Below are 57671 nucleotides of genomic sequence, written 5' to 3'. Positions count from 1 at the left end.
TAGAATTCCAAGATTGTCCTTTTTTGCTTAGCGACAATAGCATTGTAGAACCACCTGATCCCATTCCGAACTCAGAAGTGAAATGCAATAGCGCCGATGGTAGTGTGGGAGTTCCCATGTGAGAGTAGGACATTGCTAAGCACCTATTTAGAAAAGCCCGTAACACAAGTTACGGGCTTTTTAATCAGAGTTTATCTATTAACTTGTTTTCATAATCAAATTAATAAATAGATTTTGGCTAAACACTGAAATAAAGTGTTGACATCAAAACTAGGAAGCGTACAATGCGCATCCGCTTCGGGGCAAAGCTCACGAGGCATCAGATATAAACGAATGCGATTTATATCTTCTCGCAAGAGATTCTTTAACAATTAGTTATCATGCAATTTGTGTGGGCACTCACTCAGATGTTGATTTTACATAAGTCGTTACTTTTTTAAGTAAAGACGTAAAACAGCACTTTGATGAATGTCACACAGATACTTTATTTATACGAAAGTATACTTATATATGTAATGCGATATCAACTTTCGAGTTGGTATCACGACAGAATTCATTGAGCAGGAACGTTTCTTTATAAGGAACGCTCCACAAACGATTTTTTAATTGAAGAGTTTGATCATGGCTCAGATTGAACGCTGGCGGCAGGCTTAACACATGCAAGTCGAGCGGAAACGAGAAGTACTTGTACTTCGGCGTCGAGCGGCGGACGGGTGAGTAATGCTTGGGAATATGCCTTTAGGTGGGGGACAACAGTTGGAAACGACTGCTAATACCGCATAATGTCTACGGACCAAAGGGGGGGCTCTTCGGACCTCTTGCCTAAAGATTAGCCCAAGTGAGATTAGCTAGTTGGTGAGGTAATGGCTCACCAAGGCGACGATCTCTAGCTGGTTTGAGAGGATGATCAGCCACACTGGGACTGAGACACGGCCCAGACTCCTACGGGAGGCAGCAGTGGGGAATATTGCACAATGGGGGAAACCCTGATGCAGCCATGCCGCGTGTGTGAAGAAGGCCCTAGGGTTGTAAAGCACTTTCAGTAGGGAGGAAAGGGTGTTGATTAATACTCAACATCTGTGACGTTACCTACAGAAGAAGCACCGGCTAACTTCGTGCCAGCAGCCGCGGTAATACGAGGGGTGCAAGCGTTAATCGGAATTACTGGGCGTAAAGCGTGCGTAGGCGGTTTGTTAAGCAAGATGTGAAAGCCCAGGGCTCAACCTTGGAACTGCATTTTGAACTGGCAAACTAGAGTACTGTAGAGGGTGGTGGAATTTCCAGTGTAGCGGTGAAATGCGTAGAGATTGGAAGGAACATCAGTGGCGAAGGCGGCCACCTGGACAGATACTGACGCTGAGGCACGAAAGCGTGGGGAGCAAACAGGATTAGATACCCTGGTAGTCCACGCCGTAAACGATGTCAACTAGCCGTCTGTTGCCTTGAGCAGTGGGTGGCGTAGCTAACGCGCTAAGTTGACCGCCTGGGGAGTACGGCCGCAAGGTTAAAACTCAAATGAATTGACGGGGGCCCGCACAAGCGGTGGAGCATGTGGTTTAATTCGATGCAACGCGAAGAACCTTACCATCCCTTGACATCCTGCGAATTTTCTAGAGATAGAATTGTGCCTTCGGGAACGCAGTGACAGGTGCTGCATGGCTGTCGTCAGCTCGTGTTGTGAAATGTTGGGTTAAGTCCCGCAACGAGCGCAACCCCTATCCTTATTTGCCAGCGCGTAGTGGCGGGAACTCTAAGGAGACTGCCGGTGATAAACCGGAGGAAGGTGGGGACGACGTCAAGTCATCATGGCCCTTACGGGATGGGCTACACACGTGCTACAATGGCGTATACAGAGGGCAGCAATACCGCGAGGTGGAGCGAATCCCACAAAGTACGTCGTAGTCCGGATTGGAGTCTGCAACTCGACTCCATGAAGTCGGAATCGCTAGTAATCGTGGATCAGAATGCCACGGTGAATACGTTCCCGGGCCTTGTACACACCGCCCGTCACACCATGGGAGTGGGATGCAAAAGAAGTGGCTAGTTTAACCTTCGGGAGGACGGTCACCACTTTGTGTTTCATGACTGGGGTGAAGTCGTAACAAGGTAACCCTAGGGGAACCTGGGGTTGGATCACCTCCTTATCTTGAAGTAAAACAATGCTTTGTTGAGTGTTCACACAAATTGTATGATGACAAAAATGAGAAGAAACTTGTTTTGTTTAGCTTAGCTAGTTAGAACGTACCCATTCCTGATTAAAGGCAGGGTGAGACTGACGCCGAAAAGTTAGATAGAGCATAACCATGATAGGTCTGTAGCTCAGCTGGTTAGAGCGCACCCCTGATAAGGGTGAGGTCGGCAGTTCAAGTCTGCCCAGACCTACCAATTTCTTCAGCGTAAAGAAAAGCCAAATTTAAACTAAGCTTCATAAGTTATTTTAAATTTGGTTTTTTTAACCACGAATTAGCCGAATGTGCGCTAGTTTGACGCTCTTTAACAATCTGGAAAGCTGATATAAATACCCGGTATTTATATGGTGTGCGAAGTGTCGCGCTTCAATCACATAAGTATAAATACCAACAATAGCTAAATGATGTATTCCTTAATCATTTAGACCAATAGTTGAAAGACTATTAACTCTTATTCAAGTAACTCATCACTTTAACGAAAGTTAAGTGAAAGTGCGTGAAAATGTCAGACTTTACAATTGCCTTGGTTTAGTCACCAAGGTCTACTAAGACTACTTAGGGTTGTATGGTTAAGTGACTAAGCGTATGTGGTGGATGCCTTGGCAGTTAGAGGCGATGAAAGACGTGTTAATCTGCGATAAGCCTAGGTAAGGTGATAAAAACCGTTATAACCTAGGATTTCTGAATGGGGAAACCCACTGTCATAAGACAGTATCTTTATGTGAATACATAGCATAAAGAGGCAAACCGGGAGAACTGAAACATCTAAGTACCCCGAGGAAAAGAAATCAACCGAGATTTCCTTAGTAGCGGCGAGCGAACGGGAATTAGCCCTTAAGCGGTTTGTAAGTTAGTAGAATGTTCTGGAAAGGACAACGATACAGGGTGATAGTCCCGTATACGACAACGAACTTACCGTGAAATCGAGTAGGACGGAGCACGTGAAACTTTGTCTGAACATGGGGGGACCATCCTCCAAGGCTAAATACTCCTAACTGACCGATAGTGAACCAGTACCGTGAGGGAAAGGCGAAAAGAACCCCTGTGAGGGGAGTGAAATAGAACCTGAAACCGCATACGTACAAGCAGTGGGAGCCCCTCGAGGGTGACTGCGTACCTTTTGTATAATGGGTCAGCGACTTATATTCTGTAGCAAGGTTAACCGATTAGGGGAGCCGTAGCGAAAGCGAGTGTTAACTGCGCGTTTAGTTGCAGGGTATAGACCCGAAACCCGGCGATCTACCCATGGGCAGGTTGAAGGTTGAGTAACATCAACTGGAGGACCGAACACACGTATGTTGAAAAATGCGGTGATGACTTGTGGGTCGGAGTGAAAGGCTAATCAAGCCGGGAGATAGCTGGTTCTCCCCGAAATCTATTTAGGTAGAGCCTCGGACGAACACCACTGGGGGTAGAGCACTGTTAAGGCTAGGGGGTCATCCCGACTTACCAACCCTTTGCAAACTCCGAATACCAGTGAGTGATATCCGGGAGACACACGGTGGGTGCTAACGTCCATCGTGAAGAGGGAAACAACCCAGACCGCCAGCTAAGGTCCCAAAGTCATAGTTAAGTGGGAAACGATGTGGAAAGGCATAGACAGCTAGGAGGTTGGCTTAGAAGCAGCCATCCTTTAAAGAAAGCGTAATAGCTCACTAGTCGAGTCGGTCTGCGCGGAAGATGTAACGGGGCTAAACTATGCACCGAAGCTGCGGATTCAAAATTTATTTTGAGTGGTAGGGGAGCGTTCTGTAAGCCGTTGAAGGTGAATCGAGAGGTTTGCTGGAGGTATCAGAAGTGCGAATGCTGACATGAGTAACGATAATGGGGGTGAAAAACCCCCACGCCGAAAGACCAAGGTTTCCTGTCCCATGTTAATCAGGGCAGGGTAAGTCGGCCCCTAAGGCGAGGCGGAAACGCGTAGTCGATGGGAAACAGATTAATATTTCTGTACTTCTATATATTGCGAAGGAGGGACGGAGCAGGCTAAACAAGCATGGCGTTGGTTGTCCATGTGAAAGTACGTAGGTTGGAATCTTAGGCAAATCCGGGATTCTAAGACTGAGATACGAGACGATGCTCTACGGAGCAGAAGTTGTTGATGCCATACTTCCAGGAAAAGCTTCTAAGCGTCAGATATATAGGAACCGTACCCCAAACCGACACAGGTGGTTAGGTAGAGAATACTAAGGCGCTTGAGAGAACTCGGGTGAAGGAACTAGGCAAAATAGTACCGTAACTTCGGGAGAAGGTACGCCGACTATGGTGATGGGACTTGCTCCCTAAGCTGAAGTCGGTCGAAGTAACCAGGTGGCTGGAACTGTTTATTAAAAACACAGCACTGTGCAAAATCGAAAGATGACGTATACGGTGTGACGCCTGCCCGGTGCCGGAAGGTTAATTGATTGGGTTAGCTCTGCGAAGCTCATGATCGAAGCCCCGGTAAACGGCGGCCGTAACTATAACGGTCCTAAGGTAGCGAAATTCCTTGTCGGGTAAGTTCCGACCTGCACGAATGGCGTAATCATGGCCACACTGTCTCCACCCGAGACTCAGTGAAATTGAAATTGCGGTTAAGATGCCGTATACCCGCGGCTAGACGGAAAGACCCCGTGAACCTTTACTATAGCTTGACAGTGAACATTGCTCCTACATGTGTAGGATAGGTGGGAGGCTTTGAAACCATGTCGCCAGATATGGTGGAGCCATCCTTGAAATACCACCCTTGTATGCGTGATGTTCTAACCTAGGCCCGTAATCCGGGTTGGGGACACTGTCTGGTGGGTAGTTTGACTGGGGCGGTCTCCTCCCAAAGAGTAACGGAGGAGCACGAAGGTTGGCTAAGTACGGTCGGACATCGTACGGTTAGTGCAATGGCATAAGCCAGCTTAACTGCGAGACAGACACGTCGAGCAGGTACGAAAGTAGGTCATAGTGATCCGGTGGTTCTGTATGGAAGGGCCATCGCTCAACGGATAAAAGGTACTCCGGGGATAACAGGCTGATACCGCCCAAGAGTTCATATCGACGGCGGTGTTTGGCACCTCGATGTCGGCTCATCACATCCTGGGGCTGAAGTCGGTCCCAAGGGTATGGCTGTTCGCCATTTAAAGTGGTACGCGAGCTGGGTTTAGAACGTCGTGAGACAGTTCGGTCCCTATCTGCCGTGGGCGTTTGAGAATTGAAGAGGGCTGCTCCTAGTACGAGAGGACCGGAGTGGACGAACCTCTGGTGTTCGGGTTGTCATGCCAATGGCATTGCCCGGTAGCTACGTTCGGAACTGATAACCGCTGAAAGCATCTAAGCGGGAAGCAGGCTTTAAGATGAGTTCTCACTGGGACTTTAAGTCCCCTAAAGGGTCGTTGGAGACTACGACGTTGATAGGTCAGGTGTGTAAGGGTTGTGAGGCCTTGAGCTAACTGATACTAATTGCCCGTGAGGCTTAACCATACAACGCCTAAGTGGTTTTGTGTATGAAGCTGATGAACATCACGCACTAAGTTACAAGAGTTAAAGATTTATATTAAGTTTTCGAGATTGTCCTTTTTTGCTTAGCGACAATAGCATTGTAGAACCACCTGATCCCATTCCGAACTCAGAAGTGAAATGCAATAGCGCCGATGGTAGTGTGGGAGTTCCCATGTGAGAGTAGGACATTGCTAAGCGCCTAATTAAGAAAAGCCCGATACGAAAGTGTCGGGCTTTTTGCTTTTTTGCGTTTGGGGATTTTACAAGCTACTAAGTTTAGTTAGTATCGCAGATTCTGATGCGCCTAGCTTTAATTGCAGATAGCGAGCCACTCATCCCACTCGCCATACCTAAGAAAAGCAGAAGTGCAATGCAATAGCGCCAAAGGTGATAGCGTGTGGGTGTTGTCTCTTTATGTGAGAGTAGGACATTGCTAAGCGCCTAATTATGAAAAGCCCGTAACATACGTTACGGGCTTTTATCTTTTCTGCGTTTGGGGATTTAACAAGCAGATAAGTTAGTGTTTAATGTCGAAGTTGAATATTATCGATATAGAACCACTCATCCCATTCGCTATACCTAAGATAAGCAGAAGTGCAATGCAGTAGTGCTGAAGGTGATAGCGTGTGGCTGTTGTCTCTTTATGTGAGCGTAGGACATTGCTAAGCGCCACTGTTTTTAAAAAGAACATAAAAGCCCGTAACATACGTTACGGGCTTTTTGCTTTTCTGCGTTCGGGGATTTAACAAACCAATAAGCTTAGCTTAGTTTCATCGATATACAACAACCTATATTCCATTTGCCATATCAAAATTAATCGTAAGATTTATCTAGTCCTTATAGATTCCGGTTTATATCTGTTAATGATTAATGTATCTTCTATTCGCACAGTATGTAGTGCATTGTTAATTAAAAAGGAACTTTAAATGTGTTATCTGAGTTGCACACCTAAATCAGTTGGTCAGATATTCCTAATGACCTTACTTTTAATTTTGATTTCCGCATGCGTATCAAATGGAAGTAAAAAGGGTTCATTTGCCAAAGCTAACCTTAAGAGTGTTGCCTTAATTACAGATTTAGATGACGCTATTTGCATAAGGTACATTGGCTTTACTGCCTTTCATAATAAAAACCACTACGAAGAGAATGCCTTTGATCATAACCAGTTGATTGTGGAAGAGCTAACCAAGGGATTCACTCGCCATCATGTTGAGCTTGTTGATATAACAGCTAATGTATCTAGAGTTAGCTTCAATGATTATGTGAAGTATTATGATATTGGTGATGAACCCTATTTGGCTGAAGCTTATAAATTGAAAATACTTGATGCCGCCAAAGGGCAAGACTATGTGATGATAATGGAAAATAATAAAAAGCCTATAAACGGTAATTGCTATGCATCGACCTACCTTACTAGCGGTACAGGTTATGAATATAGAAAGGGAGCAAGAATGTCTGTTCCTCCTGTGAGTATTTTTGAGGTTAGTTCTGGCAACTTTATTAATAATATGTATTTCTCAGTTAATGAAGGTTTTCCATTGGTAAAGGAGCCTAGTACGTGGCGAGAGTCTTGGTTTAATCGTTTTATCAATCGCTATCGTTATAATATATCTCGAGAGATAGATTATTATTTTCTGCAGGAAGCTAATTAAACTAAGAATTTGTCTTTTGTCACAGATCAACCAGTTATTATCGGCAAGCGGTTAATAATCACACTAGTGCTGTGATATTTCTACTATGAATATATGTTATTCGCACAAATAAAGGGCGTTGCTTGCCCTAATTTCTTGCAAAAAAAGCCAGATTAAGTATACTTGCGCAAACTTTTTTAGCGTTAAAGTTTTTACTTTAAACAACTAAGATTTATACGATTTTATTCGTAGAAATTAGTTCAAATTATCTATGAGAAATAGTCTAACAAAAGCAGGGCGTGATTTTGCCTTTAAACAGAATATGTTAGCTATAAGCATAGTAATTATTTTAACGCTATTAATTTGTTATTTCTGGGGTTTTGACTATGCCAAATCGGCATTGGTTGGTGGCTTTGTTGTCATTATCCCTAATATAGTATTTGCCTATAAAGCATTTAAATATGCAGGGGCGCAGTCATCAAAGAAGGTTGTTGATTCTTTCTTTAGTGGCGTGAAGTTAAAAATGGGTTTAACGGCTTTTTTATTTGCACTCGCCTTTAAGTTTTTAGTGCTACTGCCGGTACCATTTTTTAGCATGTTTTGTTTAGTTGTGGCTTTGCCTTTGGTAACTCCTTTGTTACTAAGAAAAAGCGGCAATTTATAGAAATTTTATTTTTTAAACTTTAATCATTGGGAAATTAATATGTCTTCAGGCGCTGAATTAACCAGCCAAGAATATATTGTTCACCATTTAGCCAACTTGAAAGTAGGTGAGGGCTTTATGGCCGTACACCTAGATTCATTGGGGTGGTCAATATTTTTAGGTTTGGTCTTTTTAATGATCTTTCGCTCCGTAGCAAAGAAAGCAACCACTGGCGTGCCAGGTAAGTTGCAGTGTGCGGTCGAAATGATAGTTGGTTTTGTTGATGATAGTGTTAAAAGCACTTTCCACGGCAAAAACCCACTAATCGCTCCATTAAGCTTAACTATTTTTGTTTGGGTTTTCTTAATGAATGCGATGGATTGGGTTCCAGTTGACTTATTACCTCATTTAATTCACTGGACAACAGGTATGGAATTGGCAGACATTTACATGAAGCCAGTACCTACAGCTGATCCAAACATTACTTTTGGTTTAGCATTAGGTGTATTTATCCTGATCATTTACTACTCAATTAAAGTGAAAGGTGTGGGTGGTTTCATTAAAGAATTAACAACTCAACCTTTCGGTCACTGGTCTCTATACCCAGTAAACTTCTTGTTAGAAACGGTAACTATGTTAGCGCGTCCGTTATCACTAGCATTACGTTTATTCGGTAACTTATATGCGGGTGAGTTAATTTTCTTACTTATCGCAACAATTGGTTTATTCCAGTTACCAATACACTTCTTATGGGCTGCCTTCCACTTGTTGGTTATCCCATTACAAGCGTTTATTTTTATGATGCTAACTATTGTTTACTTAAGCTTAGCTCACGAAGATCACTAAATTGTAGGACACAATTTAATACGAATTTGATTTCGGCCCTAAGGGGCAAAGGGCAGGAAGCCCATGTACAATTTTTTTAACTTTAAACTTTACTTTAAATATCGGAGAAAAATATGATTGCTATCGCAGTTGCTCTACTAATCGGTTTAGGTGCATTAGGTACCGCTATTGGTTTTGGTCTTTTAGGTGGTAAGTTCTTAGAATCTGCTGCTCGTCAACCAGAATTAGCACCTCAACTACAAGTTAAAATGTTCATCGTAGCGGGTCTAATCGATGCGATTGCTATGATCGGTGTTGCTATCGGTTTATACCTATTGTTCGCTGTTGGCTTAGGCTAAGAAACCCCTTTTTTTATAGCGAATTGAATAGGAGGTACGCACAATGGATATTAATATGACCCTGATTGGGCAATTAATCGCATTTGTCGTATTTGTACTTTTTTGCATGAAGTATGTATGGCCACCAATCATTGGTGCCATTGAAGAACGTCAGAAAACTATTGCTGATGGACTTGCTGCTTCAGACCGTGCTGCGAAAGATCTTGAGTTAGCTCAAGAGAAAGCCACAGCTCAACTAAAAGAAGCGAAAGCTGAAGCTGCCTCTATTGTAGAAGCTGCTAAAAAGCATGAAGCTAAAATTGTTGAAGAAGCTGCTGGTAAGGCACAAGCTGAGAAAGAAAGAATCTTAGCTGCGGGTCACGCAGAAATTGAAACTGAACGTAACCGTGCTAAAGAAGAATTACGCAAACAAGTTGCTATTCTTGCTGTTGCCGGTGCCGAGAAAATTCTTGAGCGTTCAATTGATGCCGCTGCACACAGCGACATTTTAGATAAACTCGTCGCTGAACTTTAAGAGGAAAGAGCTATGTCTGAATTGACAACTGTCGCTCGTCCTTACGCTAAAGCAGCGTTCGACTTTGCTGTTGAAGCAAAAGCAATTGATAGCTGGTTAGCCCAGTTAACATTTGCTGCAGAAGTAGCTAAAGATGAGACCATTGTTGGTTATTTATCGGGTGGCGCTTCTGTTGAGCAAGCACAAGCATTATTTATTAATGTTTGCGGCGAGCAAGTAGACAGCCAAGGTCAAAACTTTTTAAAAGTGATGGCCGAAAACGAACGTTTGTTGGTGCTACCACAAGTGCTTGAACAATTCGTTGCTTTAAAAGCCGAATATGAACAAGAAGTCACTGTGGATGTAACCTCTGCGGTAGAAGTTACTGCAGAGCAAAAAACAACATTAAGCGCCGCGCTTGAAAAGCGCTTGGCACGTAAAGTAAAGCTTAATTGTACTGTTGACGCGAGCATAGTATCTGGCTTGATTATTCAAGCAGGTGATATGGTCATCGATGGTTCGGTTCAAGGTAAATTGAGCCGCCTAGCTTCAACGCTACAATCTTAGATAAGGGAACAGAGCATGCAACTGAATTCCACTGAAATCGCTGAACTGATCAAAAATCGTATTGAACAGTTCGACGTTGTCAGCGAAGCTCGTAACGAAGGTACTATCGTTTCTGTAACAGACGGTATCATTCGTATCCATGGCCTTGCCGATGTAATGCAAGGTGAAATGATCGAACTTCCTGGTAGTCGTTATGCTATCGCGTTAAACCTAGACCGTGATTCGGTAGGTGCGGTAGTAATGGGTCCTTATGCTGATTTAGCTGAAGGACAAAAAGTTAAAGGTACTGGCCGTATTTTGGAAGTACCAGTAGGTCGTGGTCTTTTAGGCCGTGTAGTTAACACATTAGGTGAGCCAATTGATGGCAAAGGCCCAATTGAAAACGATGGCTTCTCTCCAGTAGAAGTTGTTGCACCAGGTGTTATCGACCGTAAATCAGTTGACCAACCAGTTCAAACTGGTATCAAGTCAATTGACTCTATGATTCCAATCGGTCGTGGTCAACGTGAGCTTATCATTGGTGACCGTCAGATCGGTAAATCAGCGATTGCATTAGATGCAATCATTAACCAAAAGAACACTGGTATTAAGAGTATTTATGTAGCTATCGGTCAAAAAGCATCGACTGTTGCAAACGTTGTACGTAGTTTAGAAGAGCACGGCGCGTTATCAAATACTATCGTTGTTGTTGCATCTGCTTCTGAAGCTGCAGCATTACAATACTTAGCACCTTACTCAGGTTGTTCAATGGGTGAATACTTCCGTGATCGCGGTGAAGATGCGTTAATCGTATATGATGATTTGTCTAAGCAAGCTGTTGCTTACCGTCAAATTTCATTACTTTTACGTCGTCCGCCAGGTCGTGAAGCATACCCAGGTGACGTATTCTATCTTCACAGTCGTTTACTAGAACGTGCTGCTCGTGTAAACGAAGCGTATGTTGAAAAGTTCACTAACGGTGAAGTAAAAGGTAAAACAGGTTCTTTAACTGCATTACCTATTATCGAAACACAAGCGGGTGACGTATCTGCATTCGTACCAACTAACGTAATCTCAATTACCGATGGTCAAATCTTCCTAGAGACTGATTTATTCAACTCAGGTATTCGTCCTGCGGTAAATGCTGGTTTATCTGTATCTCGTGTTGGTGGTGCAGCGCAAACTAAGATCATCAAGAAACTTGGTGGTGGTGTACGTTTAGCCCTAGCTCAATACCGTGAATTAGCGGCATTTGCTCAGTTCGCATCAGATTTAGATGACGCGACGCGTGCTCAATTAGAGCATGGTCAACGTGTTACTGAATTGATGAAGCAGAAGCAATACTCTCCGCTTTCAGTTGCTGAAACTGCAGTATCTTTATTTGCAGCAGAGAAAGGCTACTTAAATGATGTTGAAATCAACAAAATCAATGATTTTGAAGCAGCATTATTAGCTTATGCAACGAATGAGCATGCGGAGTTGATGGCTAAAATCAACGAATCAGGTAACTACGATAAAGATATCGAAGCTGGTCTTGCTAAAGTACTTGAGTCTTTTAAGTCAACGCAAACTTGGTAATCGAGTCTTTAATTAAGAAACCTTTTCGGAGATAGAGTCATGGCCGTTGGTAAAGAAATAAAAACCAAGATTGCGAGTGTTCAAAACACTCAAAAGATCACAAACGCTATGGAAATGGTTGCTGCTAGTAAAATGCGTAAAGCGCAAGATAGCATGGCAGCATCTCGTCCATATGCGACAAATATACGAAACGTGATCGGTCATATTGCGCTTGGTAACTTAGAGTATCGCCATCCTTATATGGAAGAGCGTGAAACTAAGCGTGTTGGCTATATTGTTGTCTCAACCGACCGTGGTTTGTGTGGTGGCTTAAATATTAACTTATTTAAGAAAGTTCTAGCTGATGCTGCACAGCAGCAAGCAGCAGGTGCCGAAGTTGAGTTTGCTGTTGTGGGTTCAAAAGCAACATCATTCTTTAACAACATGGGCGCTAAAGTTACTGCACAAATCTCTGGCTTAGGTGATAACCCTTCAGTTACTGATTTAGTTGGTAGCGTTAAGGTTATGCTTAAAGCTTATGATGACGGTGAAATTGATAAGTTGTTCGTGGTATATAACAAGTTTGTTAATACTATGACGCAACAGCCAACAGTAGATCAGTTGTTACCTTTACCGAAATCAGATGACGAAGAAATTAGTCATCGTTGGGATTACATTTACGAGCCAGATGCTAACGTATTGTTAGATCAATTATTGGTTCGTTATATTGAATCTCAAGTATACCAAGGCGTGGTTGAAAACCTAGCTTGTGAACAAGCAGCCCGTATGATTGCAATGAAAGCCGCTACAGATAATGCTGGTGAGTTAATTGATGATCTGCAATTGGTATTTAACAAAGCGCGTCAAGCAGCGATTACTCAAGAGTTGGGTGAGATTGTTGCTGGTGCAGCTGCGGTAGGGTAAGCCAATATTTGGCAACGAGAGTTTCGTAATTTAACGACAAGCTAGTTAATACTCATATAGGTTAGCTAGCTTTAATTAAGAGGAATAAACATGAGTACAGGTAAAGTCGTCCAAATCATTGGCGCAGTTGTGGATGTTGAATTTCCACAAGATGCTGTACCTCAGGTATATGACGCATTAAATGTAACCGAAGGTGACCTTGACGGTTTAGTACTTGAAGTTCAACAGCAGCTTGGTGGCGGCGTTGTACGTACTATCGCAATGGGTACCTCAGACGGTTTGCGTCGTGGTCTGAATGTAGTAAATACAGGTAATGCAATACAGGTTCCAGTTGGTGTTGAGACCTTAGGTCGCATCATGAACGTTTTAGGTGACCCGATTGATGAAGCAGGTCCAATTGGTGAGAAAGATCGTTGGTCTATTCACCGTGAAGCACCAGCTTACGCAGAACAATCAATGTCTAACGAATTGTTAGAAACTGGTATCAAAGTAATCGACTTAGTATGTCCATTCGCTAAAGGTGGTAAAGTTGGTTTATTCGGTGGTGCTGGTGTTGGTAAAACCGTTAACATGATGGAACTTATCCGTAACATCGCTATCGAGCACAGTGGTTACTCAGTATTCGCTGGTGTTGGTGAGCGTACACGTGAGGGTAACGATTTCTATCACGAAATGAACGACTCTAACGTACTTGATAAAGTATCGTTAGTTTACGGTCAGATGAACGAGCCACCGGGTAACCGTTTACGTGTTGCTATGACTGGTTTGACTATGGCGGAGAAATTCCGTGACGAAGGTCGCGACGTATTATTCTTCGTTGATAACATCTACCGTTACACGCTTGCTGGTACTGAGGTATCTGCACTTCTAGGTCGTATGCCATCAGCGGTAGGTTACCAGCCTACACTAGCTGAAGAAATGGGTGTACTTCAAGAGCGTATTACTTCAACGAACAAAGGTTCAATCACTTCAATCCAAGCGGTATACGTACCTGCGGATGACTTGACTGACCCGAGCCCAGCAACAACTTTCGCTCACTTAGATGCAACAGTTGTACTTTCACGTTCTATTGCTGAATTAGGTATTTACCCAGCGATCGATCCACTAGATTCAACTTCTCGTCAGCTTGACCCATTAGTAGTAGGTCAAGAGCACTATGAAGTAGCTCGTGGCGTTCAATCAGTATTACAACGTTATAAAGAACTTAAAGATATCATCGCTATCTTAGGTATGGATGAATTATCTGAAGAAGATAAGTTAACAGTATCTCGCGCTCGTAAGATCCAACGTTACTTATCTCAGCCGTTCTTCGTAGCTGAAGTATTTACAGGTTCTCCAGGTAAGTATGTTTCATTAAAAGACACCATCTCAGGCTTTAAAGGCATTTTAGCTGGTGAATACGATGAATTACCTGAGCAAGCATTCTACATGGTTGGTTCAATCGAAGAAGCTGTAGAGAAAGCGAACAAGATGTAATCATCTGGTAAGCACTTGTAATTAAGTTATAAGTGCTTACAGCATAAGAGGTCGAGTCAAATGGCATTATTAACTGTAAATCTTAATGTAGTAAGTGCTGAAGAAAGCTTATTTTCTGGCAGCATTAAATCATTACAGATCACAGGTAGTGAAGGTGAATTAGGTATTATGCCTGGTCACGCACCTTTACTGACCTCACTAAAACCTGGTATGGCACTTATCACCAAGAAAGATGGTAGCGAAGAAGTTATTTACCTTTCAGGTGGTATGCTAGAAGTTCAACCGAACAATGTAACTGTGTTAGCTGATGTGGCAACACGTGCAGATGATTTAGATGAACAAGCAGCAATTGAAGCGAAGAAGCGTGCAGAAGAAAACATTAGTGCAAACAGTGCTGATGTAGACTATGCAGAAGTTGCAGCTGAATTGGCACGTGCAATAGCGCAATTACGTGTTATTCAAGCGGGTAAGAAAAAAGTTTAGTACTTCCTTAGGGGATTAACTAAATAAACACTAAGTTTTAGTGACTAATTGATTAAACGAGTATTACTTTGGTGATACTCGTTTTTTTATGGCTAAAATTTATCATTTAAAAATCTTGATCTAGATCAAAGTTTGCTTAGCTACTAAGACATTCAAATAAAACTCTGCTATCAAAACTACCATTGCGTTAATCCCCGTCTATAGTTAATAGATATGTCTTTAATTCAATATATTACATGTCTGATTTATCGCAAAATTACTTTGTCTCAGTGGCAGAAATTGCCGCTAAACTTGACCAAGCCACACAAATTGCACAGCAGCTATCGTTAACCGCTAGTAATGCTAGGGCTGTGGCTTTACGTGCAGGGGAGAAAGCAGCAGGTTTTCGACCGTTAACAGATTTTATTGATCGCCTGGCAGATATCACCATACGTTCGTCAAAACGCATCAATAAGTTAGCGGCCATATTAAGCCAAACTTCCGCAGAAAAGGTACGTGCTGATGGTGCCATGAAGCACTTTAATTCGGTATATATACTGGCAAAGGATTCACCTTTTATCAATAGCCTAGATAAAGTTTATTTACGCTGTAAATCTGCGCAGCAATCCTTAGATAATACTTATAAAAAGCAAATAGACCAACTTAGCGACGAGCTTAGTGAATTAAGTAATGAGCTTCGTAATGCGGTGATTTTGGCAACGCTATCGCGAGTAGAGGCGTCACAAGCAGGCTCAGAGTATCAAGATGCGTTAGTGAATGTTGCTGATAATGTTGAAGGTGCTGCAGGTAAAATTAAAGATCATATTAATTACTCCCAACAGATGGTTGCTGAACTGGACGAATACTAATAATAAAGGAAGCTCATAGTAATGAAAACTCAAAAGCTATTTGAAAGCCCTAGCCATACCTGGCTAATGTTTGGTAGAGATGAAGATAAACCAAATGAAATTATCGATACTAATCAGTATATGGTGGTGAGTAAAAATAATTCTTTGTTGATGGATCCCGGTGGTATTGAGTTGTTTTCCGCTATGCTGGCTGCTGTGATTAAACAGGTGCCCGCTGATAAAATCACCCATTTATTCGCCTCACATCAAGATCCTGACATTATTTCGTCACTTGGTCTTTGGGATCAGGCATTACCTTCAGCAACCCTTCATTCACCTTGGCTTTGGGAAAGCTTTATTCGCCACTTTGGCATGAATAATATTAAATATTCTGCAATACCTGATGAGGGCAACACCTTAAAAATTGACGGCATTTCTTTAGATTTTATACCAGCGCATTATTTACATTCTTCGGGTAACTTTAATGTTTACGATGGCGAAGCAAAAATTTTGATGTCTGGGGATATAGGTGCAGCATTAGAGCCAGTAGATGCCCCCTTGTATGTAGATGACTTTGATGAGCATATTGGCAAGATGAAAATGTTCCATCAGCGCTGGATGCCTTCAAATGATGCGAAAAATGACTGGGTAAGACGAGTTCGTAAGTTAGATGTTGAGCTGATGTGTCCACAACATGGCAGAATTTTTAAGGGTGATAATGTTAAGCGCTTTTTGGATTGGTTTGAAAATTTAGAAGTTGGTGTTTTACATAAAACTTAGCGTTGGTATTTATGCTGAGGCGAGATAGAATAGGCAAAAATTCAATCTTAGTTTAGGATAACTATGTCTCTTTCTGTTGTCATTCTTGCTGCGGGTAAAGGTACTCGTATGCGCTCCTCTTTACCTAAAGTTCTTCATCCAGTAGCAGAAAAGCCCATGGTAGGGCATGTTATTGATAGTGCGCGTCAATTAGGTGCAGAGAATATTTACCTGGTTTATGGTTTTGGTGGTGAAGTATTAAAACAACAAATTCAAGGTGATGATTTAACTTTTGTTGAACAAGCAGAACAGCTTGGTACCGGTCATGCTGTTGATCAAGCAAGCCCTTACCTTAAAGATGATGAAAATGTGTTAGTGCTATATGGCGATGTGCCACTAACTAAAGTTTCAACTTTAGAAAATTTACTTGCCGCTAAACCTGAACAAGGTATGGCATTACTTACGGTTCATTTAGCCAATCCTACTGGCTATGGCCGTATTGTTCGTAGTGAAGCAAATAATGTTGTTGGTATTGTTGAGCAAAAAGATGCTAACCCTGAGCAATTAGCCATTAATGAAGCTAACACAGGTATATTATTAGCCAATGGCGGTGATCTTAAGCGTTGGTTATCTGGTTTATCTAATGACAATGCTCAAGGCGAGTATTACTTAACCGATATTATCGCTATGGCTCATCAAGAAGGTAAAACTATAGCAACAGCACACCCAGAAACTGAAATTGAAGTGGAAGGGGCGAATAATCGTGTGCAATTGGCAGCATTAGAGCGAGCTTATCAAGCCAGAATTGCAGAAGAGTTAATGATAGCCGGTGCAAGCTTACGTGATCCAGCACGTATTGATGTCCGCGGTAAGTTAGCTGTTGGTAGTGAAGTTAGTATTGATATTAACTGCATCTTCGAGGGCAATGTAAGTTTAGCCGATGGCGTTTCAATTGGGGCTAACTGTATTATTAAAAATACCACTATAGGTGAAAATGTAGTAATTAAGCCTAATAGTGTTATTGAAGACTCTGTAATCGAAGCTGAGTGTTCGGTTGGTCCATTTGCGCGCATCAGACCTGATACTTTAATGAAGCGTGATTCACATATAGGTAACTTTGTTGAAACTAAAAAAACCACCCTTGGTGAAGGTACAAAAGCAGGGCACTTAACTTATTTAGGCAATAGTGATATTGGCAGTAAAGTTAATATTGGTGCTGGTACTATTACTTGTAATTATGACGGTGTTAATAAATCAACGACGACTATAGGTGATAACGCCTTTATTGGCTCTAATAGTTCGTTAGTTGCCCCTGTTACTGTGGGCAAATTAGCCACTGTTGGCGCAGGCTCGGTGATCAGTAAAGATGTTGCTGATGAAGAGTTAGCAATTGCCCGCGGTAAGCAACGTAATCTCGCTGGCTGGCAAAGGCCAACTAAAAAAAGCTAGCTTAAGATGTTTTAATACTTGCCAACATTATCTGAAAAGCACCTAAGGGTGCTTTTTTTGTAACCTAAGATTGACCAAATGGTTAGACAAATTGTAGTAATTTTACCAACCTTATTGCATTGGCTTTCGAAATGAAACATAATGTCGCTCAAATCGAAATAAAACAAACTGTTTCGAAACTATAACTAACAAAATAAAAGTTAATTTAGTCATGCCAAAAAGAAATACACAGCAAAGACGTCACAATATAATTGCTGATCTCAATGTTACTGGGGAAGTCAGCGTTGAAAGCTTAGCAAAGCAGTTTGACACTTCTGAGGTCACTATTCGTAAAGATCTGGCAGCATTAGAAAATAGCGGTTTATTACTAAGGCGCTATGGTGGTGCCGTTGCATTACCTAATGAAATTACTGAAATAAAAGCAGATAAACTTTCAGAGCAAAAGCGTGCTATTGCCAAGCAAGCGGCTTTGTTAATTAGAGATCATAATCGAATTATTATTGATAGCGGGCAAACAACCGCGGCATTGGTGAGTGAACTCGCAAGTAAAAAAGGTTTAGTGGTTATGACTAATGCCTTAAGTATCGCTAATGAAATTCATGCCTTAGAAAGCGAGCCGACCTTGTTAATGACAGGCGGTACATGGGATGCTAACTCTGAAGCGTTTCAGGGTCAGGTAGCTGAACAAGTATTACGCTCGTATGATTTTGATCAGCTATTTATTGGTGCAGATGGTATTGATATAAATCGCGGTACTACCACGTTTAACGAGTTAATTGGCTTAAGTCGTGTCATGGCGGAAGTGGCTAGAGAAGTTATAGTTATGGTTGAATCAGACAAAATAGCTAAGAAGATCCCTAACCTGGAATTATCTTGGCAGCAAATACATACTTTAATTACTGATGATGGCTTATCTGAAGAAGCGCGCAAGGCATTAAAAGAGCAAGGTATTAATTTAATTATTGCCTAGCGCAACATAGCGTGAAACCCCAGATAACCGTGTAACGTAGAGAATATAAAAAGGAATAGAAATTATGTGTGGCATTGTTGGTGCAGTAGCACAACGTGATGTAGCAGACATTTTGGTTGAAGGTCTTAAACGACTGGAATATAGAGGCTATGATTCAGCAGGTGTAGCTATTGTTGGTCATGATGATAGCCTAAACAGAGTAAGACGCTTAGGTAAAGTACAAGAACTAGCTGATGCATTAAAATCAGAGCCATTGGCTGGTGGTACAGGTATTGCTCATACTCGTTGGGCAACGCATGGTGCACCAAGTGAATCAAATGCGCACCCGCATACCTCTAATGAAACTATTGCTGTAGTTCACAATGGTATTATTGAAAATCACAATGAATTGCGAGAAAAACTGCAGCAGTTTGATTATCAGTTTACTTCTGAAACTGATACCGAAGTAATTACTCACTTAGTACATCATGAATTAAAAACAGCAAGCTCGTTAATGGAAGCTGTGCAAAAAACCGTAAAGCAACTTGAGGGTGCTTACGGTACCGTCGTTATGGATACTCGTGATAAAGAACGTGTTGTTGTCGCTCGCTCAGGTAGTCCGTTAGTGATTGGTTACGGTTTAGGTGAAAACTTTATTGCTTCAGACTTAATGGCTTTATTACCAGTAACACGTAAATTTTCTTACTTAGAAGAGGGTGATGTTGCTGAAATAACCCGTTTTGATGTCACTATTGTTGATAAAGATGGCAACTCAGTAGAGCGTGAAGCGAAAGAGTCAGAAGTAAGTCATGATGCCGGCGATAAAGGTGAATATCGTCACTACATGCTTAAAGAAACATATGAGCAACCTACCGCTATTCGTAACACACTAGAAGGGCGTCTATCTGGTAGTCAGCTAAACGTTGATACTTTCGGTGCTGGCGCAGATGAAATATTCAAAGAAATAGAGCATGTGCAAATTATTGCTTGTGGTACTAGTTATCACTCAGGCATGGTCGCTCGTTACTGGCTTGAAGCGCATGCAGGTGTTTCATGTAACATTGAAATTGCCAGTGAATTTAGATATCGCAAATCTCATGTGCCAAAAAATGCTTTATTAGTGACTATTTCACAGTCAGGTGAAACGGCGGATACTTTAGCGGCGCTGCGCCTAGCAAAAGATTTAGGTTATAAAGCCAGCCTTACCATTTGTAATGTAGCGGGTTCTTCATTAGTACGAGAGTCTGATCTTGCCTTTATGACTAAAGCAGGCGCAGAAATTGGTGTTGCATCAACCAAAGCCTTTACCACGCAGCTGGTTGGCTTGTTGATGATGACCTTGGCATTAGGTAAGCATAATGGTATGAGCGAAGCAAAACAGGCAGAAATTGCTCACTCAATTTTAACCTTACCAAATAAGCTTGAAGAAGTATTAGCGCTAGCTGCTCCAATAGAAGCCTTAGCTGAAGATTTTGCTGATAAGCACCATGCCTTATTCTTAGGTCGCGGTGATCAATATCCTATTGCGATGGAAGGTGCGCTTAAGTTAAAAGAAATCTCATATATTCATGCTGAAGCCTATGCAGCAGGTGAATTAAAGCATGGTCCATTAGCGTTAATTGATGCGGAAATGCCAGTTATTGTCGTTGCGCCACAAAATGATTTAATTGAAAAGTTAAAATCAAATGTAGAAGAGGTGAGAGCACGCGGTGGCTTAATGTATGTATTTGCCGATAGCAAAGCTAACTTTGCTAGCGATGAAACCATGAAGGTGATTGATGTGCCTTTATGTGACGATATTATAGCGCCAATTGTTTACACCTTGCCGTTACAGTTATTGTCTTACTATGTTGCCATTATCAAGGGCACTGACGTTGACCAACCACGTAACTTAGCTAAGAGTGTTACGGTTGAGTAGAAAGCCTCTATTTTAAGTGAAAGCAGCCTTTTTAGGCTGCTTTTTTGTTGCTGTTTGATGTACTTATGAGAAATTTACTTTAGTTTGGCTTATCTAAAGTAATGTAACCATTCAGAGTATCGCCATTATCGTGCTTAAAGGTTAGTTCTAACTTTATTTGATTATTTTCCAGCTGGCTAATGCGATAGCTGCCTTGCGACACGACTTCATTGTTACTTGGTGGCGTATGAATAGTAATATTTTCTTTGCCATTTAAGTTACCTCCTGTGCCGGATAAATCTAAATTGGAAATAATTAGGCTAGGCTCAGAGCAACTGCCATATTGCTCGGCATCACATTGCTCAGCATAAAGGGAAGTACTTTGGCTGATTTTATTGCCCCAATTAATTTCGCGAGTATGCGATTGCACAAAAGACCAAGGCTTGCCAGCAAGTATGCCGGTAAGTGGCTGCGCTTGAAAATCATAACAATATTGTTTTAATGGCTTACTATTTTTCATAGCTTTGAACTCACCTTTCATCGTTGCCATTAAGTCAACTTTATAGCCATCATGGGTATCAACCACTATGGTTGGCACAATCAGATCTGCATAGCAAAAGCGTGAATATTTTACGTTAACGCCTTCTGGTACATCTTCTAATACTTCAAAAGTATTTAAGGTCATAGAGAAGCCAGAGTCAGGCGCAAACATCTCGGCATTTTTAGGATTCTTTAAAATGGCCTTTAACGTGTTAACATCTTTGTTTTGCATGGCGGTAAAATATTGTTTTACTAAGGTTTGCTTAGCAGATTCACCACAGCCTGTTAGTAATGTGGTTAAGGCGAGTGTTGTTATTAGGGTTTTGTTCATCTCAATATCCCTTGAAGGTGAAAGTTACTCTTTTACCTTAGGCATGAATAAATTGTCGAATATTATTTCGTTTAGATTGTTTCATAATATTTCGGTTACCTACCTTTTTGAGCTTTAACGATAAATTTAGAGTGCTTATGAGTTATAAGAACAGATTAGTGAATTATTACACCTCTATGTCCTATCTTGGCATAGTGCTGGCGGTGGTGTTTTTTTCGGTATCACTATCTCCGTCACTACTTCCTAGGCCGTTATTGCTTCAAGGTGTTCTCTCCGGTTTGCTGCTAGCGTTAGGTTATAGCTTAGGGGCTGCGGTTAAATGGTTGTGGAATTACCTACATTTGCCTTTGCTTAGCAATAAAGTTCAGACACCATTGAAACTACTAGTGACGCTTTTGAGCGCTGTGCTTTTTGTTTACTCAATCTACTATTCAACGCAGTGGCATAATGACTTACGACAGTTAATGGCGTTGCCTGCCACAGGTTATATGCCACACCTCTATATGACCTTGCTCTCTTTAAGTTTAGCTTTGTTATTACTTTTGCTTGCTAAGGCAATTATAGGCTTATTTATTCGGGTAAAGAGCAAGCTAAAAACTGCAATTCCTCAGCGTGTGGCTAATGTGTTGAGTTTTGCTTTAGTGGCTTTGATAGTCTTTTTATTTACCAACAAAGTTATTGTTAGCAAAGTTGTTAGTGTTATTGATGATACCTATGCGCTACTAGATGAAAACATTGGCTCTGACTTGCTTGCGCCAATGCGTAGTAGTGCAACAGGCAGTGAAAATTCGTTAATTTCATGGTCGACATTAGGTAAAGCAGGGCAAGAGTTTATCAATTTTGCGCCAACAAAGCAGGCGATAGAGAAGTTTCACCAAGCACAGAGTAAGCAGCCATTGCGTGTTTATGTCGGGTTAAGAGCAAAAGACACTGTTGAGCAACGGGCGGAATTGGCGCTACAAGAATTAATTCGTGTTAATGCTTTTAAGCGTTCGAAACTGGTAATAGCTACGCCAACAGGTACAGGCTGGCTAGACCCGTTTGCTATGGATACGCTGGAATATATTCACCAAGGTGATACTGCCATTGTTGCCATGCAATATTCATATTTACCTAGCTGGCTTACCTTGTTGGTAGACCCTTCTAGCGCTAGGCAAAGTGCAGCAGCTTTATACAATAAAGTGCATGGCTATTGGGCGAAACTTGATAAAGATAAGCGGCCAGATCTGTATTTATTTGGTTTAAGTTTAGGTGCTTATGGCGCAGAAACCTCAATTAATTTAACGACAGTTATTAATAATCCCATTCAAGGTGGGCTTTTTGTCGGAGCCCCTTTTACCAGCATGTTTTTGCCTTTGCTTACTAAAAATCGAAATCCAAACTCGCCACCTTGGTTACCACAAGTACAAGATGGCTCTATGGTACGTTTTACCGCACAAGAAAATGCCCTGAACAACAGAGATTGGCAGTGGGGGCCAATGCGCTTTGTTTATGTGCAATATGCCAGTGATCCTATTGTATTTTTCTCTACAGATATGTATCGCAAAGAGCCAGACTGGATGAAACAGCCACGAGGGCATGATGTATCTCCAGCGTTTCAATGGCTGCCGCTGATAAGTTTCTTTCAGGTACTGTTTGATTTACCTATGGCAGATAAGGTGCCAAGGGGCAATGGTCACCATTATTCTGCGAGTAGTTATATTGATGGTTGGCTGGCGGTAACAGCACCAAAAAGTTGGCGTAATGAACAAAATAAACAACTGAGCTCACATATGATAAATCAATAACTTAAACTAATTATTGTAATTATAAGTTGAGTTGTTACCCTTAGAGTTATGCTAATGCATGTGCTAAAAAAAAGGAGTAATCATGTTAACTTATAAGAATATACTCTATGTATACAGTGACTCTGTTGATAACCAACAAGGTTTAGAGAAGGCGGTAAAGCTTGCTGTTGCGAGCAATGCCAAGTTAACAGTACTTTTTACCCTCTCAAATGACACTTTGCCTGAGTCTTTAGGCTTTCATCAAGCAGAAATTAATAACTTTATTAGTCAAAAAGAGTATGAGCGCGATCAAGTTTTACTTGCGCTTTCTCATGATATCTCAATCGAAAAAGAAACTATTTTATCTAACTCTTATTTGGATGTGATTGAGAAAATTAAATTACTTAACATAGATTTAGTCATTAAACCTTCAGAAAATGAAGGCTTGTTGAGTAAGTTATTTGGCAGTAATGATATGGGCTTTTTGCGTCAATGCCCTTGCCCGGTATGGTTAGTTAATGCTGAAGATAAAGCCCATAGTAATATTGTTATTGCTGCGGTAGATGTCAGTACTAATCACCCCGATAAAGAAATAGAAATTAGGCACCAACTAAATATGGCGGTGGTTAAATCTGCAGTATCTTTAGCGCAAGCCAAGGGCGCGAGTGTCCATTTAGTTTCAGTTTGGGCGGCTAAATATGAACATACGTTACGCCACTCTGCCTTTTTAAGCAAAAGCCAAGCTGATGTTGAAAGCTATATTAGTGATGCTAAAGCGCTACATGAGCGAAACTTTAGCTTATTAATGGCAGATATTGAGCAAGCGATAGAACAAAAGCTACTAACGTCGGTAAATTTGCAGCAGGTATCTATTAAAGGAAATCCAAGGGAAGCATTGCCAAATTATGCTAAAGAAGTAAATGCTGATTTAGTTGTCATGGGCACAGTAGCACGGGTTGGTATACCGGGGTTATTAATTGGTAACACAGCTGAGAATATTCTTTATCGTTTAAATCAATCGGTATTAGCGCTAAAACCATATGGCTTTTAAGGCTGTTATTGTTCATAAATAAGCCTATAAGTTAGTTTGAGGAATGGCGGGTAATCGCCTGAATGATAAACGCTCTAAGCAGTATTGAACATCTTGCAGCCTTTTAGGTCGTCAACGATTAAGCGAAAAAGAGTGATAGAGCCAATAGTGTAGGCGAGGCAATACTACAAATTACATTGGCGGCTAAATACTTAGGCGCAGAGGCAATATCTCTGTTGAGTCTTATCATGCCATAAAGCACAAAATAACCTAATAGCATAGGTATGATTGCCACTATGCTAGCTAGTGGCAGTATGTTCGTTAGCACAAGGTAGATAAGCGTTAGCTGAGCAAAAATAGTAAATATGCCATAGGCTTTGATGCTGGCGCCAATACCATGCTTTATGGCTAAGTGATTTCGACCGACCTGAGTATCCGCGTCAATATCTGGTATTTGATTCACTAACAGTAAGTTGTTAATCAAAAAGAAGGGGATTAAGCTAATTAACCATATTGATGTGTTTATAGCGCCTGTAATACAAAGATAAGTGCCTGTAACCATGAAAGTGCCAAAGCCTAATCCTGGAGCGATAAGGCATAGCCAGGCCTGTTTATTTATCCATTTTGTGTAAGTGATAACAACGAGTAAGCCAAGTAGTCCTATCGGTAGAATTTTCCAGCCATGTATTGTGATAAAGTAAATGCCAACTATCGCTGTAATAGCAAGGGCAATCAGGCTTGCTTTAAATACCTGCGCAGATAAGTGTGGATGTTGAACCAGTAAACCACTGCCACCGCTAAAGTCAGTTCTTTCGGTCATTAAATCTAAGCCACTGTGAAAGTCTTGATATTCATTTAAGGTGTTTACCGCTATGTGCGCAGTTAACGCACCTACAAGGCAAAGTAAGGCATAAGCGAGTGAATAATGCAGCCCTTGAAATTGCGCAGTCGCAACGGCTAGTAATATGCATACAGGTGTGAGTATCAAAAAGCTGGGTCGCATTGCATGAACAATATTGGCACTTTTAGGCTTTGTCATAAGTAAAACTTAAGTGAGAAACAGTGAGTTAACCATCATAGCAAGAGAAATAATTATGTGAACACTTCACCGTCGCTTATATAAGCAAACTGGCAGGTATTTTTAATCAGAATAATTAAAAGGTAGGGGTTGATAGATTTTAGCTAATAAAAAAGCGCCTTGAGGCGCTAATTTTAAATGGAGAGTTGCCTGGTAACGAATTAAGCGTTACATGCATCTTTTAATGCTTTACCTGCTTTGAAGCTAGGTACTTTAGCTGCAGCGATTTGAATTTCTGCACCTGTTTGTGGGTTACGACCAGTGCGAGCAGCGCGATCTGTTACTTTGTAAGTACCAAAACCAACTAAGGCTACTTCACCGCCATTTGATAATTCTTCAGTGATTGTTTGAATTAAACTATCTAATGCACGACCTGCTGAAGCTTTAGAAATATCAGCGCCTTCAGAGATTTTTGCTACTAATTCACCTTTATTCATTTTTTTATCCTTAATTCAACATTTATTATTATTGCCGACAACATACTAAAAAAGAACGGAGGGCGGATCAATAGTAAAAGAAAAATTGTTGCCTTTACAAGAGAATTATTCACCTGTTTGTCATAATTACGCGAAAAATCTGCCTACCAAGCTGTTCCAGCTTGAATATAAAATACCGTATCCTCAGGTCCTTTGGCGATATCAAAGCCCATATCAAAACCATAGCGACGGGCAATTAAATAGCGAAAGCCTACGCCTTTGGTTATTCTACTTGCGGTGTCAGTTAAGTCAGAAAAGTCGTTGCTTGCTTTGCCTATACCGGCAAAAGCATTAATTTGCCAACGTAAATTGATTTGATAAGCAACTTCAAGCTCAGTGATAGCCACAGCTTTTCCTTGGTAGCGCATTGCTGGTATACCACGCATATCAACATAGGGTGTTGCATAAGGAGGTAAAAATTCTTCTGAATCGGCAAAGTTTACTTCTGCTCTAATAGCTGTGCGCCAGTTTTTATTAAGTTTAAAGTAGTGTAAGGCGGTTAACTCGGTGAGTTGATAGTCAACATCTGAAGCAATTTTGTCATCAAACCACAGGTAGTTTAATTCGTACTTTAACCCTTCATCAGGAGAAAAGAAGTTATCACGAGAGTCGTACTCTAAGGTAAAGCCAATACCTGACGTAGTAATACTGCGTGTTAATAGCTCGGTAAGCGCTTCTTGCCACTCAGGTGGTAAATTAGCAACTAAGTCACCGAGCTTGCTCGGTGAAATTTCAGCATTGATATATCTATGTGTTGGGCCTATGTAAAAGGCGCTATCGGCAATCTTAAACTTGAGGGTTTGCATAATCGCTGTAGCTTTGGTGTTGATTTGTACCGGCTTAGATAAAGAGATATCACCAAAGCCAAAAAAATCGAGGTTAATGTCTCCATAACCACCGCCACCCATATAACGGATGCGGCCTTGCTTAAAAAAGCCCATATGACCACCACCAGCAAAATATGAACCATTGCCCGTATAAGCGCCGATGACAGCAGATACACTCGGCGGCATTAAGTGTTGTGCGGCATTGTCAGAGTTTTGCATTGATTTAAGTCGTTTATCGCGATCTTGTGCACTCTCGTGAAAGAAAAGCCCTGTAACCCCTAAACCACCATCTAACGCGGGATCGGTAATAATGATAGGAACAGGTAAAAAACCGTAGGCGTTTTCTGATAAGTACTGGGAAGCATCAAATTGCCCATCTAATACATCAAAAAATTGTGATGCATTTGTTTGGGGCAAGTAGCTTAAAAGTAGTAGCGTTGCTAATTTTGCTTGAGTAAATAGTGTATTCATAAGTTCCATTGATACGTTATCTGTAATGCTATGGTAAATTTAAGCTGAATATTTACCAGTGTAGAGGGTTTATTAGTTTAGTTAAATAGATCTTTTTAATATTCAAAAAAGCTAGTTGTCTTGATGCTCTGGGTGGAGATCTAGGTAATCACACCAAACACTAAAGTGCTCATGGTTAAAGCGGGAGTCGGTTGCTTTAAACCACTGTGAGGTTTGAAAGGGTTGCAGTTTAAATTTGATTTTATGGCCATCAATGGCAACGTGGCAAAGTAATTTAGCGTTTGTTTCGTTTGAAACTTGCACGCGCGCGTAATTATCAGCACTACGTTGGTGTTTTACTGTTATTTTTGGGGCAGCAAAAGTAGTAAAAGCGATTAACAAAAGCAGGTAACAAGAAAATCTTTTCATTTATTGCCGCTTAAAAGTAGAGTTTTTTGAAATAATTTTAATTTTAGCATTGAAAGCGCTTTTAGTGTCACCATAACTAATACTATCGCAGTAATTAACTCTAATTAGAATTAGCGCTGCTAATAAAAATGACAATATTATAACAACTCGCTATAACGCGCTTTTAAAGAGAAAGAATCATGGCAAACTTTGTTCCAGTAAAAAAAGACCAGCACCAAAACTTAAAACTAGCTAACAAACGTGATTTATCACATGCTGCAGGTCAACACATTGTCCCTATTACCGCGGCTGAGTATGCACAAGCATCAGCTAGTTTCCCAGTAGTTTTTGTTAAAAACCCTGACTCTCCGCGTTTTCGCAGTGTTGCTATGTTAGGTTTGGAAAGTGGTGAGAACTTATTCTTCCAAGATAACAAATGGTCTGCGCTTTCTGTTCCACAAAGTATTGGTATGGTGCCATTTGCCTTAGGTTTAGATCCTGATAAAGAAAATACCTTAACATCATGTATTGATGTAGACAGTGAATTTGTTGGTGAAGATAAAGATTTACCTTTATTTGATGAAGAAGGTAAAGAAACAGAAGTGTTTGTTAACATTCAAAAGTCATTAGGTCGTTTATACGAAAATGAAAAAATGACAGAAAACTTTGTTAAAGAGTTGGAAGAAAACAATTTGCTACATGAGCTTGAATTAAGAATTGATTTAAGTAATGGCGAAAAGAAAAAACTAGTAGGTTTATATACCATTGACGAAGAAAAAGTAAAAACTTTATCTGATGAGAAAGTTGTAGATTTTCATAAGCGTGGTTTATTTGTACCTATTTACGCTATGCTGGGTTCATTAGGTCAAATTAATCGCCTAGTTCAGTTACGCAATCAAGCGTCTGCCACTAAAGTTGTTGGCATTCAGATTGCACCAGTTGCAACTGAAGCGGCGAATGAAGAAGTAGCTGAAAGCTAAAAGTAGCTTAGCTTAATATTTATGAAGGGGCAGATGCCCCTTTTTTGTTACTTTTTGTAAAAAAAGTTGCATTTCTATATTCCTCAGAAAATCTTGTTGTGGTAGTTTAAAGGCAGTAGTTGTTTAAAGAAAATGAGAATAATATGGTCGACAAAAGTAAACTCACCAAGGATGTCGAAGAGCAAATACAAAGTATAGCGAGTGATGTTTATATTCAAATTGAAGATAAACTGACGACATTAATTGCTAATGCTGTCAACACTAGTGCTCCTGCCCAAGCTAGCTCGAATACCGGAGAGCTTGATGCATTGGTGGCCAAGCACCAAACGCAAACACAAGCACTGGAAAGTAAGGCACAGGATTTACAAAACCAAGTACAGCAACTTAGCCAATCTCTTTCTGAACAAAAAGCTGAACTTGAAACAAACAAGCAAAATTTCCAAGTTGAACTAACACAAAACACCATTAATTTTACTGAAACAATTGAAAAACTGGAAAAGCAATTATTAGAAGTAAGTAAGCAAAAGTCTCAAGGTGAGAATCAACTTAAAGAAACCGGCAATCAATTAGAAGATAAGCTGCTTGAAAGTGAGCAGTCACTGAAAGAAAAAATACAAGAAGTTGACGGCCTAAATGGTCGCTTAATGGTATTGACCGAACAAGAGCAGAGTCTATCAAAGCAACTGGCCAGCGCTGAGCAACAGAGAAAGCACCTTGAAGATAAATTCAAAGTTGCCGAACAGCAATGGCAAAAAAATGCCAAAGATCAGGCAGAATCTCTCTCGGCTAAACAAGCTCAGTTTGATGAGTTAGCGCAAAAATTAAATAAAGCCAGTAGTGAGCTAGAGCATATTCAGCAAGAAAACCAGCAGGCGAATGAAAGTAAAGAACAACAGAGCCAGCAAAAAATTAGCCAGTTGACTGAAGAATTGAGTAAAGAGAAATCCGCTAAAACTGAACTTGCTGCACAGTTAGCAAGCAGCAATGCCGCTTTAGAAGCTGAGAAGAAAGCTCAACAAGCACTACAATCAAAAACGCAAGAAAATACTGATAAGTTGACGCAATTGTCAGAGCAATTAAAGCAAGAGCAGTCAAGCAAAGCAGAGTTGCAGCAACAATTATCAAGCGTGCAAAAGTCACATGATACTCAACTTGATCAAGCAAAAACGAATACACAAAAAATAGATGAGCTACAAAAACAAATTACTCAGCTTAATGAAGCGCTTGCTAAAGAAAAGCAGCAGCATTTAGAAGAGAAGAAAGCCAGTTCATTACAAGAAAAGCAAACTAAGCAAGAGCATGAAACGGCCATTCAAAAAGTGACCGAGCTTGAAAAGGCTAATGAGCAATTAGCTAAGCAAGTTGAAACTGAGCAAAGAGATATTAAGCTCTATCAACAAGAGGTTGAAGCACTTAAAGATCAAGTAAAAGTAGCTCAAGAAGGGCAAGAAAACATCTTAAAACGCTTTAATGCCAGTCGAGAAAAGCAAGAGCAAGATAATGATAAAGTAAGAGAAACCATTAAATTCTTACGCGATGAAAATCATGAATTAACTGCGAATGCCGCCGAAGATAAAGCTAAGTATACTGAGCAAATTCAAGAGCTAGAGCATAAGATCACAGAATACCGCTTGAAATTTGAGTACGCACAAAAGCAATTAGCGACTTAATCGCTAAATTCCATTTTATTGCCACAGTTTAGGTATATAATGATTTTTTTCGTTAATTGAGTTGATACCACTGTGGCAATACACCTTCCATTTAGCAAGTTAAGTTATTGGCAGCAAATCGCCTTTTCTGCTGCTTTACTTGAACGCATGCTACCTAATTACCAAATGTTTAGTGAAGCCGCTGACTTTGGTGATAGCCAATTATTGAGAACTCAACTTGATATTATTTGGCAGTGGTTAGCAGATAGCAAGCAGGTAAAAATTAATGCCCAGGCGCAATTAAATAAACTAGAAGAGCAAGTGCCCGATCCTGAAGCATTTGACTTCTTTGGTGTTTTTCCAGCGCTAGATGTCTGTATGGCACAAACCTCATTATGGCAATTAATACAAACTAAGCCTAAGAATAAAAAAGCAGATGTTAATACCGACGATGTTGCTTGTGTTAGTCGTCTGTCACATAACAGTGTTAGTTACTATGTTGAGTTATTGTTATTGCAACAAGCAGAAGAACAACAACAAGAAGTTCCAATAACTCAAACTGATATTGATGCTCATCCATTAATGCAGTGGGAAAAAGACACGCAAAATGAGCTGTTTGACTTCTTAAAATTTGCCGCTGAAAACAAACGTAGTTGTCAGCTGGCAAAAGAAATGGTGTTATCTGAAGGGCTTTCCAATTTAGGTATAGAGATTAACTAGCCTGAGCTCAGAGTGAACTAAATTTATTACCTTATTAATTCAAGAATAAAAAATATAGGATGCTAACTATGAAGTTACCTATTAAAGCGTATGCTTTAGCGTTATTTACTTTACTTTGTTCTAGCCTTGCTTTCGCTAGTACACAGGATGATAAATTAAAGTCTATTGATGCTGCCATCAAGCAGAGCATGTCAACGTTCCAAGTGCCGGGCGTTGCTGTAGCTATTGTTAAAGGCGATAACGTAGTGATGAGCCAAGGCTATGGTGTAATCGAGCATGGTAAGCCAGCAAAAGTGACTGCTGATACTGTTTTTGGTATTGCTTCAAATACTAAAGCAATGACCGCAGCGCTTTTGGCGGGCTTGGTTGATGAAGGTAAGCTGTCATGGACGACTAAGGTGATAGATATTATCCCTGAGTTTCAAATGCCAAGTGCTTACGTTACCCGAGAATTTACCATTATTGACTTACTTGCTCATAACTCAGGTTTGGGCTTAGGTGCTGGCGATTTAATGATTTGGCCGCACACGACATTAACTACGCAAGATATCATTAAAGGGATTAAGTATCTGCCTGAGGTTTCCAGCTTTCGCAGTGAGTTTGCCTACGATAACTTAATGTACATTATTGCTGGTGAGGTGATTGCCAGAGTAACCGGGCAATCATGGCAAGAGGTTATTCAAGCGCAAATATTCACGCCTTTAGGAATGAAGAATACCTCAGCAGCCTATTCTTTAATTGCGAAAGATAATAACAATGTTGCTCGAGCTCATGTGCCATTAGATGGCAAGTTAAATGTTGTTGGCGGTAACTTTTTAGAGAAATTTGCTGCGGCTGGCTCGGTGGCATCGAGCGTTAATGATATGAGCTTATGGTTAAAAGCGCAGTTAAAGCATGGTCAATATGCTGATAATAAGCGTTTGTATTCCAAAGAGCAGTCACTAGCGATGAGAAAAGCGCGTACTTTGTTATCTGTGTCAGAAAAAGCCACAGAGCAAGATAAAACGCATTTTTCAGCCTATGGTTTAGGTTGGTTTTTAAAAGATTATCATGGCGTTAAGCTAGTTCACCACAGTGGTGGTATTTTAGGTATGGTGTCTAAGGTGGTTATTGTGCCTGAAGAAGATTTGGCCATGGTAATCTTAACTAACCAACAATCAGGTTATGCCTTTAATGCGATTTACCACCACATCTTAAATGAATATCTGGAGCTGCCAGCAAAAGATTGGGTGGCTTTTTATGATACTAAACGCCAAGAGCGTATTGAAAAGGAGCAAGCTCGTTTAGCGAAGGCAAAAGCGAAAGTTAATAAAAATTCAGCACACTCGCTGCCGTTACGTGATTACGCACAAGTGTATGCCGATAATTGGTATGGCGACATTGAAATAAGCTACAAGAATAATGCTTTACACATGCAGTTTGGCAATACCCCAGAATTAAAGGGCACTTTAGAGCATTATCAACATAATACCTTTATTGTGCGATGGCATGATCGCACGCTAGAAGCGGATGCTTTTGTTAACTTTAACTTAACGGAAGATGGTGAGATTAACTATGTCACCATGAAAGCAGTGTCCTTAGCGACAGACTTTAGTTTTGACTTTCATGACTTGAAACTAAAACCAAAAAAGTAGCTAACTCAACAATACTTTTTTGAGTTTACTTTTTACCGCGCGCCAATGAGTTATCGGCTTCATTGGCGCGTTTTTTATTAACTGGGTAATATTCTCTTTTGAAAGCTGAACTTCTCCTCCATGCGCTAGCAGTAAGCTTTTCGCATTGAGGTCTGAGATTTTTTGTAGAGAGGCTCTATACCTGTTTGGGTAAAATACTGGGAATGGTGAGATAAAACCTTTCTTAATGGCAATGATGACATCAGCAATGTAAACGCGATTACTTGGCAGATGATGTAAAGAGATATCTCTATCAGTATGCCCCGGGGTGAATAAAACCTGCCAGTCTTCAAAGCCGGGTAAGTTTTGGTTTTCTTTGAGGTAAATGTCTGCTTTTAACTTTCTGGCATACCAAAGCCAATGTTGCTTTTTATTTTTCTTATTGGCGACATATTGTGTGAGTAGTATATCGGAAATGTGCATAAGCACACCATCAACGCCACTATACCAATGACCTTCAGCCTCACCGGTAGCAATTTTACAGCCTGTTATTTTGCGCAGTTTATGGGCAGCACCGGCATGATCTGGATGCATGTGGCTGACAACAACAAGTTTTAGGTCGGTTAATGGTCTTGCTAGCTGCTGGCTAATAAAGTCTTGAATAAATGACACGTCAGCGCGGCAGCAGCCGTCGAGTAATAATAATTTACTTTGGTACTCGACGAGATAAATATCTTGGATATAACCCGGTATGATATGAAGTTTCATCGCAACTAATTAGCGTTAGTTGTTTGATATAAACGGTAGCTTACTTGGCCTGCCGTCTTTTCTTTAAGTAACTGCCAGTTACTTGGCAGCAATGTTTGCTCGCTAAGTTCACTTTCCATTTCAACATAGATCAATGCTTGTTCTGCGAGCCAACCTTGATTAAGTAAATTGGCTGATTTTTCGATTAGGTTTTGTCTAAAAGGCGGATCTAAAAAAACCAGATCAAATTGCTCAGTTGCGGTAGTTAAAAAACTCAGAGCATCGGTATTTGCTACGGTAAGGTTATCAGCTTTAAGTGTTTTTCCATTGGCTTTTAACTGCTGTGCGGCCGGTTTATGTAACTCAACCATAGTGACTTTTTTGGCCCCGCGTGACAGTGCTTCAAAGCCCAAACCACCTGAGCCTGCAAAACAATCTAAACACTTGGCCTCTGGCAAGTAAGGCATTAACCAATTAAACACAGTTTCTTTTACTCTATCTGTAGTTGGTCTTAAGCCATCTGCGAGTAGCACAGGTAATCTTCTGCCACGATGAGTGCCAGCAATAATGCGAATTTGTCCTTTGCCTGAAGATTTACTAGCAGATTTTTTGTGTTTGATCATAGTTATTTGCTCTACAAATACAGTGCTTTGGTTTTTTGCTTTGTTTAGAAGTGATACTATAGCGGCAATTTTATCCATGTTTGGTGATTATACCAATCTAATTAACACAGTATTTACTTAGGTAGCAAAAGTGTCGAAGAAAAAAGGTATGTTTTCCTGGTTAGGTTTTGGCCAGAGTGACAAAGATAGCGAACAAGAAAAAGCGCAGCCACAAGAGCAGGTTGCAACCGAACTGGTGAGTGAGTCAGTAGAAGAAACACGCAGTGTTGAGCAAGAAATTACTACGCCAGAGTCTGATGAAAAGATTGAATCAGCACTAGAACCTGGTGTTGTTGAGTCGCAAAATGACCTGCCAGAGCCAGAGCCAGAGCCAGAGCCAGAGCCAGAGCCAGAGCCAGAGCCAGAGCCAGAGCCAGAGCCAGAGCCAGAGCCAGAGCCAGAGCCAGAGCCAGAGCCAGAGCCAGAGCCAGAGCCAGAAGTCAAAAAAGAGAAAAAAGGTTTCTTTGCTCGCTTAAAAGCCGGTTTAAGTAAAACTCGTGCCAATATCGGCGGCGGTATTTTTGATTTATTCCGCGGTAAACAAATTGATGATGAGTTATTCGAAGAATTAGAGACGCACTTATTGCTTGCCGATGTTGGTGTAGAGACAACGACTAAAATTATCGATTCTTTAACGCAAAGTGCTACCCGTGGTCAGCTAAAAGATGCTGAAGCATTATATGGTTTGCTAAAAGAAGAGCTGAAGAAAGTGATTAGCGATGTCAGCAAGCCGCTAGATATTAACAATGCTAATGGCCCTTACGTTATCTTAATGGTGGGTGTAAACGGTGTTGGTAAAACAACCACCATAGGTAAATTGGCAAAACAGTTCCAAGCTCAAGGTAAATCAGTGATGTTGGCTGCTGGCGATACCTTTAGAGCGGCAGCGGTAGAGCAATTACAAGTGTGGGGTGAACGTAATGAAATCCCAGTTATTGCTCAGCATACAGGTGCAGATAGTGCTTCGGTTATCTTTGATGCCATTAGTGCAGCTAAAGCACGTAATGTGGATGTGTTAATTGCTGATACAGCTGGTCGCTTACAAAACAAAAACCACTTAATGGAAGAGTTGAAAAAAGTAGTTCGCGTAATGAAAAAGCTGGATGAAAATGCTCCGCATGAAGTTATGTTAACTATTGATGCTGGTACAGGGCAAAATGCTTTAAGCCAAACCAAATTATTTGATGAAGCAGTAGGTTTAACAGGTTTAACACTGACTAAGCTTGATGGCACCGCTAAAGGTGGTGTGGTGTTTGCTGTAGCTGATAAGTACGGCATTCCAATTCGCTATTTAGGTGTCGGTGAAGGTATTGATGATTTGCGTCCATTTGATGGCGATGACTTTATTGAAGCGTTATTTGCTAAGTAGTTAAAATAAACGGTTAATAAACTTAGCTAAGTTGTGTTAAGTTATTTGCCAAATAATAATTCGCTTATAAAGAATAATTCACATAAAAGTCATGATCAGCTTTAACAATGTAAACAAAACCTATCCGGGAGGCTTTCTAGCGCTCAAGCAAGTGAGTTTCTCGCTAGCCGCCGGTGAAATGGCCTTTCTAACGGGTCATTCTGGTGCCGGTAAAAGTACTTTGTTAAAGCTTATTTCTTTGATGGAAAAACCAAGCTCAGGCAGTATTTTAGTGAACAATACAGAGCTTGCTGATATTAAATACCAACAAATTCCCTATGTACGCCGCGGCATAGGTATGATTTTTCAAAATCATAATCTGCTTAAAGACAGAACCATATTTGATAATGTTGCCTTACCGTTAATTATTGAAGGTGTCAGTCATAAAGAAATTCGTAAACGGGTTGAAACCGCCTTAGATAAAGTGCATTTAAGCACGAAGTTACGCTGTTATCCACATATGTTATCTGGCGGTGAGCAGCAACGAGTTGGTATCGCTAGAGCTATAGTTAATAAACCGCCTATTTTGCTCGCAGATGAGCCAACCGGTAATTTAGATCCAAAATTATCATTAGATATTATTCGTTTATTTGAAGAGTTTAATGCTGCGGGTGTTACTGTATTAATTGCAACCCATGATTTAGGGCTGATTGCTCGTATGAAGTATCGTACTTTAACGATTAAAGAAGGCACTATGATTAACGATGGCATTGTTGACGGCTTACAAGCTCAAGGAGTCGGCAATGACTAATCGACATTCAAGTGGTTTGGTTGAGCGCGAGAGCTTTTTCAGACGCCTTTTAACTTTACCTATTCGCCATGTACAGCAAGCTATCGGCAGTTTAGGTGATTTATGGCGTACACCATTCACTTCGGTTATGACCGTTTTCGTTTTAGGTATTAGTTTGGCTTTGCCAGCAACCTTGCACCTTTTCGTTAAAAATGCCCAACAAGTCAGCGAACAGTGGGATAGCGCTTCACAAATTACTTTATTTTTAAAGCTATCTACCAATGAGTCTAGCGCGCAGAACCTAGTTAAACGAATAAGTCTTTATCCAGAAGTGGCAGAGGTACATTATATTTCTGCTGAGCAGGCCTTAAAGGAATTTAAAATATTATCTGGCTTTGGTCAGTCACTTGAATATTTAGATAAAAACCCTTTACCAGCAACACTTTTGGTCACACCAACACAGCGCTCAAGCCAGTCACAAGCGGCTAATGAGCTATTAGCTAAACTCGTGAATGAACGAGAAGTAGAGCAGGGCAAACTCGATGTAGAGTGGTTAACACGGCTAGAAGCTATGGCGAATTTAATTGAAGACATTGTCTTAGGTGTTGCTTTATTACTGTGCTTATCGGTAGTACTGATTGTCGGTAATACCATTCGTTTGGCGATACTTAATCAAAAAGATGCCATTGCCATCATGAAACTCGTTGGCGCTACCGACAGCTTTATTCAACGACCATTTTTATACTCAGGTGTTTGGTACGGTATTTTTGGTGGCTTGTTATCTTGTGTGGCGGTGGCTCTGCTAGCTCAGTATCTTGCTGGCGCTATTAACGAGTTAACTGACTTATATAACAGTAGCTTTGTTTTACAGGGCTTATCCTTTAATGAAGTCGTTCTTTTAATTGTCTTTGCGATTATTCTTGGTTTGCTGGGTAGTTATATCTCTGTACGCCAGCATATCAAGGCGATTGAGCCAAATGCTGAGTAAATTTTTTATTCAAATAACTCCTTGTCATTATTAAATAAATTTCACTACTTACATTTCGACACAAAAATTTAATAAAAAAGATGTAAGATCTGGTTGTCTTGCACTATCTATTACGCTAGTGTTCATTACCTTGTTATTCGTAGGTTGGTCGCCAATCGCGACTAGATATGATAAAATAACGGATGTACAAGTTACAAAAAAGGTTAAACGGAGGGTTTTTTTATGAGTCAAAATATGCAGCTTACTGTACCACAAAGTGGTAGCATTGAAGCATATATGCAATCAGCATATAGCATTCCTATGCTTAGTGCTGAGCGTGAGCATGATCTGGCTACTCGCCTCTACAATGAAAATGATTTACAAGCGGCACAAGAGCTAATCATGTCGCACCTGCGCTTTGTTATTCACATTGCTAAGGGTTACGCAGGCTACGGCTTACCACAAGCAGATTTAGTGCAAGAAGGTAACGTTGGTCTAATGAAGGCGGTTAAGCGCTTTAACCCAGATGTTGGGGTACGCTTAGTATCATTTGCTGTGCACTGGATTAAAGCAGAAATTCATGAATATGTACTACGTAACTGGCGTATTGTTAAAGTAGCTACCACCAAAGCACAGCGTAAATTGTTTTTTAATCTGCGTAAGAATAAAAAACGTTTAGGTTGGTTTAGCAATGAGGAAGTTAGCACAGTTGCAGAAACCTTAGGTGTTAGTACTAAAGATGTTTTGGAAATGGAGTCTCGTATGAGCACCCATGACCAAGCTTTTGAGTTATCAAACGATGATGATGATAATGCTGGCGTAACTAACTTTTCTCCTGCGCAGTACTTAGAAGATAAGCAATCTGATTTAGCTGTGGAAGTTGAAAATGATAACTGGGAAAACCACGCTAATCAGAAGTTATCAACAGCATTGGTAACCCTTGATGAGCGCAGCCAAGATATTATTCAAACGCGTTGGTTAAATGAAGATAAATCAACACTACAAGAGCTAGCGAATAAATATCAAATTTCTGCTGAGCGCGTTAGGCAGTTAGAGAAAAATGCTTTAACTAAGCTGAAAAGCAGCATGGCATTCTAATAAATGCTGCTGTATTTAATAGTGAAGAAAAGTCGACTTAGGTCGGCTTTTTTTATGGCTAAATTTAGGTGAAATTGTTGTGCGTTACATGTTTGCACTGTGTTATCACATGTTTAACGAATGACTGACAATTGGAAACGAACTTTCTGTGAACAATCTGCAATATTGAATGCGTGTTAAATATCCGCACCAATAGAGAAGGCAGTAAAACAGAATGAAAACCTATAACAATAGTAAAACAATAATCAGTAAAACTATCGTCTTGGCAATAGCATCAAGTACGACAATTGCAACGCAAGTGAATGCTCAAGCGCAAGACGCTGATAAAATAGAGCGCATTGCAGTAACAGGCTCTCGCATTAATCGCACCGATGTGGAAACCTCAAGCCCAGTCACTGTTATATCTTCAGATTTTATCACTAAAAGTGGTTACACCTCAGTACAAGAAATTTTATCAACTCAGCCAGCAGCTGCCGGTATGAGCTTAGGAGCAACATCAAACAATGGCTCAGGCGGCTCAGCGACGGTTAATTTACGTGGTATGGGGGTACAACGTACGCTGGTATTACTTAATGGCCGTAGAATGGTGGCATCGGGTACTGGTGCGGACTCATCAGTAGATTTAAACACTATTCCCGTTTCTATCATTCAATCAATAGAAATATTAAAAGATGGTGCATCAGCAGTATATGGCTCAGATGCCATTGCTGGCGTAGTTAATATTATCACCAAAAAAGACTTCACTGGTACAGAGGTCAATGTCGAGGGCAGTATTACCGATAAAGGTGATGGCGAAAGTGGTGGCTTTAGCGTTCTGCATGGTACTGAACTAGCCAATGGTAATTTAGTTGCCGGTTTACAGTACTCAAATCGCGGTGAAGTAATTCAAGCAGATCGCGATTTCGTTCCACCAGGTGAATCCTCATATATTCCAGAAGGCTCTTTAGGTGGTTTTGTTCCTGATGGTGAAGGCGGCTGGAAAGAACGTGATTCTTCTTATGACTACACCGAAGATAGTTACGCGCAAACACCTAATGAGCTGATTAGTGTTTTTGGTAGTTACAATACAGAGCTAGCATCAGATACAGAACTTAGTGTTGATTTAATGTACACCCATAGAGATTCAAATCAACAAATGGCACCGCAACCTGCCAGCATTGATTTAGCTGTTTGTCAGACAAATGCGCAAGATCCAAGTAGCTGTATTGAAATGGGCGATGTGCTAATTCCTGAATTAGATGAACTGTTATATAAGCGTCGTATGACTGATGCTGGCCCGCGTATTTACAAGCAACAAACTGATACGTATCGCGGCTCAATTGCTTTAAGCGGTATACTTGATAATGACGCGCAATGGGACATCTCAGCTACTTATGGTCGTAATGACTCGAAAGATCAGGTAGAAAACTCTATCCATGCTGGCAATATGCAGCAAAGTATTTATAACCACCAAGACATCTGGTTTAGTGGCGACCCAATAGATAAAGATTTTTTAGTCAGTGAAGGCATTATTTACACGGAAGAGAATGAAGGCGGTAATGAACAGTTTATACTAGCTGCGGGTTATAACGGCGTAACTGAAAATGATATTGGCTATGCTTTTGGTGCTGAAAGTCGTTTTGAAAGTGGTTTTTACACGCCAGATGAAGTAACACAAGCAGGTGAAAGTACCGCCGCTCAACAAGATCCAACCTCGGGTGATTACTCGGTGCAATCTGTTTATGGTGAAATTTCGCTACCTGTTACTGATGCCTTTACCGTAGAAGCGGCGACGCGTTACGACAACTATTCAACCTTTGGTGGTGCAGCAACGTGGAAGTTAGGTGCTACTTATCGTTTTACCGATACCTTAATGGTTCGCTCGGTTGCGGCAACAGGCTTTAGAGCGCCAAGTGTCAGTGAATTATATGGTGGTAACTCAGGCTCTTTTGATTATTTAGATGATCCTTGGGGCAATGCCGAAGATTCACAAATTTTAGTGAATTACACAGGTGATGAAAACTTAAAGCCAGAGGAAAGTGAGTCTTTCACGGCCGGTGTGGTTTGGGAAATAGCTGATGGCTTATCGACTACCATAGATTACTGGCGCTTTGATATTACCAATGCCATTAGTCGCGTTAATGTGCAAAACGAAATGAACAAGTGCTACAACGGAGACTTAGCTGCCTGTGACACCATTAATATTACCCCAGACGGTGATTTATCAGCAATGACCTCAACACTAACCAATATTGGTCAGCAAAATACCTCAGGTGTAGATTGGAATATTAGTTACTCCGTCGACATCTTCAAAGTGATGCTTGATACCACTTATTTAATTGAATTTGAAGAAGACGGTATTAGTTATGAAGGTACTATTGACGGCAATATGGGCGGTTACTCGCAGTTAAAGTCTAATTTAACAGTAAGTGCTGATGTAACAGAAGATTTAAACCTTTTATATACAGCTAATTATATTCAAGGCATGCAAGGTAATGCTTGGGGTGAGGCTTATAAAACAGATGATGTTATTTATCATAATATTTCAGCAGCCTATCATATCAATGATGCATGGCAGTTAACGGGCGGTATTAAAAACTTATTTGATACTGAACCAGAAGAAGTGCCTGATGGTAATGATATGAATACTGTACCTAACATTTATGATGTTGTTGGCCGTACCTTCTTTATTAGTACCTCGATTAAGTTTTAGAGGTTAACTAAAACCGAAAGTAATAGCTTAAAGGCGATAACCGCTGTTATCGCCTTTTTATGTTGTTACTTTGGGCTTTATTTTACGGAGGCTAGAGTATACGGCACTGTTTTAAAGCTAATAAAGTTTGTTTTATCTCATGATTTTTTCATTGAATGGCGGCTTTTACTCGTTTACTGCTTTAATTTAGGTATATAATGTTGCCCAAGTTCGAAAATAGGAGTTTGTTATGGGTGGTATCGGTATTTGGCAGCTAGTAATTATTGCCGTTATTGTAGTGTTATTATTTGGTACTAAAAAATTGCGCAACTTAGGTGGAGACTTAGGTAGTGCGGTTAAAGGCTTTAAAAATGCTATTAGTGATGAAGATAAAGATAAGCCTGCTGAAAAAACATCAGAAACATTAGCTGATAATTCAAATACGACTGCTGAAGAAAGCAGTAAAGCCAAAGAAAAAGATCAGGCGTAATCAATGTTTGATATTGGCTTTTGGGAGTTAATGCTAATAGGAATTATGGGCTTAGTTATTTTAGGCCCAGAGCGATTGCCTGTAGCTATCCGCACCATTCGAGGGTGGATAAGTGGCGTTAGAAAGTTTAGTGATGCGGTAAAAACGGAAATTACAGAAGAGTTGCGCATTAATGAGTTGCACGCCAACTTAAAAAAAGCTGAACAGGCCGACATGAAAAACTTAAGCCCAGAAGTTGCTGAGTCGCTAAAGTCATTGCAAGAAGCTACTGATATGGTTACAGAGCCATTCAAAAAGGTAGACACCACAGCGATGGACTCAATGATTTCCTCATCATTGGCGTCATCACCACAAAGTAAAAGTCAAGAAAGTAAGGCTGAATCAACAGGTGATACTGCTGATGCGGCGCCTAGTATAAGCTCAGCGCAAACTAGCGAATCTCAATCAGGTACTGACAAGCCATAAATATGAGTTCAACACCAAAAACTAACGCAACACTTTTTGATCACCTCTTAGAGCTACGTAATCGATTATTGCGCTCTGTTGTCGGTGTATTGGTAGTATTTTGTTCTTTGGCATATTTTGCTCAAGACATTTATCAATATCTGGCTCAGCCGTTATTATCAACTATGCCAAGTGGTGCGCAGATGATAGCAACGGATGTTGCTTCGCCATTTTTTGCTCCGTTTAAATTAACCATAGTGTTATCGATATTTATCGCTATGCCGTATATCTTGTATCAGGTGTGGTCTTTTGTCGCCCCGGGTTTATATAAGAACGAAAAGCGTTTGGTGGCACCATTAATGTTTGGTTCTACCCTGTTATTTTACAGCGGAATTGCCTTTGCTTATTTTGTCGTTTTTCCGGTTGTCTTTGCGTTTTTTACTTCCGTAGCACCAGAAGGTGTGGTGATTGCTACAGATATTAGTAGTTATTTAGACTTTGTTTTAAAACTATTTTTTGCTTTTGGTGTTGCCTTTGAAATACCAATCGCAATTATTTTAATGTGTTGGACGGGTATTACTAGCCCGAATAGCTTACGTGCTAAGCGCCCTTATATTGTTGTAGGTGCTTTTGTTGTCGGCATGTTATTAACTCCGCCAGACGTCATTTCTCAATCCATGTTAGCAATTCCTATGTTGTTATTATTTGAGCTAGGTATTATTATCGCTTCACTTCATCATAAAGAAGATGATGAAGATAGCTAAGGTATCGAGGAGTTAGCGGTGAAAAATTATAAGAAAAAAATGGCGGTATTATTATCAAGCTGTGTACTTTCTGTACCAGTATTTTCAGCAGAAATCTCAACAGAATTACAACAGTGCGCACAAGTAACAGATAACTTTGCTCGATTAACCTGTTTTGACAAACTTGCTATTAAACACAGTGGTAAAACGGTAGCGCCGGCAAAAGCCGCTGTGCCTAAACCGCCAAAATCAGCAGAAATTGTTGCTCCTGTTTCTAAGCCGAAACCAACCGTAAAACAAGCAACTACTAGCAAAGAAGTAGATGAGTTTGCGAAGAATCATTTGGCAAGAACATCAGAGCAAAGAGCACAAGAACTTACTGAAATTTCGGCCAAAATTGCTAAGTTAGATAAAACTGCTAGAGGCTTGTGGAAAATTTCTTTAGATAATGGTCAGCAATGGCAGCAAAAAGAAAGTTATAGCTTTAGCCTGCAAGTTGGTCAAGATGTCGTTTTATCGAAAGGTGCTTTAGGCGCTATTTATTTAAGTAAAGTAGGCAGCAATAGGCGTATTCGTGTAAGGCGCCTTAAGTAATAGGTGTTCTATTGATTGATGTTGGCGTTAACTTAACCAATAAACGGTTTGATAAAGATCGTTTTGAGCTTTTACAACGAGCTCAACAGGTGGGTATTGCCAACATTTTAATAACAGGCACCAATGTTAAAGAAAGCCATGAGGCAGTCGCCTTGTGTCAGCAATATCAACAAACCTTACCAAATTACTTATACAGTACCGCTGGTGTTCACCCCCACGATGCCGATCATGTTGCACCGCACTATCTCGAACAACTAACAGAGCTAGCCAGGCAGCCTTTTGTTAAAGCTATAGGTGAATGCGGCTTAGATTTTAATCGCAACTTCTCAGCGCCAGAGCAGCAAAAAAAAGTCTTTTCTGAACAGGTTTCGCTAGCGGCAAATTTGGCAATGCCGTTATTTCTGCATCAACGTGACGCTTTTGAATCTTGGTTTGATATATTAAAGCCCTATTTAGATAAAGTGCCTGCGATGGTTTCTCATTGTTTCACTGGCAGTAAAACTGAATTAGAGCAGTGCTTAGCAAGCGATATGTATATTGGCATTACCGGCTGGCTTTGTGATGAGCACCGCGGACAAGCGTTACGAGATATTGTTGCACTTATACCCCTTAATCGCTTATTGATTGAAACAGATGCGCCGTATTTGACCCCAAGAACTATCCGGCCTAAACCGAAAAGTAGTCGAAATGAACCTAGCTATTTACCTTATATAGTGCAGGAAATTGCTAGTATTACTGGTCATTCGCTTGAAGATATTATTGCTCACACCAGTGAAAATGCACGTCGGGTATTTGCGCTATGTTAATGGTTTTACGCAGCATTACGGTTATTGTCATGCTAACTCTAGTTGGCGCGAAATTCGCCTTTGCTAATGTTAACCAGCCTTTTGTTTACTCTCTTGAGCAAAGCAGTCAAACCATTGACCAAAGCCATTACTATCTTGTTAATTCTGCTAATGAGCAAACACTTGCGCAACTGGTATCGAATAGGCAAATTACTTGGTCTAAGCGACATGCTGAACAGGGAGATATGTCCCTTAAAGCGGGCAAAAATATTTTTTACTTTCAGGTGAGAAATGACAGCCAAGCTACGCAAAGTATCTATATCAGTATAATTAACCAAGTAAGAATTGTGCGAGCGCAAGCACTTAATTACAGTGACGGGCAAGCTATAGGCGATGCATTTACCTTGAATGAATTAGTGCGCCAATCTAACAATACCCTAAGCACTCAAATTTCTTTGCCGCCGCAGTCTATTCAAAATATTTACATTGAAATTACCAGCTCTTCAGCCTTAAGAAGTTCAATGCAGTTATATACTGAAGCAGGTTATTTAGCAGCAAGCCAAGCGTCGCAGTTTCAGCAAGGTGTAGGCCTTGGCGGTATGATCAGTTTAACCATTGCCATGTTTCTGCTCTATATTGCTAGCCGAAATAGCACTATGCTGTTGTTAACGACTTATTTGTTGGTAAGAACCTTAATACTGTCAGCTTTTTTGGGGTTAAATTTATACTATTTTTTACCTGAATTTGATTTTTTACGTGGCATGGCTGAACCATTATTAATCAGTATTTCTAGTATTGTTTTACTTATGTTTACCAATAAATTATTTAATATTGCTAAACATGAAAAACAGTTAAATCGTATTATTAATGCCATCACTTGGCTGTTTATTGCTTATATTCCTGTTAGTTTATTTATTCCTGCCCACTTAAATGTTGCCATTATTATGTTAACTCATACGGCATCATTATTATTTTTAACTGGCGTTGGCCTGTACTTACATAAGCATCAGCAGCGATTAGCACTGTTGTTTAGTGTCATAATGGCAATTAAATGTATTTCTATTTTAGTGCTGATTAGTGCGATTAATTGGCTTGATATTGGCTTTGCCCAGTATAAAGGACAATTTTATATAGGGCTGTTCTGGTTTGATGCTTTCTTATTAACCTTTATATTAAGTCGTCAATATGCTTATCAACTACGTGATAAACAGCAAGCACAAAAGCATGCTTTAGAACATGCTAAGGTATCAGAACAAGCTCAGCAGGAGCTTTTACAGTTACAACAAGACAACCAAAATAAACTGGAAAACAGAGTTCAAGAACGCACATTAGAGTTAAATATAGCCTTGCAAGAGCTAGAAGAAGTTAACCAAGAATTAGAACGAAAAAATATTATTGATGAAATGACAGGGCTATTTAATCGTCGTCATTATGATCAAAAAATCTTGGCAGAATATCGCCGTAGTAAGCGTAATTTAACACCACTTAGTTTAGTTATTATTGATATTGACCACTTTAAAAAAGTTAATGACACTTATGGTCATTTAGCGGGTGATCAGTGTCTTATTTGGTTAAGTGTCCATATAAAACAGTGCTTAAAGCGCAGTACTGATATGGCATTTCGTTATGGTGGTGAGGAGTTTTGCCTTATTTTACCTGATACTGAAAATCATGGTGCATTTAGCTTGGCGGAGAGTCTGCGAGAAAATATTGCCCGTCATCCATTTCATTATCAAGAGAGTGAAATCCCAATTACGATTAGCTGTGGTGTATGTACTTATCAGCAACAAAATGACGTTGAGCCTGAGCAAATTTTTTCAGGTGCAGATAATGCCTTATATAAGGCAAAAAACAGTGGTCGTAATCAAACGCAAACATATCAATTTACTGAAGCGGATTAAGGGCTTTAGTAGCATAGAATTTACAAGGTAATTTTTGTAGGAAAGTAATGATGAACAATAGCAATACAGTTTTTGGTCAATATCCAGCACGACGTATGCGCCGTATGCGCACAGATGACTATACCCGCCGCTTAATGTCTGAATCAAAGTTGAGCGTTGATGATTTAATTTATCCAGTCTTTGTTCTCGAAGGTGAAAACCAGCGTGAAGCAGTACCGTCAATGCCGGACGTAGAGCGTAAAAGTATCGATTTATTACTAGAAGAAGCGCAAGAGTTGGTTGACTTAAAGATCCCTGCTATTGCGATTTTCCCGGTAACGCCTAGTGATAAAAAATCATTAATGGCAGAAGAAGCTTATAACCCTGAAGGTTTAGCGCAAAGAACGGTTCGTGCATTAAAAGCTAAATTTCCACAATTAGCCGTGATTACTGATGTGGCATTAGATCCATTTACTGTCCATGGTCAAGATGGCATTTTAAGTGAAAGTGATGACAATAAAGCCGGCGAAACCGGTTATGTGTTAAATGAAGTCACTAAAGATATTTTAGTGAAACAAGCCTTATCTCATGCACAAGCAGGCGCTGATATTGTAGCCCCTTCAGATATGATGGATGGCCGTGTTGGCGCTATTCGCGAAGCATTGGAAGCAGAAGGCTTTGTTAATACCAAAATATTGGCTTACTCAGCAAAATACGCGTCAAATTATTATGGTCCATTTCGTGATGCAGTAGGCTCAGCGGGCAATATTAAAGGTGGCAATAAGCACACTTACCAAATGGATTCAGCCAATAGCAATGAAGCGCTACATGAAGTTGCACAAGATATTGCTGAAGGTGCAGATATGGTCATGGTAAAACCTGGTATGCCGTATTTAGATATTGTTCGCCGTGTTAAAGATAACTTTCAAGTGCCGACTTATGCTTATCAAGTCAGTGGCGAATATGCCATGCATATGGCGGCAATTCAAAATGGTTGGTTAGCTGAAAAACCGTGTGTCATGGAAGGTTTATTAGCGTTTAAACGCGCTGGTGCTGACGGCATCTTAACTTACTTTGCTAAGCAAGTAGCCCGCTGGATTAAAGAAGACGCTCAGTAAATATTAGTTTTCTACAGTGATTTTAAAGCCAGTATAGCTAACTATACTGGCTTTTTTGTTGGTATGAGCAGCTAGTTTCTTTGTACGGGCAAGGGCTTAGCTTGTAGCACTTTCTGACAAGACTTTCTTGTCATTAATTTAGCTAAATATTTCTCAACTACGGGAAACTCTGCCAATAAGTTAAAGCTTTCGGGTAGTTGCGTTATATAGTGAAGCATAGGGGCAATAAGGGTGTCGGCAATATTAAAGCTGTCATTATCCACTGAAATAACAGCGCTAGATGCTAACTCATTGCTAATTACAGTCAGCGCTTTGCGAACCTTATCTTGAGCCTGTTTAGCAACATCTAGGCGCGCTTCACCATTTTCGCCTTTTGGAAAGGCAAACTCTGCTAAATAATCTCTCACCAGTGCTTTATCAATATCAATAGAAATTAATGCACATAAGGCATCATGTTTAGCGTGAGCTAATGGCTCTTTAGGCTGCAGAGCAATGCCAGCAAAGTTATTATCTAAATAACGACAGATACTGGCGGTTTCCGGTAATGTCAGCTCATTATGGATAAGTACAGGTAATTTACCAAAGGGGTGTAGGGTAAAATGTTGCTCGCTTTTAAATGAAATTTCATCGTTATTTATAGTAAAGCCTGTTTGGTAGTCGATACCTTTTTCTTCACACACCAACATAACAGTACGAACGAAGTTTGAGAATTTTGGTCCATAAATATGGACTGAATCTTGAGACATAGCTGAATCCTTTTTTACATTTATGTTAGGAATAAATTTATAGTGCTTTAAAATATGTTCAAGAACATATTTTAAAATTATGGGATACTGCTTAGATAAATTTCAATGTAGGAGGGGATAATGGCGTGGAGTAAAACTCATAAAGAGCAATCAAAAGAAAAAATTTTGCAAAGTGCAGCTATGCTTTTCACCCAGCAAGGCTTTGAAAATGTTTCAATTGATCAAGTGATGCAGCAGGCAGAAATGACGCGAGGGGCATTTTATAGTCACTTCTCCTCCAAAAGTGACTTATACGCACAAGCAATCCCGAAAGCATCACAATTAGCGCAACAAAGAGTATCTGCGCAAATACGCGCTGATTTAGCCAGCTTAGCCAAGAGCTATTTAAGTTCACAACACCGAGATGACGCCAGCCAACAAGCTTGTCCATTGGCATTTTTGATTTCAGATATCAATCAGAATGATCAAAAGGTTAGAGCAACCTACACTAAAACACTGGAGCGTTTTGTGGAGAATACTCAATCACTTGTTGATGAAAGAGACACGGCATTGCAATGCACTGTTTTGATGATAGGAGGCTTAGCGTTAGCAAGAGCCATTGATAATGATGACTTAGCAAAGGAGTTAATGTTAGCTTGTCAGCAAGGGGTTGAAAAACTAACACAAGCACCTTAGTTTAGGGACTCAACTTGAGAAAATAACCTGATGGAATATCACTCAATGGAAATTGTTTTGCTTAGACATGGTAAGCCCAATGCTGCTATTGATGCTAAGCGATTAAAGCGTCTATCTGCTGGCGGTTATGCTCATTGGGTTCGCCAGTATAATAAGTCGTTAGTGCACGCAAGTAGCCGACCCAGTGTTGACTTAGCGGCTAAGTATCAGGGTTATTATCAGCTTGCTAGCGATTTGCCAAGAGCGATGCAATCAGCAGAAATAGCTACCAATAGAGCTGCTGATGAATACTGGCCAGCATTAAGAGAAATGAATATTCCTCGTTATAAAATACCGCTTAAGCTTAAGGCTTACCATTGGCTTGTTTTAACGCGCATACTCTGGATGTTAGGAGTGAAGCGTAATATGTCTGATTCAGTGGAAAGTTTTACCGCAGCTAAGCAGCGTGCCAATCAGGCGGCAACAAAGCTAGCTGATTTAGCGGCAAGCAAACAAAAGATCATAGCCTTTGGTCATGGTTATACCAACCGTTATATTAGAAAGGCACTCATTGCCCAAGGCTGGCAGCTAGTCTATAAAAGTAACGACTTTTGGGGCGAAACTTGCCTTACAAAAGCTACAGAGGAGTAAAAGCAATATATGCAAAGCCCAGAATTTGCCATTATGCTATTAAATTCAGCCATTTTGTTAGTGGCTTACTTGTCTGTTTACCCTAAGTTGGCAGGTTATAGCTTAAATAAAGTTGCTTGGCTTGATATGGCAGCCTCATGCTTAGCCTTGATCATTGTTGGTTACAAATATTGGGGCACAGAGCAGGGGTTTAGTTTAATACTGGTTGAGGCTAATTGGTTTTGGTTTACCTTAGCAACCTATATGGTGTTAGAGATACCTATCAGTCTTTGGTATTTTCGTAAACTACTCTTTAACAAGCATAACTGATTGCAGATCGGGTACTAAGGAAAATAATAAGCCTTCACGTAACGCGCCGGTAGATAACGATAGCTCGTTAATATTTAGGCTTTCAAATAGTGCGGTTAGTATGGCAAGGCCGCTAGCTAAAACGGGTAGGCGATCTTCTCGTAAACCGTCAATTTTAATTTGCTCAATGCTGGTACACTGAATAAGTAATTGTTGTACTTCTGCTAATAAATCTAAGGTGATGATAATAGCTTGATTGCGGTGTGCTAATAGCTCGGCCAATGCTTGCATAGTACCTGAGCTGCCTAAAGCTTTTTGCCAGCCAATGGCAATAAAATCATCAGCAACTTTAGCTATTTCGTTTTTAGCAGCATTTTTTGCTTGCTCAAAATTAGTTGAGGTTAGTAGACCATCAGCAAAGTATTTTTCACGATAACTGACACAACCTATATTAAGACTGACAAGGTGCTTGGCCTGAGAGCCTTGACCGACAATGATTTCAGTACTAGCGCCGCCAATATCAAGAATTAAACGCGCTTGTGCTAATGCGTTGTCACTGGTACAGGCCACACCTGTGTATATCGTACTTGCCTCTTGTTCACCGCTAAGTAAGTTAATAGGTAAAGGCAAAATATTATTAGCAGCTTGAATAAAGTCTTGGCTATTTTGCGCAATTCGTAATGTCGCGGTGGCGACGATTTTAATATTGCTTTTTGGAATACTTGCGAGGTGTTGAGCAAATAGGCTTAAACAGTCTAAACCACGTGTTATCGCGTCTGCAGTCAAGTAGTTGTTGTCATCTAGGCCTGCGGCTAAGCGAACCTTCTGCTTTACTTTATCAACAATATAAAACTTATTATCTTGCAGGCGAGTAATAAGGAGGTGAAAGCTATTAGAGCCTAAATCAACAATGGCATAATGTTGTTGGCTATATTGAGGTATTTTCTTCTCAGTTAACACTTTCTCTACCTTATTACTCGGGCAATCACGGATAAACGCTAATGCTTGCGAGGCGGGCGATTATTACTACTTCGACTTCTATTTTGACTACCACTGCGAGTTGCGTTTGGTCTATGACGACGTTGACGCGGTTTAGGCTTAGGTAAATCAGTGAGTAGCGCATCATGATCGTACTTGCTCACAGGCAAAGCGTGTTCAATGTAGCGTTCAATCGCCGGTAAATTAAAAACATACGCTTCACAGGCTAAGCTAATGGCATGACCTGTAGCACCAGCACGACCTGTTCGGCCTATACGGTGCACATAATCTTCACAGTCATCAGGTAAGTCGTAATTAAATACATGTGTTACCGCAGGAATATGTAGGCCACGTGCCGCAACATCAGTGGCAACTAATATATCTAAATGGCCAGCGGTAAACTGCTCTAATATTTTTAAGCGTTTCTTTTGCGGCACATCACCTGTTAATAAACCCACTCTGATGTTATCGGCAACTAAGTGATCATAGAGCTTTTCACAGCTGTGCTTGGTATTGGCAAAAATAATGGCTTTATCTGGCCATTCTTCTTCAATAAGTGTTTGCAACAACAGCATTTTATCTTCATTTGAAGGGTAAAATAGCTCTTCTGATATACGCGTATTGGTTTTTTGCTCAGGCTCAACTTCAACGCTTGCTGGCTCGTTCATGTGCTCAAAAGCAAGCTCTTTTACGCGAAAAGATAATGTCGCCGAGAAAAGCATACTTAAACGCTCGGTTGCTGGCGGCATTTTATTGAACATGTAGCGAATGTCTTTAATAAAGCCTAAATCAAACATTCTATCGGCTTCATCAAGTACTATGGCTTCAATATTTTTCAGGTTATAGACGCCTTGTTTCATGTAGTCGATTAGGCGGCCACAGGTGCCAATTAAAATATCTACACCTTGTTCAAGTTCTAAACGTTGACTTTCATAACCTTCGCCCCCATATACAATACCAAGTCTTAATCCGGTACTTTTTGCCATTTCAATGGCATCGCGATGGATTTGAATGGCAAGCTCACGTGTTGGCGCCATAATAAGTGCGCGCGGTTGGTTGTGACTTGGTGCATCTTGTTGCAATAAGTGATGAAAAGTAGCGGCTAAAAAAGCAATTGTTTTACCTTCACCGGTTTGCGCTTGGCCTGCAATGTCAGTGCCTTGAACTAATATAGGTAAAGATTTTGCCTGAATAGACGTGCAATATTCGAAGCCCATGGCCTCTAATCCGGTCACTACTTGCGGAGCAAGATTTAGGTCAGCGAATTTTGTTTCAGTTAAGTGTGTTTTTTTCATGGTGCTAGCTTAACATCTTAGTTGGTTAATAACTAATTAATCGTCTAGTAATCTAAAAAACACGTTGGAAAATATAGGCAATAAATATCCAACTGGGTATACTATTGTGATTAACAGAGTATTTTGGCGCTTTTGCCATAACTTACGGAGAGAAAAATGAGCGATAAAATTGTTCAGCTAACTGATGACGGTTTTGAAGCAGATGTATTACAAGCATCAGGTTTAGTATTAGTTGATTTTTGGGCTGAATGGTGTGGCCCTTGTAAAATGATTGCGCCAGTATTAGATGATATTGCTACTGAATACGACGGTAAAGTAACTGTGGGTAAGCTAAACATTGATGAAAACTCAGCAACACCGCCTAAATACGGTGTACGTGGTATTCCAACACTATTATTATTTAAAGATGGTGAAATGGTTGATACCAAAGTAGGTGCGTTATCAAAAACTCAATTAAAAGAGTTTTTAGATAAGCACTTATAATAGTTACCTCAGAATAGCCCAGCAATTATAGTTGGGCTTTTTTATTGAGCCATAGTTAATACAGCCTAAGCTGATTAAAATATTTGCTTACATTTTTATTCGTACCTTTACCTATTTAAATTTTAATGCTAAATTTAAATTCTGAGTACAAATTGCATATCTCTAATTATCCCTATTCTAATTTAACAACTTAATTAACCGTTACAGGCTTTCGTCTGAACATAATCACTTAAAATAGTTTAAGAAAATCCACTATGAATCTTACCGAACTGAAAGAAAAATCCATTAGCGACTTAGTTAAGCTAGCTGAATCAATGAAGTTAGAGCATTTAGCTCGTAGTCGTAAACAAGATATTATTTTTGCCATATTAAAAGCGCACGCCAAAAAAGGTGAAGATATTTTTGGTGGCGGGGTATTAGAAATTTTGCAGGACGGCTTTGGTTTCTTACGTTCGGCTGACTCTTCTTATTTAGCGGGTCCAGATGATATATATGTATCACCAAGTCAAATCCGCCGTTTCAGTATGCGTACTGGTGATACCATTCACGGTAAGATCAGACCACCAAAAGATGGTGAGCGTTATTTTGCTTTATTAAAAGTAAATGAAGTGAATTTTGATCGTCCAGATAACTCACGTAACAAGATTTTATTTGAAAACTTAACACCAATTCACCCAACTGATCGTCTTACCATGGAACGTGGTAATGGCTCTACTGAAGATATTACCGCACGTGTATTAGATTTAGCTTCTCCAATTGGTAAAGGTCAGCGTGGTTTAATCGTAGCGCCACCTAAAGCGGGTAAAACCTTATTATTACAAAACATCGCGCAAAGTATCGCTTATAACCACCCAGAAGCTGAGCTAATGGTGTTACTTATTGATGAGCGTCCAGAAGAAGTGACAGAAATGCAACGTCTGGTACAAGGTGAAGTAGTTGCTTCTACCTTTGATGAACCAGCAAGTCGTCACGTGCAAGTAGCTGAAATGGTTATTGAAAAAGCTAAGCGATTAGTTGAGCACAAAAAAGACGTTATCATCTTACTTGACTCAATTACCCGTTTAGCACGTGCTTACAACACGGTAATTCCTTCATCGGGTAAAATCTTAACCGGTGGTGTTGATGCTAACGCTTTACACAGACCAAAACGTTTCTTTGGTGCTGCGCGTAACATTGAAGAAGGCGGTAGCTTAACTATTATAGCGACTGCGCTTATTGAAACTGGCTCTAAGATGGATGAAGTTATCTACGAAGAGTTTAAAGGTACAGGTAATATGGAATTACACTTATCTCGTAAAGTGTCTGAGAAACGTGTTTTCCCTGCAATTCACATTAACCGTAGTGGTACTCGTCGTGAAGAATTGATTACTAAGCCTGATGAGCTACAAAAAATGTGGATTTTACGTAAGATCGTGCATGAAATGGATGAAGTTGGCGCAATTGAGTTCTTAATTGATAAGTTAGCCATGACCAAGACCAATAATGAATTCTTTGATTCGATGAAACGTAAGTAATCTAATTTATTCGTATAAAAACCAGTCGTTATGGCTGGTTTTTTTGTTTTTGCAAAGACGCGAAATAGAACTATGAAATACAGTGATTTAAGAGATTTTATTCACCAGCTTGAAGAAATTGGTCAGTTAAAGCGTATCACGCAGCCAATTTCAACGCATTTGGCCATGACAGAAATAAGCGATAGAACGCTACGAGCTAAAGGACCAGCGTTACTTTTTGAAAATGCTGTTGATGAACATGGTGAACCTTATAGTATGCCAGTGCTTACTAACTTGTTTGGCACGCCTGAGCGTGTTGCTTTAGGCATGGGGCAAACAGAGTTAAGTGCCTTACGTGAAGTGGGCAAACTATTAGCCACCCTTAAAGAGCCAGAGCCACCCAAAGGTTTTCGTGATGCATTAAATAAGCTGCCAATATACAAGCAAGTGCTGAATATGCCTGTTAAACGCGTACGCAAGCCTGAGTGCCAGCAGATTGTTTTATCAGGAGATGACGTTGATTTAACTAAGTTACCGATTCAAAACTGTTGGCCTGGTGATGTTGCGCCACTAGTGACTTGGGGTCTAACCATTACCAAAGGGCCACACAAAGAAAGGCAAAATTTAGGCATTTATCGACAGCAGGTACTAGGTAAAAATAAGCTGATTATGCGCTGGTTGTCGCATCGAGGCGGTGCTTTAGATTTTCAAGAGTTTAAGAAAACCAACCCAGGTGAAAATTACCCGGTATCAGTAGCTTTGGGCGCAGATCCGGCGACGATTTTAGGCGCAGTAACACCGGTACCAGATACCTTATCTGAATATGCATTTGCGGGTTTATTACGTGGTGATAAAACCCAAGTATGTAAATCAATCAGCAATGATTTGGAAGTGCCAGCAACGGCTGAAATTATTTTAGAAGGTTATTTAGCGCCAGATGAAATGGCACCGGAAGGACCTTATGGCGATCATACCGGTTATTATAATGAAGTGGATGACTTCCCGGTATTTACTGTAACTCATATTACTATGCGTAAAGACGCCATTTACCATAGTACTTACACCGGCAGGCCGCCTGATGAACCAGCGATTTTAGGTGTGGCACTGAATGAAGTTTTTGTGCCAATTTTGCAAAAGCAATTTCCTGAAATTCAAGACTTCTACTTACCGCCTGAAGGCTGTTCGTATCGTATGGCGGTGGTTACCATTAAGAAGCAGTACGCTGGCCATGCTAAGCGGGTAATGATGGGGGTTTGGTCTTTTCTACGTCAATTTATGTACACTAAGTTTGTTATTGTCTGTGATGATGATGTTAATGCCCGAGATTGGAATGATGTGATTTGGGCGATGACCACACGCATGGACCCAAGTCGTGATACGGTAATGATTGAAAATACGCCCATTGATTATTTAGACTTTGCCTCGCCAGTTTCAGGCTTAGGCTCTAAAATGGGATTAGATGCGACTAATAAGTGGCCTGGCGAAACGGATAGAGAATGGGGTGTTCCCATTGAAATGACGACTGAAATAAAACAGTACGTTGATGATATTTGGCAAGATTTAGATATTTTGTCTACAACTGAAAAGAAAGGTTAATTGAATGAAGACAATTAGTTGTCAAATACAGTCGTTAACATCGTTAACGTCACATGTTTATAAGGTTTTGCTTAAACCAAGTGAAAAAGTTAACTTTGACGCGGGGCAATATCTCAATTTTGTTATGGCTGATGAAGATAAAAGGCCATTTTCAATCGCTAGCTCACCAAATAGCGAGCTAATTGAGTTGCAAATTGGTGCCTTTGTTGCCGATAGCTACCCAATGCAAGTGATTGACAGAATAAAAGCAAAGCAGTCAGAGGGTGAAACTGTAACTATTGAAATTCCGCTTGGTAGTGCGCAATTACGCACAGACAGCGAAAGACCACTATTACTTATGGCTGGCGGTACTGGCTTTTCTTACATCAAATCTATGTTTGAGTATTTAGCAGAGCAGGGCTCGCAACGTCATATTATGGTGTACTGGGGCGTTCGCGAAGAAAGTGCCTTATATGAGCTAGCAGAAACCGCAGCAACGATTGCTAAGTTACCACATGCTAACTTTATTCCTGTGGTTGAAAAGCCAACTGATACTTGGCAAGGTAAGTCGGGTTTAGTTCATCAAGCGGTTATGCACGACATTATCAGCCTAGAGCCTTATGACATCTACTTAGCCGGGCGCTTTGATATGGTTGGTATTGTACGTACTGACTTTATTGAACACGGCGGCTTAGTTGAGCATATGTACGCAGATGCTTTTGCCTTTATTTAAAAGCCATTAAATAGTTAAACCTATAAAAGCCGTTATCTGATGTAGATAACGGTTTTTTTGTTTCTAAAATAGGTGATTAGCCTAACAATAGGCCACCATCAATATGTAGGCACTGTCCTGTAATATAATTGGCTTTATCGCTTAATAAAAACTCGCATAAATCAGCTACTTCATCAGGTTGTCCTAAGCGACCAGCAGGTATTCTATCGACTATGCGTTGCATAGCTTCTGCTGCTAATGGTTTATGATCGGGTGAATTCTTCCTTATGTAACCGGGCACTATGATATTCGCTGTGATGTGCTTTGGCGCATATTGCGCAGCATACGATTTAATTAGCGCTTCTAGTGCTGCTTTAGCAGCTGATGAAGCCGGCACATAGCTAGTACCCACCTTGTACTTGTGCGCGAGAAAAGAGCTAACAGCTATTACCTTGCCTGCACTAGTTGCTGATGGGCTTTTCGCTAATAATAGCGGAGTACATGCTTGTATTAGGGCAAAACTCGCTTGCACTATTACTTGCAGTGAATCATTTATTCCTTGGCTATCAATTTCAGCAAAATTGCGCCAATCAGGGAAACCTGCATTGCTGACTAAGCCGGTTAAATGTTCGCTATTGGCTTTAACAGCATGGCAAAGTTTATTAATGGTTTCTATTTTGGCTAAATCACCCAAGTGGCAAATCACCTTAGCGCCTTGCGCTTGGCACTGCTGGGCAACAGCATCTAGGCCTGAGTCATTTCGTTTGGTATGTAAAATAAGTAAAGTGTCTTTTGCTGCTAAACGTTTACTTATTGCTGCGCCAATACCGCTACCAGCGCCGGTAATGAGATAAACTTTGTCTGTCATTTTCCAACCTTTAACTATGATACGCATAAAAAAGGCCAGTAACACTGGCCTTTCTACGTTATTGTACCTTAACTATTTTAGCTGTGCTTGATGAAAGTCATTCACATCGGTGATCTGCTTAGCATCTTTGTGCTCAACAAAGGCTTGATCTTTAAAGTTAGTTCCGCGCATTTGCACCATAACACGACCAAAGTGTTCCTGCGCTAGCAACTCATGGTAAAGCTTGATGATATCTTCACGCGTAACGGCTTTAACTGCCTGAACTAATTTGCTATGGCTATCAAAGTTTAGGTTGTTTTTACGCCAGTCATTTTTAAAAACGCTTTCTTCTTCACTAAGGTTTTTTGGTGGCTGGGTGAGCGAAATAACATCACTGTTACGGATAGTGTTAAACTCTTCTTCACTAAGCTCAGCCAGTTGCTTGGTAAAGCCCGCTTTAAAGTGTTCAATTCTATCAGCAACAGCCGCAGGGCCTTTCGCAGGCGATTGAATATAAAAACCAAGCAGTAATTGTTCTGTTAATGCTTGATTAAAGAAACCTACCGCGTAGGCTAATTGCTCCTCGGTACGAATTTGATTAAACAGTGCTGGGCGTAGTACTTTTTGTAATACTCTAGCTGAGGCGTGCTGCTTAATATCATAAGGTGCTAAATAGAAGTCACCGAAAGCAATATCTGTCATATCACTGTTACTTTGCCAGTTATACACTGTACCCGCAGCAGGTTTTAATGTTTTGCTTAAGTAAATATCAGATAATTTACGATTTTTTGGTAATAGCTGTTGTAAAGATTTCGCCGTTTTAACCACATCTTCGCTAGTGTAATTACCAAAAGCGAAAACATTCAAGGTGGCATGCTTAAGCATTTTATCTCTAAAGCTGATGATGTCATTAGGGGTAATAGCTGCCACTTCAGCTAATAAAGATTCATCAGAGTATTCATCTAAATTAACGATATTATTAAAGGTAGGGAACAGTTGATTTAGCAACATGTGTTTCTTTTTACTTTCAATATCAGAGATAAAGGCCGCTTTAAGATTAGCTAACTGATCTTGCGTGACAGAATAATTAAGTACTTGTTGATAGCCAGCCTCTAAAAGCTTGGCTTGTTTGTCAGTAAAGCCTGTAGCAGTTAAAAATAAGCCATTAAAACTGCCAAATCGTAAGCGCATACCGGCGGCAGATGCCTCGGATTGTAGCGTGGTTAATGATAGATTTAAGCCGCGTGATAACAGAGCAGATAACACAGT

Annotated in this window: 52 protein-coding genes, 1 tRNA gene and 4 rRNA genes (1 of these 57 cut by a window edge); 45 read left to right on the top strand and 12 right to left on the bottom strand. The window is 40.4% G+C overall.

Translation table 11 applies throughout. The annotated features are described in order from the left end of the window. The first annotated feature begins 26 nt into the window (after positions 1–26). From rrf (EMK97_RS11360) to glmS, 20 genes are all read left to right on the top strand, one after another. A 5S ribosomal RNA gene (gene rrf / locus EMK97_RS11360) occupies positions 27–141 on the top strand. 462 nt (positions 142–603) lie between these two features. Beyond that, a 16S ribosomal RNA gene (locus EMK97_RS11355) occupies positions 604–2144 on the top strand. A gap of 164 nt (positions 2145–2308) precedes the next feature. After that, positions 2309–2385: transfer RNA gene (locus EMK97_RS11350), tRNA-Ile, on the top strand. A gap of 371 nt (positions 2386–2756) precedes the next feature. Next, a 23S ribosomal RNA gene (locus EMK97_RS11345) occupies positions 2757–5639 on the top strand. A 100-nt stretch (positions 5640–5739) separates the two neighbouring features. Then, positions 5740–5854, top strand: a 5S ribosomal RNA gene (gene rrf, locus EMK97_RS11340). Together the 16S, 23S and 5S rRNA genes with 1 tRNA gene alongside form the textbook arrangement of a ribosomal RNA operon. Positions 5855–6631: 777 nt before the next feature. Further along, on the top strand, positions 6632–7309 hold the full coding sequence (locus EMK97_RS11335; RefSeq protein WP_130602254.1) for a hypothetical protein: 678 nt from the start codon (positions 6632–6634) through the stop codon (positions 7307–7309). A gap of 250 nt (positions 7310–7559) precedes the next feature. Further along, on the top strand, positions 7560–7952 hold the full coding sequence (locus EMK97_RS11330; RefSeq protein WP_130602252.1) for an ATP synthase subunit I: 393 nt from the start codon (positions 7560–7562) through the stop codon (positions 7950–7952). A gap of 39 nt (positions 7953–7991) precedes the next feature. Then, positions 7992–8777, top strand: a complete 786-nt coding sequence (gene atpB, locus EMK97_RS11325) for a F0F1 ATP synthase subunit A (protein ID WP_130602250.1) — start codon at positions 7992–7994, stop codon at positions 8775–8777. A gap of 113 nt (positions 8778–8890) precedes the next feature. Continuing rightward, positions 8891–9115, top strand: coding sequence for a F0F1 ATP synthase subunit C (atpE, locus tag EMK97_RS11320; RefSeq protein ID WP_118960401.1), 225 nt, complete (start codon positions 8891–8893; stop codon positions 9113–9115). Positions 9116–9158: 43 nt separating this feature from the next. Beyond that, a complete protein-coding gene (gene atpF, locus EMK97_RS11315) occupies positions 9159–9629 on the top strand; it encodes a F0F1 ATP synthase subunit B (RefSeq protein WP_130602248.1) in 471 nt (156 codons plus the stop codon). A gap of 12 nt (positions 9630–9641) precedes the next feature. Then, positions 9642–10175, top strand: a complete 534-nt coding sequence (gene atpH, locus EMK97_RS11310; RefSeq protein ID WP_130602246.1) for a F0F1 ATP synthase subunit delta — start codon at positions 9642–9644, stop codon at positions 10173–10175. 15 nt (positions 10176–10190) lie between these two features. Beyond that, positions 10191–11732 carry a F0F1 ATP synthase subunit alpha gene (gene atpA, locus EMK97_RS11305; protein WP_130602244.1) on the top strand — a complete coding sequence of 514 codons (1542 nt, stop codon included), beginning with the start codon at positions 10191–10193 and terminating at the stop codon, positions 11730–11732. A gap of 39 nt (positions 11733–11771) precedes the next feature. Next, complete coding sequence (gene atpG / locus EMK97_RS11300; RefSeq protein ID WP_130602242.1) at positions 11772–12635, top strand: F0F1 ATP synthase subunit gamma; 864 nt, start codon at positions 11772–11774, stop codon at positions 12633–12635. Between the two features lie 90 nt (positions 12636–12725). Beyond that, complete coding sequence (atpD, locus tag EMK97_RS11295) at positions 12726–14111, top strand: F0F1 ATP synthase subunit beta (RefSeq protein WP_130602240.1); 1386 nt, start codon at positions 12726–12728, stop codon at positions 14109–14111. Positions 14112–14171: 60 nt separating this feature from the next. Further along, complete coding sequence (locus EMK97_RS11290; protein WP_130602238.1) at positions 14172–14594, top strand: F0F1 ATP synthase subunit epsilon; 423 nt, start codon at positions 14172–14174, stop codon at positions 14592–14594. A 236-nt stretch (positions 14595–14830) separates the two neighbouring features. Further along, positions 14831–15442: a chemotaxis protein gene (locus EMK97_RS11285; protein WP_130602236.1), complete on the top strand. Its 612-nt coding sequence runs from the start codon at positions 14831–14833 to the stop codon at positions 15440–15442. A 21-nt stretch (positions 15443–15463) separates the two neighbouring features. Next, positions 15464–16201: an oxygen-binding di-iron domain-containing protein gene (locus tag EMK97_RS11280; RefSeq protein WP_130602234.1), complete on the top strand. Its 738-nt coding sequence runs from the start codon at positions 15464–15466 to the stop codon at positions 16199–16201. Positions 16202–16264: 63 nt separating this feature from the next. Next, a complete protein-coding gene (glmU, locus tag EMK97_RS11275) occupies positions 16265–17629 on the top strand; it encodes a bifunctional UDP-N-acetylglucosamine diphosphorylase/glucosamine-1-phosphate N-acetyltransferase GlmU (RefSeq protein WP_130602232.1) in 1365 nt (454 codons plus the stop codon). A gap of 211 nt (positions 17630–17840) precedes the next feature. Next, positions 17841–18599 (top strand): DeoR/GlpR family DNA-binding transcription regulator, encoded by a 759-nt coding sequence (locus tag EMK97_RS11270; RefSeq protein ID WP_130602230.1) that lies wholly within the window; start codon positions 17841–17843, stop codon positions 18597–18599. Positions 18600–18663: 64 nt separating this feature from the next. Then, positions 18664–20496 (top strand): glutamine--fructose-6-phosphate transaminase (isomerizing), encoded by a 1833-nt coding sequence (glmS, locus tag EMK97_RS11265; protein WP_130602228.1) that lies wholly within the window; start codon positions 18664–18666, stop codon positions 20494–20496. Positions 20497–20575: 79 nt separating this feature from the next. Here the strand turns inward: glmS and EMK97_RS11260 are convergent, their stop codons facing one another. Continuing rightward, positions 20576–21346: a hypothetical protein gene (locus EMK97_RS11260; RefSeq protein WP_130602226.1), complete on the bottom strand. Its 771-nt coding sequence runs from the start codon at positions 21344–21346 to the stop codon at positions 20576–20578. A gap of 137 nt (positions 21347–21483) precedes the next feature. Here EMK97_RS11260 and EMK97_RS11255 point away from each other — a divergent pair, with 137 nt between their 5' ends. Next, complete coding sequence (locus EMK97_RS11255; RefSeq protein ID WP_130602224.1) at positions 21484–23133, top strand: alpha/beta hydrolase; 1650 nt, start codon at positions 21484–21486, stop codon at positions 23131–23133. A gap of 82 nt (positions 23134–23215) precedes the next feature. After that, the gene (locus EMK97_RS11250; protein ID WP_130602222.1) at positions 23216–24163 is read left to right on the top strand and encodes a universal stress protein; all 948 of its coding nucleotides are present in this window, start codon (positions 23216–23218) and stop codon (positions 24161–24163) included. Between the two features lie 118 nt (positions 24164–24281). Here EMK97_RS11250 and EMK97_RS11245 read toward each other — a convergent pair whose 3' ends face one another. The 4 genes from EMK97_RS11245 to EMK97_RS11230 all read right to left on the bottom strand — a co-directional run bounded on the left by EMK97_RS11245 (position 24282) and on the right by EMK97_RS11230 (position 27402). After that, complete coding sequence (locus tag EMK97_RS11245) at positions 24282–25181, bottom strand: prenyltransferase (protein ID WP_130602220.1); 900 nt, start codon at positions 25179–25181, stop codon at positions 24282–24284. Between the two features lie 200 nt (positions 25182–25381). Next, on the bottom strand, positions 25382–25657 hold the full coding sequence (locus EMK97_RS11240) for an HU family DNA-binding protein (RefSeq protein ID WP_130602218.1): 276 nt from the start codon (positions 25655–25657) through the stop codon (positions 25382–25384). Positions 25658–25800: 143 nt separating this feature from the next. Beyond that, positions 25801–26994 carry a BamA/TamA family outer membrane protein gene (locus tag EMK97_RS11235; protein WP_130602216.1) on the bottom strand — a complete coding sequence of 398 codons (1194 nt, stop codon included), beginning with the start codon at positions 26992–26994 and terminating at the stop codon, positions 25801–25803. Positions 26995–27105: 111 nt separating this feature from the next. Next, positions 27106–27402: a hypothetical protein gene (locus EMK97_RS11230; protein ID WP_130602214.1), complete on the bottom strand. Its 297-nt coding sequence runs from the start codon at positions 27400–27402 to the stop codon at positions 27106–27108. A gap of 179 nt (positions 27403–27581) precedes the next feature. Between EMK97_RS11230 and EMK97_RS11225 the strand changes: the two genes are divergently transcribed. The 4 genes from EMK97_RS11225 to EMK97_RS11210 all read left to right on the top strand — a co-directional run bounded on the left by EMK97_RS11225 (position 27582) and on the right by EMK97_RS11210 (position 32364). Beyond that, on the top strand, positions 27582–28361 hold the full coding sequence (locus tag EMK97_RS11225) for a SapC family protein (RefSeq protein WP_130602212.1): 780 nt from the start codon (positions 27582–27584) through the stop codon (positions 28359–28361). 119 nt (positions 28362–28480) lie between these two features. After that, complete coding sequence (locus EMK97_RS11220; RefSeq protein ID WP_130602210.1) at positions 28481–30031, top strand: hypothetical protein; 1551 nt, start codon at positions 28481–28483, stop codon at positions 30029–30031. A gap of 72 nt (positions 30032–30103) precedes the next feature. After that, the gene (locus tag EMK97_RS11215) at positions 30104–30730 is read left to right on the top strand and encodes a YjaG family protein (RefSeq protein WP_130602208.1); all 627 of its coding nucleotides are present in this window, start codon (positions 30104–30106) and stop codon (positions 30728–30730) included. A 68-nt stretch (positions 30731–30798) separates the two neighbouring features. Further along, positions 30799–32364, top strand: a complete 1566-nt coding sequence (locus tag EMK97_RS11210) for a serine hydrolase (protein WP_246028770.1) — start codon at positions 30799–30801, stop codon at positions 32362–32364. On the opposite strand, the gene EMK97_RS11205 is transcribed toward EMK97_RS11210, so the two are convergent. Together EMK97_RS11205 and rsmD are read right to left on the bottom strand one after the other, a co-directional pair. Continuing rightward, the gene (locus EMK97_RS11205; RefSeq protein WP_130602206.1) at positions 32365–33111 is read right to left on the bottom strand and encodes an MBL fold metallo-hydrolase; all 747 of its coding nucleotides are present in this window, start codon (positions 33109–33111) and stop codon (positions 32365–32367) included. 5 nt (positions 33112–33116) lie between these two features. Further along, positions 33117–33713, bottom strand: a complete 597-nt coding sequence (gene rsmD / locus EMK97_RS11200; RefSeq protein ID WP_130602204.1) for a 16S rRNA (guanine(966)-N(2))-methyltransferase RsmD — start codon at positions 33711–33713, stop codon at positions 33117–33119. A 130-nt stretch (positions 33714–33843) separates the two neighbouring features. Between rsmD and ftsY the strand changes: the two genes are divergently transcribed. From ftsY to hemB, 12 genes are all read left to right on the top strand, one after another. Further along, positions 33844–35121: a signal recognition particle-docking protein FtsY gene (gene ftsY, locus EMK97_RS11195; RefSeq protein ID WP_246028769.1), complete on the top strand. Its 1278-nt coding sequence runs from the start codon at positions 33844–33846 to the stop codon at positions 35119–35121. A 91-nt stretch (positions 35122–35212) separates the two neighbouring features. After that, on the top strand, positions 35213–35911 hold the full coding sequence (gene ftsE, locus EMK97_RS11190; RefSeq protein WP_130602202.1) for a cell division ATP-binding protein FtsE: 699 nt from the start codon (positions 35213–35215) through the stop codon (positions 35909–35911). Further along, positions 35904–36878 carry a permease-like cell division protein FtsX gene (ftsX, locus tag EMK97_RS11185; RefSeq protein WP_130602200.1) on the top strand — a complete coding sequence of 325 codons (975 nt, stop codon included), beginning with the start codon at positions 35904–35906 and terminating at the stop codon, positions 36876–36878. Before ftsE ends, ftsX begins: the two co-directional genes overlap by 8 nt. 222 nt (positions 36879–37100) lie before the next feature. Beyond that, positions 37101–37955, top strand: coding sequence for an RNA polymerase sigma factor RpoH (rpoH, locus tag EMK97_RS11180; RefSeq protein WP_130602198.1), 855 nt, complete (start codon positions 37101–37103; stop codon positions 37953–37955). A 214-nt stretch (positions 37956–38169) separates the two neighbouring features. Then, complete coding sequence (locus EMK97_RS11175; protein ID WP_130602196.1) at positions 38170–40647, top strand: TonB-dependent receptor plug domain-containing protein; 2478 nt, start codon at positions 38170–38172, stop codon at positions 40645–40647. 229 nt (positions 40648–40876) lie between these two features. Continuing rightward, positions 40877–41116: a Sec-independent protein translocase subunit TatA gene (tatA, locus tag EMK97_RS11170; RefSeq protein WP_130602194.1), complete on the top strand. Its 240-nt coding sequence runs from the start codon at positions 40877–40879 to the stop codon at positions 41114–41116. Between the two features lie 3 nt (positions 41117–41119). Then, positions 41120–41581, top strand: a complete 462-nt coding sequence (tatB, locus tag EMK97_RS11165; RefSeq protein ID WP_130602192.1) for a Sec-independent protein translocase protein TatB — start codon at positions 41120–41122, stop codon at positions 41579–41581. 2 nt (positions 41582–41583) lie between these two features. Beyond that, positions 41584–42324: a twin-arginine translocase subunit TatC gene (tatC, locus tag EMK97_RS11160; RefSeq protein ID WP_130602190.1), complete on the top strand. Its 741-nt coding sequence runs from the start codon at positions 41584–41586 to the stop codon at positions 42322–42324. Between the two features lie 18 nt (positions 42325–42342). Then, on the top strand, positions 42343–42897 hold the full coding sequence (locus EMK97_RS11155) for a hypothetical protein (protein ID WP_130602188.1): 555 nt from the start codon (positions 42343–42345) through the stop codon (positions 42895–42897). A gap of 11 nt (positions 42898–42908) precedes the next feature. Beyond that, positions 42909–43703: a TatD family hydrolase gene (locus EMK97_RS11150; protein WP_130602186.1), complete on the top strand. Its 795-nt coding sequence runs from the start codon at positions 42909–42911 to the stop codon at positions 43701–43703. Further along, positions 43697–45583 (top strand): sensor domain-containing diguanylate cyclase, encoded by a 1887-nt coding sequence (locus tag EMK97_RS19210; RefSeq protein ID WP_246028768.1) that lies wholly within the window; start codon positions 43697–43699, stop codon positions 45581–45583. Before EMK97_RS11150 ends, EMK97_RS19210 begins: the two co-directional genes overlap by 7 nt. Positions 45584–45630: 47 nt before the next feature. Beyond that, positions 45631–46680, top strand: coding sequence for a porphobilinogen synthase (gene hemB, locus EMK97_RS11140; protein WP_130602184.1), 1050 nt, complete (start codon positions 45631–45633; stop codon positions 46678–46680). Between the two features lie 71 nt (positions 46681–46751). Here hemB and EMK97_RS11135 read toward each other — a convergent pair whose 3' ends face one another. After that, on the bottom strand, positions 46752–47426 hold the full coding sequence (locus EMK97_RS11135) for a glutathione S-transferase family protein (RefSeq protein WP_130602182.1): 675 nt from the start codon (positions 47424–47426) through the stop codon (positions 46752–46754). A gap of 120 nt (positions 47427–47546) precedes the next feature. Here EMK97_RS11135 and EMK97_RS11130 point away from each other — a divergent pair, with 120 nt between their 5' ends. From EMK97_RS11130 to EMK97_RS11120, 3 genes are read left to right on the top strand one after another with little or no spacing between them, the layout of a single operon-like run. Then, positions 47547–48101, top strand: coding sequence for a TetR/AcrR family transcriptional regulator (locus EMK97_RS11130; RefSeq protein ID WP_130602180.1), 555 nt, complete (start codon positions 47547–47549; stop codon positions 48099–48101). Between the two features lie 30 nt (positions 48102–48131). After that, positions 48132–48731 carry a histidine phosphatase family protein gene (locus tag EMK97_RS11125; RefSeq protein WP_130602178.1) on the top strand — a complete coding sequence of 200 codons (600 nt, stop codon included), beginning with the start codon at positions 48132–48134 and terminating at the stop codon, positions 48729–48731. 9 nt (positions 48732–48740) lie between these two features. Next, entirely contained in the window at positions 48741–49040 is a 300-nt protein-coding gene (locus tag EMK97_RS11120) for a hypothetical protein (RefSeq protein WP_130602176.1), read from the top strand. Here the strand turns inward: EMK97_RS11120 and EMK97_RS11115 are convergent. Further along, complete coding sequence (locus EMK97_RS11115) at positions 49017–49979, bottom strand: Ppx/GppA phosphatase family protein (RefSeq protein WP_130602174.1); 963 nt, start codon at positions 49977–49979, stop codon at positions 49017–49019. The genes EMK97_RS11120 and EMK97_RS11115 overlap by 24 nt on opposite strands. A 38-nt stretch (positions 49980–50017) precedes the next feature. After that, positions 50018–51292 (bottom strand): ATP-dependent RNA helicase RhlB, encoded by a 1275-nt coding sequence (rhlB, locus tag EMK97_RS11110; RefSeq protein ID WP_130602172.1) that lies wholly within the window; start codon positions 51290–51292, stop codon positions 50018–50020. Between the two features lie 156 nt (positions 51293–51448). Here rhlB and trxA point away from each other — a divergent pair, with 156 nt between their 5' ends. The 4 genes from trxA (at position 51449) to fre (ending at position 55576) form a co-directional block, all read left to right on the top strand. Next, positions 51449–51775, top strand: coding sequence for a thioredoxin TrxA (trxA, locus tag EMK97_RS11105; RefSeq protein WP_130602170.1), 327 nt, complete (start codon positions 51449–51451; stop codon positions 51773–51775). 254 nt (positions 51776–52029) lie between these two features. Continuing rightward, a complete protein-coding gene (gene rho / locus EMK97_RS11100) occupies positions 52030–53289 on the top strand; it encodes a transcription termination factor Rho (protein WP_130602168.1) in 1260 nt (419 codons plus the stop codon). Between the two features lie 72 nt (positions 53290–53361). Beyond that, positions 53362–54864 carry a 4-hydroxy-3-polyprenylbenzoate decarboxylase gene (ubiD, locus tag EMK97_RS11095; protein ID WP_130602166.1) on the top strand — a complete coding sequence of 501 codons (1503 nt, stop codon included), beginning with the start codon at positions 53362–53364 and terminating at the stop codon, positions 54862–54864. A 4-nt stretch (positions 54865–54868) separates the two neighbouring features. Next, positions 54869–55576, top strand: a complete 708-nt coding sequence (fre, locus tag EMK97_RS11090; RefSeq protein WP_130602164.1) for an NAD(P)H-flavin reductase — start codon at positions 54869–54871, stop codon at positions 55574–55576. A 76-nt stretch (positions 55577–55652) separates the two neighbouring features. On the opposite strand, the gene EMK97_RS11085 is transcribed toward fre, so the two are convergent. Together EMK97_RS11085 and ptrA are read right to left on the bottom strand one after the other, a co-directional pair. Next, entirely contained in the window at positions 55653–56423 is a 771-nt protein-coding gene (locus EMK97_RS11085) for an SDR family NAD(P)-dependent oxidoreductase (RefSeq protein ID WP_170176749.1), read from the bottom strand. Between the two features lie 72 nt (positions 56424–56495). Next, on the bottom strand, positions 56496–57671 hold the end of the coding sequence (gene ptrA / locus EMK97_RS11080; RefSeq protein ID WP_246028767.1) for a pitrilysin. 1713 nt of this gene lie beyond the right edge of the window; the window shows 1176 of its 2889 coding nt (coding positions 1714–2889); its start codon lies off the right edge, out of view; its stop codon occupies positions 56496–56498.

Source organism: Litorilituus sediminis (assembly GCF_004295665.1).
Lineage (GTDB): Bacteria > Pseudomonadota > Gammaproteobacteria > Enterobacterales > Alteromonadaceae > Colwellia > Colwellia sediminis.
This window is presented reverse-complemented; position numbering and strand designations above follow the sequence as displayed.

What these genes read in the sequence shown, in the direction of transcription:
- EMK97_RS11335 (WP_130602254.1), top strand. Translation starts at nt 6,632, where the DNA reads ATGACCTTACTTTTAATTTTGATTTCCGCATGCGTATCAAATGGAAGT.
- EMK97_RS11330 (WP_130602252.1), top strand. Translation starts at nt 7,560, where the DNA reads ATGAGAAATAGTCTAACAAAAGCAGGGCGTGATTTTGCCTTTAAACAG.
- atpB (WP_130602250.1), top strand. Translation starts at nt 7,992, where the DNA reads ATGTCTTCAGGCGCTGAATTAACCAGCCAAGAATATATTGTTCACCAT.
- atpE (WP_118960401.1), top strand. Translation starts at nt 8,891, where the DNA reads ATGATTGCTATCGCAGTTGCTCTACTAATCGGTTTAGGTGCATTAGGT.
- atpF (WP_130602248.1), top strand. Translation starts at nt 9,159, where the DNA reads ATGGATATTAATATGACCCTGATTGGGCAATTAATCGCATTTGTCGTA.
- atpH (WP_130602246.1), top strand. Translation starts at nt 9,642, where the DNA reads ATGTCTGAATTGACAACTGTCGCTCGTCCTTACGCTAAAGCAGCGTTC.
- atpA (WP_130602244.1), top strand. Translation starts at nt 10,191, where the DNA reads ATGCAACTGAATTCCACTGAAATCGCTGAACTGATCAAAAATCGTATT.
- atpG (WP_130602242.1), top strand. Translation starts at nt 11,772, where the DNA reads ATGGCCGTTGGTAAAGAAATAAAAACCAAGATTGCGAGTGTTCAAAAC.
- atpD (WP_130602240.1), top strand. Translation starts at nt 12,726, where the DNA reads ATGAGTACAGGTAAAGTCGTCCAAATCATTGGCGCAGTTGTGGATGTT.
- EMK97_RS11290 (WP_130602238.1), top strand. Translation starts at nt 14,172, where the DNA reads ATGGCATTATTAACTGTAAATCTTAATGTAGTAAGTGCTGAAGAAAGC.
- EMK97_RS11285 (WP_130602236.1), top strand. Translation starts at nt 14,831, where the DNA reads ATGTCTGATTTATCGCAAAATTACTTTGTCTCAGTGGCAGAAATTGCC.
- EMK97_RS11280 (WP_130602234.1), top strand. Translation starts at nt 15,464, where the DNA reads ATGAAAACTCAAAAGCTATTTGAAAGCCCTAGCCATACCTGGCTAATG.
- glmU (WP_130602232.1), top strand. Translation starts at nt 16,265, where the DNA reads ATGTCTCTTTCTGTTGTCATTCTTGCTGCGGGTAAAGGTACTCGTATG.
- EMK97_RS11270 (WP_130602230.1), top strand. Translation starts at nt 17,841, where the DNA reads ATGCCAAAAAGAAATACACAGCAAAGACGTCACAATATAATTGCTGAT.
- glmS (WP_130602228.1), top strand. Translation starts at nt 18,664, where the DNA reads ATGTGTGGCATTGTTGGTGCAGTAGCACAACGTGATGTAGCAGACATT.
- EMK97_RS11260 (WP_130602226.1), bottom strand. Translation starts at nt 21,346, where the DNA reads ATGAACAAAACCCTAATAACAACACTCGCCTTAACCACATTACTAACA.
- EMK97_RS11255 (WP_130602224.1), top strand. Translation starts at nt 21,484, where the DNA reads ATGAGTTATAAGAACAGATTAGTGAATTATTACACCTCTATGTCCTAT.
- EMK97_RS11250 (WP_130602222.1), top strand. Translation starts at nt 23,216, where the DNA reads ATGTTAACTTATAAGAATATACTCTATGTATACAGTGACTCTGTTGAT.
- EMK97_RS11245 (WP_130602220.1), bottom strand. Translation starts at nt 25,181, where the DNA reads ATGACAAAGCCTAAAAGTGCCAATATTGTTCATGCAATGCGACCCAGC.
- EMK97_RS11240 (WP_130602218.1), bottom strand. Translation starts at nt 25,657, where the DNA reads ATGAATAAAGGTGAATTAGTAGCAAAAATCTCTGAAGGCGCTGATATT.
- EMK97_RS11235 (WP_130602216.1), bottom strand. Translation starts at nt 26,994, where the DNA reads ATGAATACACTATTTACTCAAGCAAAATTAGCAACGCTACTACTTTTA.
- EMK97_RS11230 (WP_130602214.1), bottom strand. Translation starts at nt 27,402, where the DNA reads ATGAAAAGATTTTCTTGTTACCTGCTTTTGTTAATCGCTTTTACTACT.
- EMK97_RS11225 (WP_130602212.1), top strand. Translation starts at nt 27,582, where the DNA reads ATGGCAAACTTTGTTCCAGTAAAAAAAGACCAGCACCAAAACTTAAAA.
- EMK97_RS11210 (WP_246028770.1), top strand. Translation starts at nt 30,799, where the DNA reads ATGAAGTTACCTATTAAAGCGTATGCTTTAGCGTTATTTACTTTACTT.
- EMK97_RS11205 (WP_130602206.1), bottom strand. Translation starts at nt 33,111, where the DNA reads ATGAAACTTCATATCATACCGGGTTATATCCAAGATATTTATCTCGTC.
- rsmD (WP_130602204.1), bottom strand. Translation starts at nt 33,713, where the DNA reads ATGATCAAACACAAAAAATCTGCTAGTAAATCTTCAGGCAAAGGACAA.
- ftsE (WP_130602202.1), top strand. Translation starts at nt 35,213, where the DNA reads ATGATCAGCTTTAACAATGTAAACAAAACCTATCCGGGAGGCTTTCTA.
- ftsX (WP_130602200.1), top strand. Translation starts at nt 35,904, where the DNA reads ATGACTAATCGACATTCAAGTGGTTTGGTTGAGCGCGAGAGCTTTTTC.
- rpoH (WP_130602198.1), top strand. Translation starts at nt 37,101, where the DNA reads ATGAGTCAAAATATGCAGCTTACTGTACCACAAAGTGGTAGCATTGAA.
- EMK97_RS11175 (WP_130602196.1), top strand. Translation starts at nt 38,170, where the DNA reads ATGAAAACCTATAACAATAGTAAAACAATAATCAGTAAAACTATCGTC.
- tatA (WP_130602194.1), top strand. Translation starts at nt 40,877, where the DNA reads ATGGGTGGTATCGGTATTTGGCAGCTAGTAATTATTGCCGTTATTGTA.
- tatB (WP_130602192.1), top strand. Translation starts at nt 41,120, where the DNA reads ATGTTTGATATTGGCTTTTGGGAGTTAATGCTAATAGGAATTATGGGC.
- tatC (WP_130602190.1), top strand. Translation starts at nt 41,584, where the DNA reads ATGAGTTCAACACCAAAAACTAACGCAACACTTTTTGATCACCTCTTA.
- EMK97_RS19210 (WP_246028768.1), top strand. Translation starts at nt 43,697, where the DNA reads ATGTTAATGGTTTTACGCAGCATTACGGTTATTGTCATGCTAACTCTA.
- hemB (WP_130602184.1), top strand. Translation starts at nt 45,631, where the DNA reads ATGATGAACAATAGCAATACAGTTTTTGGTCAATATCCAGCACGACGT.
- EMK97_RS11135 (WP_130602182.1), bottom strand. Translation starts at nt 47,426, where the DNA reads ATGTCTCAAGATTCAGTCCATATTTATGGACCAAAATTCTCAAACTTC.
- EMK97_RS11130 (WP_130602180.1), top strand. Translation starts at nt 47,547, where the DNA reads ATGGCGTGGAGTAAAACTCATAAAGAGCAATCAAAAGAAAAAATTTTG.
- EMK97_RS11125 (WP_130602178.1), top strand. Translation starts at nt 48,132, where the DNA reads ATGGAATATCACTCAATGGAAATTGTTTTGCTTAGACATGGTAAGCCC.
- EMK97_RS11120 (WP_130602176.1), top strand. Translation starts at nt 48,741, where the DNA reads ATGCAAAGCCCAGAATTTGCCATTATGCTATTAAATTCAGCCATTTTG.
- rhlB (WP_130602172.1), bottom strand. Translation starts at nt 51,292, where the DNA reads ATGAAAAAAACACACTTAACTGAAACAAAATTCGCTGACCTAAATCTT.
- trxA (WP_130602170.1), top strand. Translation starts at nt 51,449, where the DNA reads ATGAGCGATAAAATTGTTCAGCTAACTGATGACGGTTTTGAAGCAGAT.
- rho (WP_130602168.1), top strand. Translation starts at nt 52,030, where the DNA reads ATGAATCTTACCGAACTGAAAGAAAAATCCATTAGCGACTTAGTTAAG.
- ubiD (WP_130602166.1), top strand. Translation starts at nt 53,362, where the DNA reads ATGAAATACAGTGATTTAAGAGATTTTATTCACCAGCTTGAAGAAATT.
- fre (WP_130602164.1), top strand. Translation starts at nt 54,869, where the DNA reads ATGAAGACAATTAGTTGTCAAATACAGTCGTTAACATCGTTAACGTCA.
- EMK97_RS11085 (WP_170176749.1), bottom strand. Translation starts at nt 56,423, where the DNA reads ATGACAGACAAAGTTTATCTCATTACCGGCGCTGGTAGCGGTATTGGC.